Annotated in this window: 55 protein-coding genes and 7 pseudogenes; 34 read left to right on the top strand and 28 right to left on the bottom strand. The window is 68.6% G+C overall.

What is annotated here, in order from left to right:
* Positions 1-19 precede the first annotated feature (19 nt).
* Positions 20-721, top strand: coding sequence for an NADH-dependent oxidase (locus tag IG08_RS0145140; RefSeq protein WP_158812355.1), 702 nt, complete (start codon positions 20-22; stop codon positions 719-721).
* 138 nt (positions 722-859) lie between these two features.
* Here IG08_RS0145140 and IG08_RS0145135 read toward each other — a convergent pair whose 3' ends face one another.
* Positions 860-2,299, bottom strand: a complete 1,440-nt coding sequence (locus tag IG08_RS0145135; protein ID WP_030617826.1) for a DUF1996 domain-containing protein — start codon at positions 2,297-2,299, stop codon at positions 860-862.
* A gap of 156 nt (positions 2,300-2,455) precedes the next feature.
* Complete coding sequence (locus tag IG08_RS0145130; protein ID WP_030617824.1) at positions 2,456-3,085, bottom strand: BRCT domain-containing protein; 630 nt, start codon at positions 3,083-3,085, stop codon at positions 2,456-2,458.
* A 137-nt stretch (positions 3,086-3,222) separates the two neighbouring features.
* On the opposite strand from IG08_RS0145130, the gene IG08_RS0145125 reads away from it, so the two are divergent.
* The 4 genes and pseudogenes from IG08_RS0145125 to IG08_RS0145110 all read left to right on the top strand — a co-directional run bounded on the left by IG08_RS0145125 (position 3,223) and on the right by IG08_RS0145110 (position 5,873).
* The gene (locus tag IG08_RS0145125) at positions 3,223-3,891 is read left to right on the top strand and encodes a Type 1 glutamine amidotransferase-like domain-containing protein (protein WP_030617820.1); all 669 of its coding nucleotides are present in this window, start codon (positions 3,223-3,225) and stop codon (positions 3,889-3,891) included.
* 55 nt (positions 3,892-3,946) lie between these two features.
* On the top strand, positions 3,947-4,219 hold the full coding sequence (locus IG08_RS0145120; protein WP_234343136.1) for a hypothetical protein: 273 nt from the start codon (positions 3,947-3,949) through the stop codon (positions 4,217-4,219).
* Positions 4,220-4,305: 86 nt separating this feature from the next.
* A pseudogene (locus tag IG08_RS0145115) lies at positions 4,306-4,770 on the top strand (transposase family protein); the annotation flags it as partial.
* A gap of 80 nt (positions 4,771-4,850) precedes the next feature.
* Entirely contained in the window at positions 4,851-5,873 is a 1,023-nt protein-coding gene (locus IG08_RS0145110) for a S66 peptidase family protein (protein WP_030617812.1), read from the top strand.
* 23 nt (positions 5,874-5,896) lie between these two features.
* Here the strand turns inward: IG08_RS0145110 and IG08_RS58045 are convergent.
* Positions 5,897-6,205: pseudogene (locus IG08_RS58045) on the bottom strand (transposase family protein); the annotation flags it as partial.
* Positions 6,206-6,312: 107 nt separating this feature from the next.
* Here IG08_RS58045 and IG08_RS0145105 point away from each other — a divergent pair.
* Together IG08_RS0145105 and IG08_RS0145100 are read left to right on the top strand one after the other, a co-directional pair.
* A complete protein-coding gene (locus tag IG08_RS0145105) occupies positions 6,313-6,609 on the top strand; it encodes a hypothetical protein (RefSeq protein WP_030617808.1) in 297 nt (98 codons plus the stop codon).
* Between the two features lie 388 nt (positions 6,610-6,997).
* Complete coding sequence (locus tag IG08_RS0145100) at positions 6,998-7,390, top strand: nuclear transport factor 2 family protein (protein WP_030617804.1); 393 nt, start codon at positions 6,998-7,000, stop codon at positions 7,388-7,390.
* Between the two features lie 134 nt (positions 7,391-7,524).
* Here the strand turns inward: IG08_RS0145100 and IG08_RS0145095 are convergent, their stop codons facing one another.
* Positions 7,525-8,469, bottom strand: coding sequence for a sugar-binding transcriptional regulator (locus IG08_RS0145095; RefSeq protein WP_052425152.1), 945 nt, complete (start codon positions 8,467-8,469; stop codon positions 7,525-7,527).
* A gap of 253 nt (positions 8,470-8,722) precedes the next feature.
* Between IG08_RS0145095 and IG08_RS0145090 the strand changes: the two genes are divergently transcribed.
* From IG08_RS0145090 to hxlB, 9 genes are all read left to right on the top strand, one after another.
* Positions 8,723-9,511 (top strand): ATP-binding cassette domain-containing protein, encoded by a 789-nt coding sequence (locus IG08_RS0145090; RefSeq protein ID WP_030617798.1) that lies wholly within the window; start codon positions 8,723-8,725, stop codon positions 9,509-9,511.
* Positions 9,508-10,560, top strand: coding sequence for an ABC transporter permease (locus IG08_RS0145085; protein ID WP_052425151.1), 1,053 nt, complete (start codon positions 9,508-9,510; stop codon positions 10,558-10,560). Before IG08_RS0145090 ends, IG08_RS0145085 begins: the two co-directional genes overlap by 4 nt.
* A 99-nt stretch (positions 10,561-10,659) precedes the next feature.
* Positions 10,660-11,679 (top strand): ABC transporter substrate-binding protein, encoded by a 1,020-nt coding sequence (locus IG08_RS0145080; protein WP_052425150.1) that lies wholly within the window; start codon positions 10,660-10,662, stop codon positions 11,677-11,679.
* A gap of 102 nt (positions 11,680-11,781) precedes the next feature.
* Entirely contained in the window at positions 11,782-13,302 is a 1,521-nt protein-coding gene (gene xylB / locus IG08_RS0145075) for a xylulokinase (protein WP_052425149.1), read from the top strand.
* The gene (locus tag IG08_RS0145070; RefSeq protein WP_030617783.1) at positions 13,299-14,012 is read left to right on the top strand and encodes a beta/alpha barrel domain-containing protein; all 714 of its coding nucleotides are present in this window, start codon (positions 13,299-13,301) and stop codon (positions 14,010-14,012) included. Before xylB ends, IG08_RS0145070 begins: the two co-directional genes overlap by 4 nt.
* 2 nt (positions 14,013-14,014) lie before the next feature.
* Positions 14,015-15,043 carry an NAD(P)-dependent alcohol dehydrogenase gene (locus IG08_RS0145065; RefSeq protein WP_106981142.1) on the top strand — a complete coding sequence of 343 codons (1,029 nt, stop codon included), beginning with the start codon at positions 14,015-14,017 and terminating at the stop codon, positions 15,041-15,043.
* Positions 15,043-15,810: an SDR family NAD(P)-dependent oxidoreductase gene (locus IG08_RS0145060; RefSeq protein ID WP_030617775.1), complete on the top strand. Its 768-nt coding sequence runs from the start codon at positions 15,043-15,045 to the stop codon at positions 15,808-15,810. The genes IG08_RS0145065 and IG08_RS0145060 overlap by 1 nt, the downstream gene beginning before the upstream one ends.
* Before the next feature lie 52 nt (positions 15,811-15,862).
* Entirely contained in the window at positions 15,863-16,897 is a 1,035-nt protein-coding gene (locus IG08_RS0145055) for a zinc-dependent alcohol dehydrogenase (protein ID WP_030617772.1), read from the top strand.
* Positions 16,898-16,907: 10 nt separating this feature from the next.
* On the top strand, positions 16,908-17,447 hold the full coding sequence (gene hxlB, locus IG08_RS0145050) for a 6-phospho-3-hexuloisomerase (RefSeq protein WP_030617759.1): 540 nt from the start codon (positions 16,908-16,910) through the stop codon (positions 17,445-17,447).
* Positions 17,448-18,306: 859 nt separating this feature from the next.
* Here hxlB and IG08_RS0145045 read toward each other — a convergent pair.
* The 6 genes from IG08_RS0145045 to IG08_RS0145020 all read right to left on the bottom strand — a co-directional run bounded on the left by IG08_RS0145045 (position 18,307) and on the right by IG08_RS0145020 (position 25,691).
* Positions 18,307-18,879: a hypothetical protein gene (locus IG08_RS0145045; protein ID WP_030617757.1), complete on the bottom strand. Its 573-nt coding sequence runs from the start codon at positions 18,877-18,879 to the stop codon at positions 18,307-18,309.
* Positions 18,880-19,104: 225 nt separating this feature from the next.
* A complete protein-coding gene (locus tag IG08_RS60380) occupies positions 19,105-19,266 on the bottom strand; it encodes a glycine-rich domain-containing protein (RefSeq protein WP_158812354.1) in 162 nt (53 codons plus the stop codon).
* 131 nt (positions 19,267-19,397) lie between these two features.
* The gene (locus IG08_RS0145035) at positions 19,398-22,460 is read right to left on the bottom strand and encodes an alpha-mannosidase (protein ID WP_030617754.1); all 3,063 of its coding nucleotides are present in this window, start codon (positions 22,458-22,460) and stop codon (positions 19,398-19,400) included.
* Positions 22,461-22,489: 29 nt separating this feature from the next.
* A complete protein-coding gene (locus IG08_RS0145030; RefSeq protein ID WP_030617751.1) occupies positions 22,490-23,386 on the bottom strand; it encodes a carbohydrate ABC transporter permease in 897 nt (298 codons plus the stop codon).
* On the bottom strand, positions 23,386-24,315 hold the full coding sequence (locus IG08_RS0145025) for a carbohydrate ABC transporter permease (protein ID WP_030617749.1): 930 nt from the start codon (positions 24,313-24,315) through the stop codon (positions 23,386-23,388). The genes IG08_RS0145030 and IG08_RS0145025 overlap by 1 nt, the downstream gene beginning before the upstream one ends.
* Complete coding sequence (locus tag IG08_RS0145020) at positions 24,312-25,691, bottom strand: extracellular solute-binding protein (RefSeq protein WP_030617745.1); 1,380 nt, start codon at positions 25,689-25,691, stop codon at positions 24,312-24,314. The genes IG08_RS0145025 and IG08_RS0145020 overlap by 4 nt, the downstream gene beginning before the upstream one ends.
* 282 nt (positions 25,692-25,973) lie before the next feature.
* On the opposite strand from IG08_RS0145020, the gene IG08_RS0145015 reads away from it, so the two are divergent.
* Positions 25,974-27,212, top strand: coding sequence for an ROK family transcriptional regulator (locus tag IG08_RS0145015; RefSeq protein WP_030617743.1), 1,239 nt, complete (start codon positions 25,974-25,976; stop codon positions 27,210-27,212).
* Positions 27,213-27,564: 352 nt separating this feature from the next.
* On the opposite strand, the pseudogene IG08_RS55020 reads toward IG08_RS0145015, so the two are convergent.
* Positions 27,565-27,735 (bottom strand): annotated as a pseudogene (locus IG08_RS55020) (IS200/IS605 family transposase); the annotation flags it as partial.
* Between the two features lies 1 nt (position 27,736).
* Here IG08_RS55020 and IG08_RS58040 point away from each other — a divergent pair.
* The 3 genes and pseudogenes from IG08_RS58040 to IG08_RS55015 form a co-directional block, all read left to right on the top strand.
* Positions 27,737-27,916: pseudogene (locus tag IG08_RS58040) on the top strand (hypothetical protein); the annotation flags it as partial.
* A gap of 64 nt (positions 27,917-27,980) precedes the next feature.
* A complete protein-coding gene (locus tag IG08_RS0145005) occupies positions 27,981-28,979 on the top strand; it encodes an RNA polymerase subunit sigma-70 (protein ID WP_030617740.1) in 999 nt (332 codons plus the stop codon).
* 5 nt (positions 28,980-28,984) lie between these two features.
* Positions 28,985-29,263, top strand: a complete 279-nt coding sequence (locus IG08_RS55015) for a hypothetical protein (protein WP_030617737.1) — start codon at positions 28,985-28,987, stop codon at positions 29,261-29,263.
* Between the two features lie 1,095 nt (positions 29,264-30,358).
* On the opposite strand, the gene IG08_RS0144990 is transcribed toward IG08_RS55015, so the two are convergent.
* Entirely contained in the window at positions 30,359-31,279 is a 921-nt protein-coding gene (locus IG08_RS0144990; RefSeq protein ID WP_043456734.1) for a LysR family transcriptional regulator, read from the bottom strand.
* A 135-nt stretch (positions 31,280-31,414) separates the two neighbouring features.
* On the opposite strand from IG08_RS0144990, the gene IG08_RS0144985 reads away from it, so the two are divergent.
* The 5 genes from IG08_RS0144985 (at position 31,415) to IG08_RS0144960 (ending at position 34,776) form a co-directional block, all read left to right on the top strand.
* Positions 31,415-31,789 carry a RidA family protein gene (locus IG08_RS0144985; RefSeq protein WP_030617730.1) on the top strand — a complete coding sequence of 125 codons (375 nt, stop codon included), beginning with the start codon at positions 31,415-31,417 and terminating at the stop codon, positions 31,787-31,789.
* 212 nt (positions 31,790-32,001) lie between these two features.
* Positions 32,002-32,649, top strand: a complete 648-nt coding sequence (locus tag IG08_RS0144980; protein ID WP_030617728.1) for a class I SAM-dependent DNA methyltransferase — start codon at positions 32,002-32,004, stop codon at positions 32,647-32,649.
* Between the two features lie 223 nt (positions 32,650-32,872).
* Positions 32,873-33,253 carry a winged helix-turn-helix domain-containing protein gene (locus IG08_RS0144970; RefSeq protein WP_030617724.1) on the top strand — a complete coding sequence of 127 codons (381 nt, stop codon included), beginning with the start codon at positions 32,873-32,875 and terminating at the stop codon, positions 33,251-33,253.
* Positions 33,223-33,837, top strand: coding sequence for a transposase (locus IG08_RS56155; RefSeq protein ID WP_052425147.1), 615 nt, complete (start codon positions 33,223-33,225; stop codon positions 33,835-33,837). Before IG08_RS0144970 ends, IG08_RS56155 begins: the two co-directional genes overlap by 31 nt.
* Positions 33,838-33,933: 96 nt before the next feature.
* On the top strand, positions 33,934-34,776 hold the full coding sequence (locus tag IG08_RS0144960) for an IS5 family transposase (RefSeq protein ID WP_030617718.1): 843 nt from the start codon (positions 33,934-33,936) through the stop codon (positions 34,774-34,776).
* Positions 34,777-34,780: 4 nt separating this feature from the next.
* Here IG08_RS0144960 and IG08_RS0144955 read toward each other — a convergent pair whose 3' ends face one another.
* On the bottom strand, positions 34,781-35,497 hold the full coding sequence (locus IG08_RS0144955) for an SDR family oxidoreductase (protein ID WP_030617716.1): 717 nt from the start codon (positions 35,495-35,497) through the stop codon (positions 34,781-34,783).
* A gap of 71 nt (positions 35,498-35,568) precedes the next feature.
* On the opposite strand from IG08_RS0144955, the gene IG08_RS0144950 reads away from it, so the two are divergent.
* Positions 35,569-36,384, top strand: coding sequence for a helix-turn-helix transcriptional regulator (locus IG08_RS0144950; RefSeq protein WP_030617714.1), 816 nt, complete (start codon positions 35,569-35,571; stop codon positions 36,382-36,384).
* Between the two features lie 117 nt (positions 36,385-36,501).
* On the opposite strand, the gene IG08_RS0144945 is transcribed toward IG08_RS0144950, so the two are convergent.
* Positions 36,502-36,912 (bottom strand): VOC family protein, encoded by a 411-nt coding sequence (locus IG08_RS0144945; protein ID WP_030617710.1) that lies wholly within the window; start codon positions 36,910-36,912, stop codon positions 36,502-36,504.
* A gap of 100 nt (positions 36,913-37,012) precedes the next feature.
* Here IG08_RS0144945 and IG08_RS61860 point away from each other — a divergent pair.
* The 3 genes and pseudogenes from IG08_RS61860 to IG08_RS0144935 form a co-directional block, all read left to right on the top strand.
* Positions 37,013-37,261: pseudogene (locus IG08_RS61860) on the top strand (IS630 family transposase); the annotation flags it as partial.
* A 107-nt stretch (positions 37,262-37,368) separates the two neighbouring features.
* Complete coding sequence (locus IG08_RS0144940) at positions 37,369-38,319, top strand: nitrilase-related carbon-nitrogen hydrolase (protein ID WP_030617708.1); 951 nt, start codon at positions 37,369-37,371, stop codon at positions 38,317-38,319.
* A 389-nt stretch (positions 38,320-38,708) separates the two neighbouring features.
* Entirely contained in the window at positions 38,709-39,611 is a 903-nt protein-coding gene (locus IG08_RS0144935) for a carbon-nitrogen hydrolase family protein (RefSeq protein ID WP_234343135.1), read from the top strand.
* Positions 39,612-39,842: 231 nt separating this feature from the next.
* On the opposite strand, the gene IG08_RS0144930 is transcribed toward IG08_RS0144935, so the two are convergent.
* Entirely contained in the window at positions 39,843-41,090 is a 1,248-nt protein-coding gene (locus IG08_RS0144930) for an MFS transporter (protein WP_030617702.1), read from the bottom strand.
* A gap of 142 nt (positions 41,091-41,232) precedes the next feature.
* Between IG08_RS0144930 and IG08_RS58030 the strand changes: the two are divergent.
* Positions 41,233-41,430, top strand: a pseudogene (locus tag IG08_RS58030) (transposase); the annotation flags it as partial.
* Between the two features lie 198 nt (positions 41,431-41,628).
* Here IG08_RS58030 and IG08_RS0144925 read toward each other — a convergent pair.
* The 4 genes from IG08_RS0144925 to IG08_RS0144910 all read right to left on the bottom strand — a co-directional run bounded on the left by IG08_RS0144925 (position 41,629) and on the right by IG08_RS0144910 (position 44,805).
* Positions 41,629-42,210: a dihydrofolate reductase family protein gene (locus tag IG08_RS0144925; protein WP_030617700.1), complete on the bottom strand. Its 582-nt coding sequence runs from the start codon at positions 42,208-42,210 to the stop codon at positions 41,629-41,631.
* A 67-nt stretch (positions 42,211-42,277) separates the two neighbouring features.
* Positions 42,278-43,228 (bottom strand): helix-turn-helix domain-containing protein, encoded by a 951-nt coding sequence (locus IG08_RS0144920; RefSeq protein ID WP_234343134.1) that lies wholly within the window; start codon positions 43,226-43,228, stop codon positions 42,278-42,280.
* 149 nt (positions 43,229-43,377) lie between these two features.
* Positions 43,378-44,328: a Tn3 family transposase gene (locus tag IG08_RS61855; protein ID WP_234343137.1), complete on the bottom strand. Its 951-nt coding sequence runs from the start codon at positions 44,326-44,328 to the stop codon at positions 43,378-43,380.
* A gap of 252 nt (positions 44,329-44,580) precedes the next feature.
* On the bottom strand, positions 44,581-44,805 hold the full coding sequence (locus tag IG08_RS0144910) for a hypothetical protein (protein WP_158812352.1): 225 nt from the start codon (positions 44,803-44,805) through the stop codon (positions 44,581-44,583).
* 847 nt (positions 44,806-45,652) lie between these two features.
* Here IG08_RS0144910 and IG08_RS0144905 point away from each other — a divergent pair.
* Positions 45,653-46,408, top strand: a complete 756-nt coding sequence (locus IG08_RS0144905; protein ID WP_030617689.1) for a hypothetical protein — start codon at positions 45,653-45,655, stop codon at positions 46,406-46,408.
* On the opposite strand, the gene IG08_RS0144900 is transcribed toward IG08_RS0144905, so the two are convergent.
* Entirely contained in the window at positions 46,369-46,932 is a 564-nt protein-coding gene (locus IG08_RS0144900) for a DinB family protein (protein ID WP_030617686.1), read from the bottom strand. The genes IG08_RS0144905 and IG08_RS0144900 overlap by 40 nt on opposite strands.
* A 550-nt stretch (positions 46,933-47,482) precedes the next feature.
* The gene (locus tag IG08_RS0144895) at positions 47,483-47,800 is read right to left on the bottom strand and encodes a hypothetical protein (protein WP_030617685.1); all 318 of its coding nucleotides are present in this window, start codon (positions 47,798-47,800) and stop codon (positions 47,483-47,485) included.
* Between the two features lie 550 nt (positions 47,801-48,350).
* Here IG08_RS0144895 and IG08_RS0144890 point away from each other — a divergent pair.
* Together IG08_RS0144890 and IG08_RS59540 are read left to right on the top strand one after the other, a co-directional pair.
* Positions 48,351-49,154 (top strand): hypothetical protein, encoded by an 804-nt coding sequence (locus tag IG08_RS0144890; RefSeq protein ID WP_158812351.1) that lies wholly within the window; start codon positions 48,351-48,353, stop codon positions 49,152-49,154.
* A 100-nt stretch (positions 49,155-49,254) separates the two neighbouring features.
* Positions 49,255-50,073, top strand: a pseudogene (locus tag IG08_RS59540) (IS5 family transposase).
* Here IG08_RS59540 and IG08_RS0144875 read toward each other — a convergent pair.
* The 3 genes from IG08_RS0144875 to ligA all read right to left on the bottom strand — a co-directional run bounded on the left by IG08_RS0144875 (position 50,063) and on the right by ligA (position 52,542).
* Positions 50,063-50,467 carry an NUDIX hydrolase gene (locus IG08_RS0144875; protein ID WP_030617678.1) on the bottom strand — a complete coding sequence of 135 codons (405 nt, stop codon included), beginning with the start codon at positions 50,465-50,467 and terminating at the stop codon, positions 50,063-50,065. The pseudogene IG08_RS59540 and the gene IG08_RS0144875 sit on opposite strands and share 11 nt — an antisense overlap.
* Positions 50,468-50,545: 78 nt before the next feature.
* Complete coding sequence (locus IG08_RS63215) at positions 50,546-50,872, bottom strand: BRCT domain-containing protein (RefSeq protein WP_420823318.1); 327 nt, start codon at positions 50,870-50,872, stop codon at positions 50,546-50,548.
* Between the two features lie 2 nt (positions 50,873-50,874).
* Entirely contained in the window at positions 50,875-52,542 is a 1,668-nt protein-coding gene (gene ligA / locus IG08_RS55000) for an NAD-dependent DNA ligase LigA (protein WP_420823317.1), read from the bottom strand.
* 224 nt (positions 52,543-52,766) lie between these two features.
* Between ligA and IG08_RS56145 the strand changes: the two genes are divergently transcribed.
* A complete protein-coding gene (locus IG08_RS56145) occupies positions 52,767-53,288 on the top strand; it encodes a hypothetical protein (protein ID WP_234343133.1) in 522 nt (173 codons plus the stop codon).
* A gap of 123 nt (positions 53,289-53,411) precedes the next feature.
* On the opposite strand, the gene IG08_RS0144860 is transcribed toward IG08_RS56145, so the two are convergent.
* From IG08_RS0144860 to IG08_RS60375, 4 genes are all read right to left on the bottom strand, one after another.
* A complete protein-coding gene (locus IG08_RS0144860; RefSeq protein ID WP_030617674.1) occupies positions 53,412-53,795 on the bottom strand; it encodes a hypothetical protein in 384 nt (127 codons plus the stop codon).
* Positions 53,792-53,998: a hypothetical protein gene (locus IG08_RS54995; protein ID WP_043456727.1), complete on the bottom strand. Its 207-nt coding sequence runs from the start codon at positions 53,996-53,998 to the stop codon at positions 53,792-53,794. Before IG08_RS54995 ends, IG08_RS0144860 begins: the two co-directional genes overlap by 4 nt.
* A 152-nt stretch (positions 53,999-54,150) precedes the next feature.
* A complete protein-coding gene (locus IG08_RS0144850) occupies positions 54,151-54,339 on the bottom strand; it encodes a hypothetical protein (protein WP_158812350.1) in 189 nt (62 codons plus the stop codon).
* Between the two features lie 408 nt (positions 54,340-54,747).
* Complete coding sequence (locus IG08_RS60375; RefSeq protein WP_158812349.1) at positions 54,748-54,903, bottom strand: hypothetical protein; 156 nt, start codon at positions 54,901-54,903, stop codon at positions 54,748-54,750.
* Positions 54,904-55,598 lie beyond the last annotated feature (695 nt).

Genomic DNA, 55,598 nt, shown 5'->3' with positions numbered 1-55,598 from the left:
AAGACTTGTTTCGGGAACTGTGAAGAGCGCGACCGCACACACGGTGCGGCTCAACGGCTACGCCGACGCCGCCGATGTCCGGGCCCTGCGCCCGGACGTCGTGATCCTCGCCGCCGGTGGGCTGCCCGCCACGCCGACGCTCGACGCCGGAGAGGGCCGCGTCGTGTCGACCTGGGACATCCTCGGCGGCGACGCGGCACCAGGGCGGCGGGTCCTCGTCTTCGACGACCACGGCAACCACCAGGCCCTGTCCACCGCCGAGCGGCTCATCGCGGCCGGCTCGGAGGTGGAGATCGCCACCCCCGACCGAGAGGTTGGCCACGAGGTGAACGGCACCCTGTACCCGGCGTACCTCGAGTCCTTCTACCGCGCCGGCGTACGGCTCACCCCGGACCACCGGCTTCGCGAGGTCCGCCGCGGCGGCGACGGGCTCGTGGCCGTGCTCCGCAACGAATACATCGGTCAGTGCGTGGAGCGCGTCGTGGACCAGGTGGTGGTCGAGCACGGCACGTTGCCCAACGACGACGTCTTTCTGGAACTCAAGGACGCGTCCACGAACCTCGGTGAGGTCGACCTCGACGCACTCGTCACCGTCGCGCCGCAGCAGCTGGTGAGCAATCCCGATGGTGGCTATCGGCTGTACCGCATCGGTGACGCGGTGGCCGGCCGCGACATCCACGCAGCGATGTACGACGCGCGCCGACTGGCCCTTTCCATCTGACCGACCACCAACCGAAGCCGGCGACGCAACGACACCCGTATGAAAGGCGCTCTCCCGCATGAGCTTGAGGATCGTTGTGACTGTGAAGTCATGACGGTGGGCGTCGTCAGCACGACGCCCACCGTTCGGTACTCGGACTCAGCTGCACTTACGTCCGGTGTTGATGCACTGGACCGCCTTGTTCATCAGCTTCGCGTCGAAGACGTTGATGAAGTCACCGTGGTCGGTGACCGGCTTGTGCTCCTGTTCGGGGAATCCGTCCAGCGCGAAGAACGGACCGGTCTTGCCGTTGTCCTTCACGCTGGGCGCGTCCACGTCGTACACCAGACGCTGCACCAGCTGCGGAATGGCCTTGAAGCCGGTCGGGCAGTTGCCGCGTGCGTCAGCGAAGGCCACGTGTGTACGGTGGTTGGCGCTGTCGATGTTCGTGCCGTCCCAGCAGCTCTGGAACTTGAAGGTGCGCACCACGTCGCTGCCTGACGGGCAGAGGGGGTACTTGTCCTTCAACTGCACCTTGTTCTCGAAGCCGGTGCAGCTCCAGGAGGCGTTGGCGTTGGCCGTGCCGTTGACGAACGCCTTGGCGTCACCGGTGATGATGCGCAGGAACTTGGGCATCGCCACCACCTTGCCGCGGGGGCTGCCCACGAAGTCCAAGGTGGCCTTCTTGGCCGTCAGGATCCGGCCCGTGTTGCCCTCGGCGCCGCCGCCCTGCTTGTCGGCGTCGAACTCCTTGGTGCCGTCCTGCAGTCGCAGCACCGGCCAATAGTAGGACGACTTGTCGCCCTTGTTCTGGCAGCTGGTCCCGGCCTTGGCGAAGTCCTGGTCGCTCGAGAAGGCGTCGTTGTCCTGGTTGCCGATGTAATCGTGCACGTGGTGTGCGCCGTTGGTGACACCGGGCGCGACGATGACGTTGTCGCTGTTGTACAGCTTGTTGGCGTTCACCCCGCACTTGCTGACGAACACACCCTTTGAAGCCTTCGCCGACTTGGCCGGCGTGCGCACATTGGACTTCACCTTGGTGATGTCCAGGAAGTCGGCAGCGACGGGGCCGTTGCCGGTTGCTCCGGCATTGGTGTTGTTGCCGTTCTGACCGGCGGCGGGCTGGTTGCCGGTGGCACGCAGCGTGCAGGCCGCCAAAGCGTCAAGGCCCTGCGGTTTGGCCGCCACACGGCCGATGGCGGTGGCGATCCGGTCGATCGTCGCCTTCCGCTTGTCCTTCAGCGGACCCACGATCGCGTTCTGGGCGAAGTTGGGGTCCTGCGCAATCGCCTTCTGGGAGGTGGAAAGGCGCTGGTATGCCTCGGATATCTGCTTGTCGAGGAGTGCCAGTTCCTTGTCGACCTGGGCCTTCGCCTGGGCGGGCACTGATGTCAACTGCTGGCCGACGTCCGGGCAGTCAATGGTGGAGGTTCCAGCCGCGAGCGCCTGGTTCTGGGCAGAGCCCTTCGACGCGCTGGTTTCGTCGGCCGAGGCGTAGATGTTGACCGCCACCAGCCCACCGGCCCCTACGGCCAGTGCGGCCGCCGCGCCTACCGCCCGGCGGGCAGTCTTCGATCTTTTTCGCGTGTTGCGTCTCATCAGGCCTCTCAAGGACATCTCCGGAGCCGGCAGGACTTCCGGCGTGGGTGAAGCGCGTCCTCAGATACGAATGTGAGCGCCGAATACTCAGCGAATTCTCAGATTCGTAGGTTCCTCCATCCATAAACAGGGCATGAGCGCCCAATCCGGGCCGGGTCAGCTTCCAGTAATTGCGGTGACCAGTTCACCGAGCTCTTCCGCCTTGGCCCGCTTGGAGCCAGCGCCTTCTCCTGCAACGACCAGGGTGGTCCTCCTGGAGATGCTGGAGGGCCAGCGGCCGCCGGCCCGTTCGATGAGCTCGTTCATCTGGTTACGCCTGAGCTTCTCCAGCACGCCGGCCCTCGCACGGGTGACGACCACTGCCATCCCAGCCGGCGGCCCGCCTACCTGTTCCGCACTCCCCGTGCTGCTGTCGACGTCTCCGCCCGCGGGGGTGGGCGCGCGCGGGGGGTGGCGCCTGGTCCGGTCATGTTCACCCCGGCCGCGGCGCGCGCACAGCACCCGCGACAGCGGCTGCCCCTTGGCCGTCTCGATGGCGGTGAGGAGGTTGTCGGTGCTGGTGGCGCCCATCCGCTCCAGGCCCAGCAGCTGCTCGGGGGTGAGGGTGAACAGGTCGGCGAGGTCGGCGACCAGGCCGGCGTCGATGAGCTGGACGACGCGGGTGTGGCCGAGGCCTTCGATGTCGAGCTGGTCGCGGCCGGCGGCGTAGGAGAGGGCGGCGGCCAGGTGGCAGTTGCTGCCGTTCTCAGAGGGCGGTATGTGAGTTGGTAGGTGTTTTGTCGTCACCTGAACGTATGCGACTGCGGCATCCCAGCAGGTCGGCGGGCTCGGGTGTGCTGGGCTGAACACCGTGAGCGAGCGCAAGCCCTACAAGAGCGGCCGTCGCAGGTAGTCTGGCCCCGCCGATGACACCGGGAGGCAGCGTGAGGCTTCTTCTTACTTCCGCCGGCATCAAGAACACGAGCATCCACAACGCGCTGGTCGACCTACTGGGCAAACCGATCGCCGACTCCAACGCCCTCTGTATCCCCACTGCGGGGTACGGGCACCCCCAGGGCAGTCCTGCTGGGGCATGGCGTTTCATCACCGGTCAGTCCTCCACACCCATGTGTGAGCTGGGTTGGAAGTCCATGGGAGTGCTGGAGCTCACTGCGCTGCCCAGCATCGACGAAGAACGCTGGGTCCCCTGGGTCCGAGAGACAGACGTCCTGCTGGTGAATGGCGGCGACGCCCTGTACCTGTGCCACTGGATGCGGCAGTCCAGGCTGGCGGATCTCCTGCCGTCGCTGCGCGAGACCGTCTGGGTGGGGCTGAGCGCCGGGAGCATGGTGATGACCCCCCGTATCGGGGAGGACTTCGTCGAGTGGAAGCCGCCCACCGGTGGCGACAGCACGCTGGGCATCGTCGACTTCTCGATCTTCCCGCACCTGGATCACGAGCTCCTGCCGGAGAACACCATGGCAGACGCCGAGAGATGGGCGGCCGATATCCAGGGTCCGGCGTACGCGATCGACGACGAGACCGCCATCACAGTGACCGACGGCACCGTCGACGTCGTCTCCGAGGGGCACTGGAAGCTGTTCTCCTCCTAGGACTTGTCCGGCCGATCATGCTGCTGGTCAGGGTGCGATCCTGTCGAAGACGAGCGTGAGCAACGAGACCTGCAGCATGCCCTGCCTGTGGGTCGAGCCGTGGGGAACTGATCACTGGATGCGTCCGGGTGAGAAGTTCACCGTGGCGACCGAGGCTGAGCCGGAGGAGTCGCCGTTCAACGTGGTCGTGCATGATCAGGGCATCACGGTGTGGGTGAACTCGGGGAACGACGCCGAAGTCTTCGACAAGCACGGCATTTTGGTGCTGTGTGGACATCAGCGGCCGCCGAGGAGAGTACCTGAGGCCGTCAGCTCCGGATCCAGATGACCACGGCTGCCGCTGTCGCGGTTCCGAGGTAGACGTAGCCGCGTTTGTCGTAGCGCGTAGCGACATCCCGGCACTGCTTCAAGCGGTTGATCAACCTGCGCTACCTGACCGGGCAACTGGCCGCGCGACGGCGCGAGATCGGCTCTTGGTGGCGACGCCCGGCAGCAGGGCGCCAGGCCCTGCTCGTCCTGGCCCATCTGCGGTGCGGTGACACCTACGCCCAGCTCGCCGCCGCGTTCGGGATCGGCAACGCGACGGTCTACCGCTACATACGCGAGGCGGTCGACGTCCTGGCCTCCCTCGCCCCGGACTTGGACCAGGAGATGAAGACGGCCCGGAAGAAGGCATTCGTGATCCTGGACGGCACCCTCCTGCCGATCGACCGGATCGCCGCCGACACCCCGTACTACTCCGGGAGACATAAACGCCACGGCATGAACGTCCAGGTCCTGACCGATCCGTTGGGCCGTCTGCTGTGGGCTTCGCCCGCGCTGCCCGGCTCGACTCATGACCTGACGGCCGCCCGCGCCCACCGAATCATCGACGCGCTCGCGGCCGATAGGCAAGGCCTGCTGGGCGGTCGATCGGTAAATGTGTCGTGTGTTGCTGAGGGTGTCGGGATACTGCCTCGGTGACCCTTGCTGCACTGCCTCAACTGCTGCGACCTCGTGCCCTGAGGCCCGGAGATCTCGTCGTTATCGCATCGCTGTCCGGGCCGCTCCATGCCGTTTACGAGCCCGACCTCGAGCAGGCGGTAGTCGTGCTCGAGCGGATGGGATTCCGCGTACGTCGGGCACCGCTCCTCGAAGCAGGGCGGCACCATTGGTGGAGCGCGGCTACGCCGGCGGAGACCGCCAGGGAATTCAATGCTCTTCTGCGTGATCCTGAGGTGCGCGCGATCATCGCGCATGACGGCGGCCAGACGGTGCTCGGTTACCTCGACCTGATCGACGTCGAGGCGATCACTGCCGACCCCAAGCCGATCCTCGGCTACAGCGACATCTCGCTGCTGCATCTGGTGCTCTACGCGCGCACGGGTCTGGTCGGGTTCCATGCCGACGTGGCCACCCCCGGACTCGGCGGGCACTGGCAGGCCGCGCCCGCAGTACGCCGATCGGAACTTGAAAAGCTCTACTCGACGTTGCTGACCGGTACGGAGGCGATCGGTGCGCTGCCTGCCAGCCCGACGTGGGAGTGCTGGCGTGCCGGTCGCACCGAAGGCCGGCTGATCGGCGGGGTCATCAATCGCATAGTGCTGGCGCAGGCGACGCCTTACGCGCTGCCGCTCGAATGGTTCGACGGCGCGGTGCTGTTCTGGGAGGAGTTGGGCGGCCAGGCATCGTATGTGTGGAGCTATCTACAGGTACTGCGGCACGCCGGCATCCTCGATCGGATCGCCGGCATGGTCGTGGGCATCCCGACCGCGATCGACGGACTCGACTCACCCGACGCGTCCCCGACCCTGCAAGAGATAGTCCTCGACGTCCTCGGCGACCGTGACATCCCGGTCCTCGGCAACGTCGAGGTCGGACACGCCGGCCCGAATCTGCCGATGCCGGTCGGCATCCGCGTCGCCCTAGACGCGCAGCAGCGCAGTTTGTCGCTGCTCGAACCGGCGGTACGCCCGCTCACGGCGACTGGCCCGGGCGGCTGAGCAACGCGGATCAGTGAGCTCTTTCAGCGTTGACGCTCCAGGGTGAGGACGGCCAGGGCGATTGACGACATTCGATTCGGGCTGCACCGGGCTCTGCGGAAGATGCGCCAGAACTTCAGACGGACCACGCCCCGCTCCACCGGTGCCCGTGCCACCGAGAGTGCGCGGTTGACCGTGTGCAGGGTCGGTGGCAACCCGAAGCCGGGTGGGCATCTGACGGGCGTCGTCACCCACGGCCCTGCCCCCAGCCAGGCGCGGTCGGCGAGCACCGGGATGCCCTGGCATTCGCAGATCCGGATGATCCGGTGGGTACGGGCAGCTTGAGCGGCGTGGACAGCTTCGAACCGTCCGTCCGTACGGCGCAGCCGGAGGTGCGGCCAGCTGTCCGAGATGGTCGGCTGGGCCTGACTCTGCAAACGTGCGCGCAAGGGAGCCCAGCGTGGCAATCATCGCGATCTTCGACCAACCCGGCATGACCCAGGCCCAGTACGAACAGGTCTCCAACAAGGTGAACGGCGACCGCGGCCTGGTCAAGCAGCCCGCGGACTGGCCCGTACCCGGCCTCATCTCGCACACCTCCGCCCCCACTCCCGATGGCTGGTACGTCGCCGACGTCTGGGAGTCCGAGGAGGCGTTCCGCCGGTTCAGTGAAGTCGTCCTGCCGCTTTTGCGGGAGGCCGGTGCTCCGGAGGTGGAGCCGAAGATCTACCCGGTCTTCAACCTGGTGACCCCGTAGCCGTAGGTCTTCTGGTACAGGACGAGCTGAGGCATGCCCCACAGCCCCGGCTGAGGGGGTGCCACGGCGCCCCCTCAGCCCTCGTCCTCAGGGAATGCTGCGACTTGATAAGGGGGATCGCCACTGGAGCGATCCACAGAACCACAGGTCAACGCAATTTCGTCGGTTGCCCTCACCCGACCAGTGACCACGCTGGAAGAGCTCACGGACAGCTGGTTGTAGACCATCTGTGATCAGCGGGCGGGCACACCCGGTCGATGGGGAGAAGGCGATAGACATCGTCATGGCTTCCCCTGGGGCCCAATCAGGTAGGTGTGAGCCGACCAATCCGGTGTGGCTGCGGCTGCCTGGCTTCCGGTTACGTTCGCGGGGGCTATAGGGAGGTGTGATGACTGATCACCCGAACATCACTGTGTTTCAACGGGCCATGGCCGCCTTCACGGCTGGCGACCTGGAGACGCTGGCGGAGGTATTCCACCCCGATGTGGTGTGGCATAACCCCGGCCAGGGCCCACTGGCGGGTGACTTCCGTGGTCGTGAGGCCGCGTTCGCTCTGTTTCAACAGGAATTCCAGATGTCCGGGGGCACGTACCGTCCGCAACTCCACGATGTGCTCGCCAACGACAAGCACACGGTCGCCCTGCTCCACGCCACAGCCTCGCGTGAAGGCAAGGAGCTCGACATGGACTACGCGATCGTCTTCCACATCCGAGACGGCAGGATCACTGAGGGCTGGGACCTGTGGTCCGATCAAGAGGCCTATGACGAGTTCTGGTCGTAGCGAGGTAAGTCGTCACTCAACCTCTGGGCAGTGCCGATGCTGCGGCCCCGTCAGATCTCCACGGGGCCGGCGTCGAGAACCCGCGCCGGATCAACGTCGGCGTGAACGGATCACTGGGGACTTGAAGACGATAACTACCCATGAATTCGCTCATGCAACTCAAGGAGGAGCCGCGCCGCACCCTCGTCTGTGATCACCGAGTTGGCCAGTCCGCCGCGCAGCACACTGTGGATGGCCCGTGCCTTGGACTCGCCGCCGGCCACCGCGATGACCTCCGGGATCCGACGCAGCTGCTCGGCGTCAATACCGATCGTCAGCCGCCTGACGCCCCCTGCCGTGGGCGTGCCGTCCTCCGCGAGCAGGATCGAGCAGACCTCCGCCGCGATGTCCGTGGTGGACAGGGAGGCGAGCATCGGGGGTGGCATCGCTCCGTAGAACTGCGACCCGTCCGGATCCCAACTGCCGATCGCCACGGCCGCCTTGGTGATGGACGGGAAACGTGAGGTGGCGGCGGCGATGCCTGGCTGCTGGTACAGCGCCTTGGCCATAGCGGCGTCGGACACCACGAGCGGTGCATAGATGGGATAGGCGGGTCCGTGCGAGACGGCGGCCAACTGGCGTACGAGATCGACGGTGTTGGCGCCGACGGCCCCGGTGACACCGGTCATCTGTACGATGCTGCACGGCGCCAGGCTGCTCAGCGCCCCTGCCATGGTGTCGAGCGTGCGTCCCCAGCTCACACCGAGGATGTCGTCCTCGGTCACGATCTCGGTGAGCAGTTCGGCAGCGGCGGTGCCCAGCTCCCGGCGCAGTGTCACCACGTCCGGAGCCGTCACCTTGACCACCAGCGCGTGCTGGAGCCCGAACGCGACGCGCAACTGCTCGGACAGTTCGCTGTCCACTGCGGTGGGCACGCCGATCTCGATGCGGACGATGCCCTCCTCCCGGCACTGGTCGAGGATGCGCGCGACCTTGTAGCGCGAGATGCCGAGTTCGTCGGCGATCTCCTTCTTGGCCTTGTCCTCCAGGTAGTACCGGCGCGCGACCGTCGTGGCGCGCTGTAGTTCGGCTGGACCCATGGGATTCCCCTCTGCGAACACTTTGGCGGAGTCCGCCCGGCCTGACCGCCGCCCATATGGGCAGCCTACTTGACGTCTGGGCGGCCCGGGAGTCTGATACTCCCACCCCACGCCATACAGCCGTAACGCGGTATTTACGGCGTGATCATGTACGTGCCGTCATCAGCAGCGGGAGAGGGCCGATGGAGTTCCCCGACCGAGCGTTCGCGCCGCGTAGCCCGATCGCTCATCGCCACCCTTGGGGTGGATTGTCATGAATGAGACTGTCAAGACGGCCACCCTGGCCCCTGTGGTGGAGGCGAGGGGTATCCGCAAGTCCTTCGGCCATGTCCAGGCCCTGAGGGGCGTCGAGTTCGAGGCGCGAGCCGGTGAGGTCACCGCGCTGATCGGCGACAACGGCGCCGGAAAGAGCTCCTTGGTCAAAGTGCTGTCCGGCGTCTACACCGCGGACGAAGGGGAGCTGCTGATCGACGGGAAGCCTGTTCATCCGGGATCACCGCAGGATGTCCGGGCGTACGGGATCGAGACCGTCTACCAGGACCTGGCGCTGGCCGGAGACCTGACCCCGTATGAGAACGTCTTCATGGGCCGCGAACTCCGCCGCTCCGGGGCCCTGGGCAAGCTCGGCGTCGTGGACCGCGGCCGGATGCGCGAGCGGACGGCGGAGGTCTTCGACGATCTGAACGTGCGGATCAAGGACCACAAAGGGCGCGTCGCGGCCCTGTCCGGCGGCCAGCAGCAAAGTGTCGCCATCGCCCGCGCGGCCATGTGGGCATCCCACCTGGTGATGATGGACGAGCCGACCGCCGCGCTGGGCGTCGCCCAGACCAAGAGCGTGCTCGAACTGATCCGCAAGGTCGCCGACAGCGGTATCGGAGTCATCCTCATCAGTCACAACATGACGGACGTACTGGAAGTCGCCGACTCCATCCAGGTCCTGCGCCTCGGCGCCCGCGTCGCGACGTTCCGCCGTGGCGAGGCCACGATCGCCGACCTGGTCAAGGAAATGACGAGCGGCCAGTCCACCGAGGTGACCTCATGACCCTGATCCGCAACGACCGATCGGTGGGCGACACCATAGCCAAGGGCACTGGGGCAGCGGGCGTCGGTGCCCCGCGCGTCCTGCGTGCCGTGCTGGGACGGCCCAGCACGGGCATGCTCGTGATCCTGCTGCTCATCCTCGTCCTCTTCTCCGCACTGCGGCCCGACACCTTCCTCGGTACGTACAACTTCCGCTCCATCGCATTGGCGGCCGCCGTGATCGGTGTCGCCGCCATCGGCCAGACGTTCGTTCTGACGACGGGCGGAATCGACCTCTCCGTCGGGTCGGTCCTGGTCTTCGGCACGGTGGTGTCCGCGAAGGTGATGGGCGCCATGGGTGGCGCGAGCGCGGGATGGGGCGCCGTCGGCGCCGGTGTGGCGGTGTGCATCGTGGCCAGTGCCTTCTGGGGACTGGTCAACGGGCTCATCATCACCTACCTGCGGGTGCCCGCACTGATCGCGACGCTGGGCACACTCGGTATGGCCATCGGAGCGGCCCAGATCATCAGCGACGGCCTCGACATCCGTTCGGTGCCCTCGGTGATGACCAACAAGATCGGCTACCAGAACATCGCGGGCGTCCCGGTGCTCGTGCTCATCGCCCTGGTGGTCGCGGCCGTTGCGGGGCTGGTGCTCTGGCAGACCGTCTACGGGATCCGCACCAAGGCCATCGGTTCCAACCCGGAGGGCGCGCTCAGGTCGGGCGTTCCGGTACGCCGCCACCTGATCTCCATCTATGTCGTGAGCGGTGCGCTGGCCGGAGTCGCGGGGGCGATGAGCCTGGCGCAGTTCTCCACGACCACCATCGCGGGCCACACCGGTGACAATCTCACCACGATCGCGGGCGCCGTCCTCGGCGGTACCAGCCTTTTCGGAGGAGTGGCCACGATCTTCGGCACCATGATCGGGATCCTCGTCCCGGTGACCCTGCAGAGCGGGTTCGTCATCCTCGGCGTCGAACCGTTCTGGCAGACCTTCGCCGTCGGCGCCGTACTGGTCGCCGCCGTCTTCATGGACCAGGTCCGCAGGGGGACCCAGAACCGCAGGTGACCGGGCCGCCCTCCCGTGCAACCGCCTGCCGGCCTCCGGTACTCCCGCCCCACTCCCCAGTCCCTTACTCCCCACTCCGCTTCCGCACAGGAGAGTCGCATGTCCAAGCCATTCGCGCTGCTCAGGGGCGCCACTCGTACGCAGAGGACAGTCATTGCGGTCGGCGCCCTCGGCCTGATCGTGACAGCCACCGGATGCAGCAGTTCGAGCCCTGCCGCCGCCTCGGGATCATCGAAGGCCGAGGTCAAGAGTGTCGCTTTCGTCGGCGGGGTGAAGGACAGCCCGTTCTACTCGGCGATCGACTGCGGCGCCAAGACCGAGGCGAAGAAGCTCGGCGTGAAGTACACCTATGCCGCGCCCAACACCTTCGACCCCGCCGCCCAGCAGCCGGTGCTCAGCTCCGTCATCGCCCAGCAGCCGCAGGCCATCCTCATCGCGCCGACGGACAAGACCGCGATGTTCCAGCCGATGCACCAGGCCAAGGCCGCCGGCAGCAACCTCATCACCGTCGACACCAAGCTCAGCGACGCCTCCGATCTGTCCAGCCAGATCAACAGCGACAACGTCGCGGGCGGTGCGCTCGGTGCGGACACCCTGGCCAAGCTCATCGGCGGCAAGGGCAAGGTCGTGGCGCTGAGCGAGCCTCCGGGCACCAGCACCGACGACGAGCGGGTGAAGGGCTTCGTCGATCGGATGAAGTCCAAGTACCCCGACATCAAGGTGCTGGCCACGCAGTACGCCGACCACTCGGCACAGACCGCCGCCGCCAAGGTCAGCTCCGTCCTCGCGGCCAACCCGGACCTGAAGGGCGTCTTCGCGGTGGACAACTTCACCGGTGACGGCGCGCCCATCGGTGTCCGTAACGCCAACGCGCGCTCGAAGGTGAAGATCGTCGCCTTCGACGCCCAGCCCAGCCAGGTGCAGGCCCTGCGCGGCGGGGACATCGACGCGATCATCTCGCAGGACCCGTACGACATGGGGGTCCTGGGTGTGCAGTACGCCGTCGCCCTCGGCAAGGGTGAGACGGTGGCCAAGTCCAAGATCACTGGCCTGGCCGCCATCACCAAGGAGAACATCGACGACGCCAAGGTCGCGCCGTACATCTACAAGTCCTGCTGACCTGCGGGGCCCGGCGAGTCCCGCCGGGCCCCGGACACACTGACGTCACCGCGTGCCGCCACACGCGCGGCCCGCGATCGCCCTTCGCCTAGGAGACCCCCCATGCCCGTCGTCGCTGGAGTTGACTCCTCGACCCAGTCCTGCAAGGTCGAGATCCGCGACCTTCACGACGGCTCGCTGCTCGGCTCCGGGAGCGCACCACATCCACCCGCTTTCCCGCCGAGGAGCGAACAGGACCCCGCCGCCTGGTGGGCAGCGCTCAAAGCCGCGCTGGCGGCCGCCAGGAAGGACGCCGGTGTGTCCAGGGGAGACATCGCCGCGCTCGCGGTCGACGGCCAGTGCCACGGACTGGTCGCCCTGGACGCCGCCGACCAGGTCATACGGCCGGCGAAGCTGTGGAACGACACCACCTCCGCACCCCAGCTCGAACGGCTCAAGCGGCTGATCGGGGCACCGGAGTGGATCCGCGCCGTCGGATCCCTGCCGACCGCCGCCTTCACCCTCAGCAAGATCGCCTGGCTCGCCGAGAACGAACCTGACCACTACCGGCGGCTGAGCCACGTCCTGCTGCCGCACGACTGGCTGACCTGGAAGCTGTCGGGCCGCCATGTCACCGACCGCTCCGAGGCATCGGGGACCGGCTACTACAGCGCTGCGGAATCCCGCTATCTGCCCGAGTTCCTGGCCCATGTCGACGCGCAACGCGACTGGGCGGACGCCCTGCCGGAGGTCGTCGACGCCTCGACGCCCGCCGGTACGGTCAGCGCCGCGGCGAGTGCCGAACTGGACCTGTCGCCCGGCACCCTGGTGGGGCCGGGCGGCGGGGACCAGCACGCGGCGGCCGTCGGTCTCGGGATCGTCCCCGGCGACGTGGTGTACACGTTCGGCACCTCGGGCGTCGTCTTCACCACCAAGGACACCCCGGTCTTCGACCTCAGCGGCATGGTGGACTGCGTCGCCGACATGACCGACGGCTACCTCCCCCTCGTCTCGACGCTGAACGCCGCACGCGTCACCGACACCTTCGCCCGCATCCTCGGCGTCGACCATGACACGCTCGCCGAACTGGCCCTCAGGGCCGGCGACTCAGGACCGGTTCTCGCGGCCTTTCTCGACGGCGAGCGCAAACCGAACCGCCCCGGCGCCCGGGGCGTCCTCGCCGGACTGACCTCCGCGACCGGTCCCGAGGACATCGCGAGGGCCGCCTTCGAAGGGGTGATTCTCGGACTGGTCTCCGGCGAACAGCACCTCAACGCCGCCGGGGTCGCCACCGGCGGGCGCCTCATCGCCACCGGGGGAGGCGCGCGTTCCGCCGCGTACACCCAGCTCCTGGCCGACCTGACCGGCCGTGAGGTGCTGGTCGCGGACGCCCCGGAGGCATCGGCTCGCGGCGCCTGCGTCCAGGCCGCCGCCATCGCCTCGGACCGCCCGGTACGGGAGGTCCTGCGGGCCTGGGCTCCGGCTACCCGGTCGGCTGCCACCCCGCGTCCCGGCTCGGGAACCGCACGCCGAGCGGCCGCCGACCGTTACGCGGTCCTGGCGGGCTGGGACGCTCTCGACACCTCCGCCACGGACGACATGGACGCCACGGACGCCACGGGTTCCTCCGGGACGACGGCGTGACGGAACCGCAGCTGAACCCCGCCATCCTCGCGGAGATCGCCCGGCACCCCGGGGTCACCCTCGCGGGCAGTATCTACGCTGTCGCCGAGGCGGACCGGCCGGTCACCGCCGAGCACCTCGGCCGCGCGGGACTGTGGATCCACGCCGACGTGATCATGAACGATCTCGCCCACCGGGGCGTCGACCTCTCCCTTGTACGGAGTCTGTCCGAGCGCGGCATCGGACCGCTCGACGTCCATGTCATCGCACCCGAACTCGACGTACTGATCGACGAGATCTGTGCCCAGAAGGTGGACCGCGTCACCTTCCCGTTCGAGTCCTGCCCGAGCCTCGACGCCGTGGCGGACACCGCCGAGCGGATCCGTTCCTCGGGAGCCGCGGCCTGGCTCGCGGTGGCGCCCGGCACCGAACTCGCCGAGATCCGGCCGTGCTTCGAGACGATCGACGGCCTGCTGGTCATGCTGATCGAACCCGGCAGCACCGGCGCCGCCGACCCCACGCTGGCCGCCAGGGCCGGGCAGACCGGACCTGACCTGCCGGCCGGGGTCGACGGCGGGGTGGACGCAGCCAACCTCGGCGCCTGCCTCGACGCGGGCGCGAGCTATGTCGTCTCCGGCCGCGCCCTGTTCTCGTCCTCGTCGCCCCCCCCCGACGCCGACACACCCGGCCGCGCTTGCTCCGCCCCACCGGTCGCACCGAAAGGAACATGACGATGTCCCATACCTCAGGGGTTCCCGAGACGATGCGGGCGAGCGTGCTCACCGGCATCGGTGAGATCGCCGTCGAGGAGCGGCCCGTCCCCGCGGTCCGGCCGGACGAAGTACTGGTCCGCGTCGCCGCCGTCGGAGTCTGCGGTTCCGATGTCCACTACTACCGCGAGGGCCGGATCGGCGACTTCGTGATCGACGGGCCGCTCGTCCTCGGCCACGAGGTCTCGGGCCGGATCGTCGCCGTCGGCGCCGACGTAGACACCGGGCGGATCGGCGAACGCGTCGCCATCGAGCCCCAGCGGCCCTGCCGGATGTGCGGCCAGTGCAAGGCGGGCCGCTACAACCTCTGTCCGCACATGGAGTTCTACGCCACGCCGCCCGTCGACGGCGCCTTCTGCGAATACGTCACCATCCAGGCCGACTTCGCCCACCCGGTGCCCGACGCCCTCTCGGACGAGGCCGCAGCTCTCCTCGAACCGCTCTCCGTCGGCATCTGGGCGGCGCGCAAGGCCCGTATCGTGCCGGGCTCCCGGGTGCTGATCGCCGGAGCCGGACCGATCGGTGTCATCGCGGCCCAGGCGGCGAAGGCGTTCGGCGCCACCGAGATCATCGTGTCCGACCCGGTGGCCGACCGCCGGGCCCTCGTGGAACGCTTCGGCGCCACCCGCACGATCGACCCCGTAGTGGAGAGCGTGCGCGATCTGGGCGTGGACGCCTTCATCGACGCGTCCGGCGCGACTCCCGCCGTGGTGAGCGGTATCGGGGCCGTACGCGGCAACGGTGTCGTCGTACTCGTGGGCATGGGGGCGGACGAGATCCCGCTGCCCATCCCGGTGATCCAGAGCAGGGAACTCGTCATCACCGGAGTGTTCCGCTACACCGACACCTGGCCCGTCGCGGCCCAGCTCGTGGCCTCCGGGCAGGTGGACCTCGACAGCCTCGTCACCGCACGCTTCTCCCTGGAAGACGCCGAGAAGGCGCTCAACGCGGACAAGACTCCCGGCAGCCTCAAGACGATCGTGGTGCTCTGATGACCGTTCTCGACACATTCAAGCTCAACGGCCGCAAGGCCCTGGTGACCGGCGGAAACCGGGGCCTCGGCCTCGCCTTCGCCACCGCCCTCGCCCAGGCCGGCGCCCAGGTGGCCATCGCGGGCCGGGACGCGAAACGCAACGCGCTCGTCGTCGAGCAGGCGGCCGAGCAGGGACTCACCTTCGTCCCGATCACCGCCGACATCACCGACGACGACGATGTCACCCGGATGACCGCCGAGGCGATCACCGCACTCGGTGGACTCGACATCCTCGTCAACAACGCGGGCACCTGCTTCCACAACGACTCCTGGCACGCCACCGACGACGAGTGGTCACAGGTCTTCGACCTCAACGTCCGCGCGCTGTGGAAGTGCAGCCTCGCCGCGGGCCGCCACATGACGGACGCGGGCGGCGGCTCCATCGTCAACATCGGCTCCATGTCCGGGCTCATCATCAACCGGCCCCAGTGGCAGCACGCATACAACGCGTCAAAGGCCGCCGTACACCATCTGACGAAGTCCCTCGCGGCGGAGTGGGCACCTGCCGGTATCCGGGTCAACGCGGTCGCCCCCGGTTACGTGAAGACGGAGATGGCCCCCGTGGACCGGCCCGACCTGCGGCGCTTCTGGATCGAGGACGCGCCTCAGCAGCGCTACGCGTCCCCCGAGGAGATCGCGCCGACCGTCGTCTTCCTCGCCAGTGACGCGGCGTCGTTCATCACCGGCTCGGTCGTGGTCGCCGACGGCGGATACACCGTCTATTAGGCCTGGCCGGACTCGCGGGACAACCGACGGCACCAGGAGAGAGAAGAGAGAAATGACGCGACTCATCAGCCGCGTGGTCGTGGCAGGCGTGGACGATGTGACGCTGGAACAGGTCCCGGCCCCTGTCGCCGGCCCCGGCGAAGTGCTCATACGGAGCACGGTCGTCGGAGTGTGCGGCTCGGACATGCACGCGGCCCTCGGCAAGCACCCGTTCATCGACCTGCCCTACCGCCCCGGCCACGAAGTCGTGGGAGTCGTCACCGCCACCGGCGACGGTGTCGCATCGGTGACCGTGGGGGACCGGATCGTCGTGGAGCCCAATCTGTACTGCGGCGAGTGCGCCCAGTGCCGGGCGGGCCGCTACAACATCTGCCAGAAGCTGGAGGTGTTCGGCTGCCAGACGCCCGGCGGCCTCGCGGAGCTGTTCACCATCCCCGCGAGCCGTGTCCATGTCCTGCCCGACACGATGACGGACACCGAGGCGGCGCTGATCGAACCGCTCGCCACCCCGCTCGGCGCCCTGGCCAAGGCCGGTGACCTGCGCGGGCGTACGGTGGCCGTCCTCGGCGCCGGCCCCATCGGGCTCCTCCTGCTGGTGGCCGCCAAGCACCGGGGCGCGTCAAGGGTCGTCGTGACCGATCTGCTGGAGAGCAAGCGCGCCCGCGCCCTGCGGCTCGGGGCGGACGCGGTGGTCCCGGCTGATTCCACCGACCTCGTGGAGCGGTCCGGCCAGACACTCGGCGGCCCCGCCGACGTGGTCTTCGACTGCGTGTCCCGAGGGCCCTCGCTGGCGCAGGCCGTCGATCTGGTGGCCAAGGGCGGCACGGTCGTGGTCGTCGGCGTGGGCGCCGCCGGCTCCACACCGGTACGTGTAGACCTGATCCAGGACCGGGAGATCCGGCTGGTGGGCAGCCTCATGTACGTCGCCGACGACTTTGGCGAGGCGATCTCCCTGATCGGCGCCGGCGTGGTGGACATTGCGGAGTTCGTGACGGCCACCTTCCCACTCCACGACGCGGACAAGGCGTTCGCCGCCTCGTGCGACCCCGAACAGGTCAAGGTGCTCGTCACCGTGTCCGGGGGCTGAGGGAGAACCGATGGACATGGACACGGACAAGACCTGGCTGGCGGTCGGCCGAGAAGTGGGTGACCTGCTCGGGGACGTCGACGAGACCTCGTTCGACGCCGTCGTGACGGAACTCCTCACTCCGGGACGGCGCTGGTTCGCGACGGGACAGGGCAGATCGGGCCTTGTGGCGTCGATGACGGCGATGCGGCTCATGCACCTCGGCCAGAACGTACATGTCCTGGGTGAGGCAACGGCGCCCTCCGTGGAATCGGGAGACGGACTGATCGTCATATCGGGCTCGGGCGAGACACCCGTGTCCGTGCACTACGCCCGCCGGGCGAGGGCCCACGGAGCTCGCATACTCGCGGTGACCGCCCGACCGTCGAGCACCCTCGTGGAACTCGCCGACGTCGTGCTGCGTGTACCGAGCCGGGACACCGCACAATTCAGCGGCAGCCTCTTCGAGCAGGGAGCACTGCTCGTACTCGACGCCGTGGTCATGGCACTCACCGCGGGCCGCGAAGGTGAGCACGCACGCATGCAGGCCCGGCACACCAATATGCAGTGAGCCGCCCTGAAGATCGCGAACAGCCACGAACAACGGAGTCAATGAGCGGGTGGCATGAGCGGTCCTCGACAAGTCGCGCCTGCACGCGGACATCGTCAAGGAGTTCGGAGTCACCGAAAGCTCGGTGAGCCGATGGGCCCCGCAACACCGGAAGTGGTCGACCCCGCACTCCACGCGATCATGATCGAGGAATCCGCCCATCCTTCCTGTCGCTGCGGGCTGTTGCTGGACCGGTTGAACCGGCGTAGGTGCAGCCCCTGGTGGCGATAGCTGACGCCCACGGCATGTTGTCACCGACCGAGTAGCAGCCGTGGAGGGACCGAACCGCCCACCGGCCGCATGCCGACACCGAGTTGTCGGCGCCGGCTGAGCGCCTTCAGCGGCCTGAACCTACGTGCAACGATGACTTCGGGAGCCGTTTGTTCGTGAGTAGCCCTGGACTCTCGGTGGCCGGAGCAGCGCAAGCCGCAGTGGCGCCATCATCCAGACCGGAACGGAGTCCTACCGCCTCGCCCACACCAAGGCTGCCCAGGCCGAACACGCGGGCGGCGGCAGACGGCACGAATGACTGCGCCTCCTTGTCGGTGGTGAACTCGGCTCAGGAGTTGAGGCGCCGAGGTGCATGCCGGCATGAGCAGGCCACGGAGGCCTGGGGTCGGGGCACTGCTGGTCGCACTGCAGCCGACCGTGCCGCTTCTTGAGGGGGCCATCGGTGTGGTCCGGAAGGCGGTGGGCTCGGTTTCGAAGTGCGCTCGGCATTGGGTCTCGCTGGAGGCCCTCGTGCCGGTCGTCGGGGAAATGGTGCGTCAGACAGGACCCGCCCCACGGGTACGCCCCGCTCGTCCTTCCTGGCTGGTGGTCAGAGGGCGAATGCTTCGGTCAGGCGCACGCTGTAGCCGTCTTCTTCCATCAGGATGACGGTGACGCCGAAGGGGGAGGGATGGTCGAGTTCGAGCGGGATAAAGGAGTAGTCGACCGCGGCCTGGACCGGCGGGACCAGTTCGCCGCCCGGCTGGGGCTGGGGTGCGGGGAGCCACTGCGGTTCGACCGTGGCCAGGCCCTCGGGGGAGCGGGCGAGCGACTGCTGGGTGTAGGGGAACTGGTGCAGTGTGTGGCCGTCCTTCGTGGCGTGCACCAGGTTCAGGCACGGCGCCGGGCCGATGACCGGCAATTCGCAGGCGGTGGCGATGTCATGGGTCTCCCAGGCGAGGACGATTTCGTCGGCGCCGGCCGCCGCGGCGATGTTCGAGAGCTGGGCGATTCCCGTGAGCGCGTCCTTGCCGGTCTCGACGGGACGTAGCCAGATCAGGCCGACCAGTTCACCGCGGACCAGTGGCATGATGACCGGCCGGGGCACCGCCCCCTCGCCCAGGCCTGCGGTGTACGCGTTTTTCATCGATGCGGCCAGTGCGTCCCAGGTCTGTGTGTCCACGAACTTCCTCTCACCCACAGCATGTTCACGATCGAGCCGACCCTGCTACGGCAGCCGCGCCGCCGCTGGCGATTGAGACCAGCCCGGTGGGCCAGCGTATGCGGCGATGTCAGTGCTCCGGCACACGGCTGGAGGGGAGAGGCATCAGCGGCAGAAGCGGGTGGTCCGGAACTTCTATGCCAGCGCGTCCTCGTCGCTTGGCCCCCTCTACCCAGCGTCACAGCTTCACACAACGAGGGACAGATCCCACGACGAGTGACACAGCCAGGCGATCTTTTCCGAGTCGCGGGCACCTCCGCCCGGCTTCGGGTTGTGGTGCAGGAAGCGGCCCGCGTACGGCTCGCACAGCTCCGCGTACTCCTTCGTGTGCAGGACGAGCGCGTGCATGCCGAGGTCAAGGAGGGCTGTCTGCGGGCGGCGCGGGCCCCGTCCTTCAAGACGGGGAGAGTCACCGCTCGTCTGTCATGCCCGGAGCGGGTAGGCGGCCCGGACTCGGGCCTTCTACCTTGCTCGCGGCATCAGTCGCCTGGGGTAGGCCGCAACCGCAGCGTCAGGATCTGGAACGGACGCAGCGTCACTTCCACGCCGTCGTCGGCGCGTCGGTGGCTCGTCGGATCGTCGAGGGGGCGTTCGAGCAGGTCCGTCGCGGTCACCGAGGCCAGCGGGAACACGGTGGTGAGGGTGGCGCGGGCGCGTGTGCCACGGGACTCGTAGAGGCGTACGACGATGTCGCCCGAGCGGTCGTCGGCGAGCTTGACAGCCTCGACGACCACGCCCTCGTGGCTGACCGTGACCAAGGGGGCGACCGTCGAACCGCCCGGCACCGCGCGTTCCGGGAGGTTGAAGTGGTAGCCCTCACGAGTCGCGTCGGAGACCTCCGCGCCGATCAGGAACGCGTAGCCGAGCCGGTGCGTTCCCTGGTCCTGGTCCGGGTCGGGGAAGCGGGCCGCCCTGAGGAGGGAGAGCCGGACCGTGGTGGTTGTACCCCCGTCGGGGCGGATGTCACGGGTGACGTCGTGTCCGTAGGAGGAGTCGTTGAGCAGGGCGGCGCCCCAGTCGGGTTCGCCGACGTGGAGGAATCGGTGCGCGCAGACCTCGAACTTGGCGGCGTCCCAGCTGGTGTTGGTGTGGGTGGGCCGCTCGACGTGGCCGAAGGGGATCTCGGCGGTCGAGTGCGCGGCTCGCACGTCCAGGGGGAACGCGGCTTTGAGCAGCTTCTCCCGCTCGTGCCAGTCCACCACCGTGTCGATCACCAGACGCCGGGAGCCGGCCGGCAGTGAGAGGCTCTGTTCGATCCGTGAGTCCCCGAAGACCCGGACCACCCGGACGCCGTCGCTGGTCGGCGTCACCGACTGTGCCTCCGTGAGGTCGCGGACGGTGTTGCGGTAGAACACGTCGATGTCCCAGGCGTCCCACTGATTGGGGAAGTCCTGGTGCAGTTGGAGCAGATTGCCGACCGCACCGGGCGCCAGGGCTTCCCGGCCGGCTGCGTGGTCGTACGCCGAAGTGATGAGCCCGCGGCTGTCCACCACGACCCGTATCACGCCGTTGTCGAGGACGAATCCGTCCCCGTCCGGCACCGGCGCCACCGGAGCCTCCGGCGACTCGGAACGCGGAGCGGCGCCGAACGCCGCGACACCGCCGCGTGTGTGGGGTGCCGCGTTGAAGACCACGGACCCGTTTCCCGGCCCGGCCAGCGCCCGTTGCGCTACTTCGATCAGTCCTTCCAGCTCACGGGCGACAGCCGCGTAGGTCTCCTCCGCCTCGCGGTGCACCCAGGCGATCGACGTCCCGGGCAGGATGTCGTGGAACTGGTGCAGCAGTACGGTCTTCCACAGCCGGTCCAGTGCCTCGTACGGGTAGGGCTGCCCGTGGCGTACGGTCGCCGTCGCGGCCCACAACTCGGCCTCGCGCAGGAGGTGTTCGCTGCGCCGGTTGCCCTGCTTGGTGGCGAGCTGGCTGGTGAGGGTGCCGCGGTGGAACTCCAGGTACAGCTCGCCGGACCAGACTGGGGCGCCGCCGTTTTCTTCGTACTCGGCGTGGGCGCGCTCGAAGAAGTCGGTGGGCCGCTCGATCTCGATCCGGGCCGAGCCCTCCAGATCTCTCAGACGTGCGGCGCGGGAGAGCATCTCGCGGGTGGGTCCGCCGCCTCCGTCGCCGTAGCCGAACGGGATCAGGGAGTGGTTGGCGGGGCCCTTGTCCTGGAAGTTGCGCACGGTGTGGGCGACTTCGGCGCCGGACAGCTCGCCGTTGTAGCTGTCGACGGGCGGGAAGTGGCTGAAGATGCGGGTCCCGTCGATGCCCTCCCACCAGAACGTGTGGTGCGGGAACTTGTTGGTGGTGTTCCAGGAGATCTTCTGGGTCAGGAACCAGCGCACCCCGGCCAGCTTCATCAGCTGCGGCAGGGCCGCGTTGTAGCCGAAGGTGTCCGGCAGCCACATCTCCTCGGTCTCGACCCCGAACTCCTCCAGATAGAAACGCTTGCCGTGGACGAACTGACGTACCAGCGCCTCGCCGCCACTGATGTTGGTGTCGGGTTCCACCCACAGGCTGCCGGTCGGCAGGAACTGTCCGGTCTTCGCCTTCTCCTGGGCCCGCGCGTACACCTCCGGCCGGTGTTCCTTCAGCCAGGCCAGCTGCTGTGCCTGGGACATCACGAACTTGAACTCCGGGTGGTCGTCCATGAGTTGTGTGACGTTGGAGACCGTCCGGGCGACCTTGCGGACCGTCTCGCGCAGTGGCCACAGCCAGGCGGTGTCGATGTGCGCGTGCCCGACTGCCGAGATGCGGTGCGCGCTGGCATGCGCGGGTGCTGCCAGGGCGGGGGAGAGGAGGGCTCGTGCCGCTTCCGCGCTGCCGCCGACGTCCTGGAGGTCGATCGCGTCCAGAGCCCGGCCGACTGCTTGGAGTATCTGCCAGCGGCGCGGGGAGTCGCCGGACAGTTCGTGCATCAACTGCTCCAGGACGTCGAGGTCCTGGACGAGTTCATGGACGTTGCGGTCCAGGACGGCGAGGTCCAGACGCCGCAGCCGGTACAGGGGTTCGCCCGGAGCGTCGCCGCCATCGCCCAGCCAGGGTGCGCGTCCGCCCACCGGGGTGGGGCCGAAGGTCAGCTCGTCGGGTGCGGTGTGCATGACGACCGGATTCGCCGCGGCTTCGATGAAGGCAGTGAACTCCTCGCCGCCGTCCGCCCGTTCGGTGACGGGAACCCAGGTGTTGCGCGGGTTGAGCGCCTTCACCGCGGTGCCGTCGGCGCGGTAGACCAGCCCCTCCGCGGAGAAACCGGGGGAGTGGGTGGAGAAACCGAGGTCCAGTACGGCCTCGACCGTCTCGCCGGCCCATTCCGCGGGGATCGTCCCGCTGACCTTGAACCAGCTCGTCGACCAGGCCGGTCCCCAGCGGTCGCCCACCCGGGCCGGACGGTAGGGGGCGGCCAGGCCCTCGCGCACCGCCACCGGTTCGCCGGACACGTTCCAGATCTGCACGTCGAGGCAGACGGACCGGGCATGGACGGCGGGCCGGATCCGCTCGTTCAGAACGCGGGTCAGCCGCTGTTCGATGACGTCACGGTCGTTGTGCATGGGTGTCTTTCTCCGTACGGGTGGGGGAGTCAGCCCTTGAGTGCGCCGCCGAGGGCGAAGCCGCCGCCGAGCTTGCGGGACAGCAGCAGATAGAGCAGGACCACGGGCAGTGAGTACAGGAGGGAGAAGGCCGACAACTGCCCGTACTGCGTCTGGTCGTGGGCGCTGAGGAAGGTGAACACGCTGACGGAGGCCGGGAGTTTCTCCGGCGACAGCAGCAGGATGAAGGGGACGAAGAAGTTTCCCCACATGCCGATGAACGTGAAGATGGTGACCACGACGACGCCGGGGCGCATCAGCGGCAGCACCACCCGCCACAGCACCTGCATGGTGTTCGCGCCGTCGATCCGGGCGGCCTCTTCCAGGACGACGGGTACGCCGTCCATGAAGTTCTTCATCAGCCAGATACCGAACGGCAGTGCCGAGGCGGCCAGGAACAGGGCCGTGGCGGGCATCGAGTCGATCAGGTTGACCTGCACGAACATGCTGTACACCGGGATCATCACGGCGGTGATGGGCAGGCCGGTGGAGAACAGGATCGTGTAGAGGAAGGGCCGCCGCACCCGGGAGCGGTAGCGCGAGAGCGGGTAGGCGGCGAGCACGGACACCACGACGGTCACCGCGGTCCCGAAGCCGCACAGCAGCAGGCTGTTGAGCATCGGCCGGTAGGTGGTGTCGATGTTGAGGACCGCGTCGAAGTTGTCGAGCGTCAGCGACGAGGGCATGGTCAGCCGGAAGGAGTTGGTGTTGCTCACCGAGGCGAGCAGCATCCACACCAGCGGCAGCACGTACAGCGCCGAAACCGCCAGCAGCACGGCGTTGATCACGACGCGGCTCGGCCTGAAGCGACGGCTGCGGCGAGGGGTGACGGTCTTCGGGGCAGCGTGTCCGGCGGACGTGGCGGGGGGCGTGGCGACGGCGGCCATCAGTCGTCCTCCAGTTTCAGCAGCCGGATGTACACGACGGAGAAGAGGGCGCCCACCACGAGCAGCACCAGGGCGATGGCGGTGCCGTAGCCGATCAGGCTGTTCTGGAAGGCCTGCTGGTACATGAAGATCGGCAGCGTCTCGCTCTTGTTGCCCGGCCCGCCGCGGGTCATGGTGTAGATCAGGCCGAAGACGGAGAGCGTCTGGAGCGTGATCAGCATCAGGTTGGTCAGGATCGAGGGCCTGATGACCGGCAGGACGACCCGCCACAGCCGCTGCCAGGGGTTCGCACCGTCCATCTCGGCGGCCTCCGTCAACTCCTGGGGCACGTCGTTGATGGCGGCGGTGAAGACCATCATCGAGAAGGCGGTGCCGCGCCAGACGTTGGCCAGGCACACCGCCAGGATCGGCATCGTGTACAGCCAGTTCTGCGCCGGCAGATGCAGCGCGTCCAGGAGCGAGTTGAGCGAGCCCTGGTCGTAGAAGAAGGCGTACATGAGGTAGCCGGCGACCACCTCGGGCAACACCCAGGCGGCGATGACCACGCCGTTGACGAGTGCCCGCACCGGCTTGGTGGCCTTCTGCATCAGGATGGCCAGCGCCAGCCCGAACGTGTTCTGGCCGATGACCGCGGAGCCGACCACGAACACCAGGGTGAGCTTGACCGCGTTGAGGAAGTCGCTGTCCCGGAAGGCCCGGGTGAAGTTGTCCAGGCCGATGAAGCGGGCTCCGGAGGCGCCGGTGAGCTGCATGTCGGTGAACGCGTAGTACACGCAGTACGCGATCGGCCCGGCCAGGAAGACGGCCAGCAGAACCACGGCCGGCAGCGTCGGCAGCCCGCGCAGCAGCGTGCGGACGGCGCGGGCGGGCGCCTCACGGGACGGGCGGCGAGTGCCGGTCCCGCGAGGCGCCGAGGCGAGGGCGGTCACGAGCTGCCCTCGGCGGTCTTGTCGTCGCCCACGGCCGCCTTGACATCGTTATCGAAGGTTGAGGCGGCCTTGTCGACGGAGGCCTGACCGGTGGTCACGGACTCCATCGCCTTCTGGATCGCGGTGGAGACCTGGTTGTACGCGGGCAGCCCGGGCCGGTAGTGGGTGTCGGTGACCAGTTCGGTGAAGAACTTGTTGGTGGGCACCGAGGTCAGATACGAGGCGTCGGCGGCGACGTCCTTGCGTACCGCGATCGTGGCGTTGACGGTGTTCCACTTCGCGGAGTTGGTCTTGGTCTGGAGCGTGCCCGAAAGGAACTTCCAGGCCAGGTCGGCGTTCTTGGCCTTGGCCGGGATGGACCAGGCCCAGCCGCCGGACATGCTGGTGCTGCCGGGTGCCTGTCCGTTCTGGGTGGGCATGGCGGCGGTGCCCATCACCTTCTGCCAGTCGCTCCACGGCTTCGCGGCGGAGTCGCTCCAGTTGTTGGGCATCCAGGAGCCGTCGATGTCCATCGCGAGCTTGCCCGCCGGGATGAGTTCGGTGCCCACAGTGGTGCCGAAGTTGGCGCCCAGCGCCTGCTCCTTGGCCGGGCCGAGCCCCTCGCTGTATACGCTGTGTACGAAGTTCAGGGCGTCCTTGAAGCCCTGGCTGCCCACGACCCACTTCTTCTGGGATGCGTCGTAGAGCGACTTGTCGCCGGCCGGGGTCCCGTACAGGAGCATCTCGAAGCCCTGCATGGAGGACGCCTCGCCGCCGGCCTGGCCGGTGTAGAGGTTCAGCGGGGTGACACCGGGCAGCTTCGCCTTGATCTTCTTGGCGGCGCTGAGTACGTCGTCCCAGGTCTTCGGCTGCCAGGGGACGGAGATCCCGGCCTTCGCGAAGAGCTCCTTGTTGTACCAGATCCCGCGGGTGTCCGTGTTGTCCGGTACGGCGTAGACCTTGCCGTCGGAGGACCCGGTCACCGCGCTCTTGGCGGCGTCGGCGTACTGCGACCAGTCGCTCCACTTCGCCGTGTAGGCGTCGAGGGGCTTGAGATAGCCGCCCGCGATGTCGGAGTTGATCAGCGCGGTGTCCTCGTAGACCAGGTCGGGCGCCGTCGCGGGGGAGCGCATCATCAGCTGGATCTTCGTGTAGTAGTCGTTCTCGGAGGCGGTCACGGGCACGAGGGTGACCTTGGTGCCCGGGTTGGCCTTGGTGAACTCCTTCACCATCGAGGCGAGGAAGGTGGCCTGGAGCTTGTTCGTGCTGTCCAGGTTCTGCCAGTAGACGACTTTGATCGACTTGGCCGAGCTGCCTGACGAGCCCGAACCACAGCCGGTGACGGCCAGGGCGGTGGCGGCGGTGAGGGCCGCAGCGGTGACGATTCTCGAGCGCACAGTGGTTCCTCCGGAATGCGAAACCTGAGGGAAAACCGAGAGTTTGACCGGACGGGAGGGCAGGCCGACGGTGCCCCACGCTCGGCGCCGCCCTGCGCTGCCTGGCCTCGATGGCCGGATTTGGTGGGCGTCAGCTAAATCCATTTGATGGATGAAGTCAATGCTTCGAGTGTGTAAACTTCCGCCACTGGCGGACCCGCGGTATGCCACCCGAACGGCCCCGCGGCCGGGCCGAGGGGGAGTGGGGCTGACGTGAGGGGCTCAGGTGACTGACAGGTGACGATGCTCAGCGGGACGAACCTGCCGCGGGTCGGCGGCTACAACCAGGCCGTCGTGCTGGACGCCATCCGGACCACGGCACAGGTGAGCCGGGTCGAGCTGGCCGAGCTCACCGGCCTGACCAACCAGACCGTCTCCAACGTCGTCCGCAAACTGCTCGACGCCGGCCTGGTGGCCGAATCCGGCCAGGCCCCCTCCAGCGGCGGCAAGCGCCGCACCCTCCTGTCCATCCGGGCCGACGGAGCCTGCGCTGTCGGCGTCCACCTCGACCCCGAGGCCGCGGTGATCGTCGTGGTCGACCTGGCCGGCGGCGTGATCGGCGGACGCCGGCTCCGGCTCACCCACGCCGGGGACCCCGCCGACGTCGTGGACCGGGTCGCGCGCGCCGCCGGGCGGCTCGTCGACCGCACCGGCGTCGACCGCGCCCGCCTGCTCGGGCTCGGCATCGCCGCCCCCGGACCGCTCGACGGCACCACCGGCGCAGTCGTCTCCCCGCCGAACTTCCCGGGCTGGGGCCGGGTCCCCCTCGCGGACATGTTCGGCGAGGCCACCGGCCTGCCTGTCGCCCTCGACAACGACGCCACCGCCGCGGCGATAGGCGAACGCTGGATCGGCGGTGCCGAGCGGGCGGGCAGCTTCCTGTTCATCTACTTCGGCACCGGCATCGGCGCCGGCATCGTCCTCAACAACACCGTGCTGCACGGCGATTCGGGCAACGCCGGCGAGTTCGGCCACATGGCGGTGGAACCCGGAGACCGCGTCTGCCACTGCGGCGCCCTCGACTGCCTGGGCCCGTACGTCAGCCCGCCCGCGATCATCGACGACCTGCTGTCGCTGCACGGCCGGGACGCCGCCGACCGCATCGGTCTGACCGGCACGCCCGACTCCGTCCACCACGACTGGAAGGCCCTGCGTCGCGCCGCCCGCGGGGGCGACCCGGACGCCTGTGACGTCGTACGCCGTGCCGCGCGCCGGATCGGTGAAGCCGCACGCGGCGCCGCCAGCCTCCTCGACGTCAGCCGGGTCGTCCTGGGCGGCGAGGCGCTGCGCGGCATCGAGCCGATCATGCGGGAGGAGATCGAGACCGCCGTCAACCGCACCTCCGTCGCCCGTACGATCCGCTCGGTCGCCGTCGAGCAGAGCGTCATCGGGGACACAGTGGGTGCGGTGGGGGCGGCGTCGCTGGTGCTGCACGGCAACTACGCACCGGGATGGCGGATGCTGACGGACACCTCAGGGTGACATATGGGCGCCGGCCGTCCTTCGGCGGTCGCACGCAGCATGGGTAATCCGTGGACCTGAGGGGCGAGCGGCGACGACCGGGAGGATGGCGGGCATGGACTTGGCCCGGCGGAGCTTCTGCTTGTCCTCCAGCACGGCTGGCACCTGGCCCTCCGCGTCCGTCAGGCGGGGCCCGGCTCGCTACCGGAATTCATGCGCAATGCATCGGCCTTCAGGCCGGTGGTGAAACGAATCTGATGGTGGCGACGCGGAACCTCGCGGATTCCTGTCCGGCGGAGCCGCATATTGCATGGTCACCGCCCATGGCGCGGAGCGCCGTGACGGCCTGGTCCCGGCGAAGCCGGGACGGTGCTCACACCGGCCGGTTCTGCTGTTCGATGTACTGCTTGACCACGGAGAGCGGGGCTCCGCCCACACTCCCGGCGAAGTAGGACCCCGACTACAGCTTGTTGGCCCGCCAGTAGTGCCGCACCAGATCGGGGAACTCCTGACGCAGGCGGCGGGAGGAGACGCCCTTGAGGGAGATCCGCTGCCGCGGCGAACGCGCCGTCGCCACCCTCAAGACCTGGAAAGTCCTGACCACGCCGCGCTGCAGTCCCTCCCGGACGAACGCACTGGTGCAGGCCATCCTCGTTCTCCACCACGTCGAAAACCCGACCTACCAAGGATGCGAAACGCTCCGCCATGCCGACCGACCCGAGTGATGAGTTTTCGCGCCCGCACCCGTCACACCTACGACGGGACACGACGAGGCGGAAGGATGACGTGATGAGTGCGGACACGCGGCTGGACGAGCTGGGCGTGAGCGGGCTGGGCGAGGTCGACGAGCCGGCGTTCTCGGGGCTGGCGGAGCGGCACCGGCGGGAGCTGCACGTGCACTGCTACCGGATGCTCGGGTCGTTCGAGGACGCCGAGGACACCGTGCAGGAAACGTTCCTCCGTGCCTGGCGGCGGCGGGAGACCTTCGAGGGGCGGTCGACGTTCCGGGCCTGGCTGTACCGGATCGCCACCAACGCCTGCCTGGACCTGCTCGCCAAGTGCCGCCCGGAGCCTGCGACCGGCGGCGAGGTGCTGTGGCTGCAGCCCTACCCGGACCGGCTGCTCGACGAGCTGCCCGCGGGCGACGCGGACGAGCCGGAGACCGTCGCCGTCGCGCGGGAGACGATCGAGCTGGCCTACCTGGTCGCAGTCCAGCACCTCGCGCCGCGCCCGCGGGCCGTGCTGATCCTGCGGGACGTGCTCGGCTGGCCGGCGAAGGACGTCGCGGAGCTCCTCGGGGACTCCGTCAACTCCGTGAACAGCGCGCTGCAGCGGGCTCGCGCCGGCATGCGGGAGCACCTGCCCGCCGAGCGGCAGGACTGGACCGGCGGCGAACAGGACGCCGGGACGCGCGAGCTGGTGCGCCGCTTCACCGAAGCCAGCGTCGCGACCGACGTCGACGGGATCGCGGCCATGCTGCGGGACGACGTCCGGTGCTCGATGCCGCCCACGCCGGGCCTGTACATCGGCCGCGACGCGGTGGTGAACGACTGGGTCGAGAGCGGCTTCGAGGGCATGAAGGGCCTGCGCGCCGTCCCCACCTCCGTGAACCGGCAGCCCGCCGTCGCCTTCTACCTCTGGCAGAAGCCGGAGGGCGCGTACCTGCCGCTGACGATCGACGTCCTGCGGATCACCGGCGGGGCGATCGCCGAGATCGTCACGTTCCACGACGACCAGTTCCCGCGGCTCGGGCTGCCGGAGCGCCTGCCGGCGGACGGCACGGAGTAGTCCCGGTGCGGATGCTCGCGCTGCGCGGTGGCGCGCGTGTCGCGGTGGTCGCGGCGGAGTGGCGCGACGCGTTCGGCGTCGTCACCCGCGGGCGGGTGCAGCTGGAGCTGCGCGACGGCGAGCCCGGGCCGGTCCTCGGACGCGACGCCGGGTTCTGGCTCCGCGGCACCGGCGTCCGCGCCCTGCGGAACCCCGGCCGTCGCACGGCGAGGGTGCGCATCGTCACCCCCAGGGCCAGGACCGTCACATGCCAGTCGACACCCCGTACGCCAGTTGCCGAATGATGGAGGAACGACATGAACAGAGCGTCTGGAACGCGGCCGGTACGGAGTGAGTGTGAGGCTTTCCGTCCCGGGCGCGGTTCAAGATCCGAGGGGTTCTTGGGCGCCTGAAATTCAATCCTCTGCTGCATCGTTGAGCGTTACGTTCACGGACCATGACCCTGGCACGGCCGCCCTTCTGCGTTCGGATGGACCACAACGAGCCTGCCCGCTACGACGGTGTCCCCCCGCCATCTTGGCGGGGCCTTGCAGAGGTTGGGTGGCACAGCACTTCTCGCGTGACGACGATAGTGCGGTGGAGGTCTGCCTCCGGCTGCGAATGGTGCTGCTTCCCGGGAGACGGCCTATGACGCACTGGTCGGCGCAGATGGCATGCATCAGCTCGACGTTGTCGATGCTCTCCTCGGATGGCCGGAGCCCGAGGATGGCGAGTACACGCGTATCGGAGGCGATCCTGAGGGGGACCTCGCCCGAATCCTGGACGCCGCGGGATCGGCCCACCGAGTCAACGACGCCGAGAACGGGTTGGAAGAACGCATCGTCCCCACCGTCCGTGAGGCGGTGGGCCAAACGATCGACGATGCGTCGACCGCCACGGCCCCAGGGTCCGCAGCCGATCACCTGACGCTCTCCTGGCAGGCCGCGTATGGGCTGCACCCGGACCCTGTACGGGCGTACGGCGAGGCGATCAAGGCAGTCGAGTCTGCCGCACCCGCCGTCGTGGAACCAAACAACAGTAAGGCGACGCTCGGCACCATGATTCGCGTGATCCGCGACTGGTCCTGGCGCGGACTCACCGCGTACGCGATCGGCTTCGCCGCGGAGATCCCGTTCATGGTCCTCGCCGACCCGGGCGGCTGGCAGTACACCGGCCCGGGAGCCCGCCAACTGGCCGGCATCGACATCGCCTGGGTCGTCGGCCTGGTCGTCACGTCGCTGACGTACCTCATCGTCACGCGTTCGCTGAGACCGAGCTCGGCGACGGGCAGAGCGGAACTGACCGAGGAGGACCAGCAGGAGGCGACGGGCATCGTCGTGCAGACCAAGCAGGAGGGTGTCGGAGGGACCTCCCACCCTGCCCTCGGCCCGCACGCAGAGTTACCGGGCACCCGTTGTCGCCTCGTCGACCAGGCGGCGGAGCCAGAGGTGAGCGGGGTCGTCGGTCGCCGTGGCGTGCCAGATCGAGCTGACGGTGTACTGGGGCATCGGCAGGGGCGGCGCGGCGGCCGTCAGGCCCAGGGCGTCGGCGTACACGGTGGCCGCGTGGGTGGGGAGGGTCACCAGGGCGGGCACGGTTCCGAGATGGAGCGCGGCTCCGGCGAAATGCGTCGTGGAGGCGACTACCCGGCGGTCGAGTCCGCGTGCTTCCAGGAGGTCGTCGACGATGCCGCGCCGGCCGTCGTAGGAGATCAACAGGTGCGGGTGAGCCAGGTAGTCGTCCAGGCCGATCGGGGTCCGAAGCGACAGCAGGCGCGGGTTGAACAGGCAGGTGTAGCCGGAGGTGAACAGGTCCCGGGTGCGGTGGTCGGTGCCGTGTGCGGGGGCGGCGGCCACGCCGAGGTCGACCTCGCCGCGGTCGAGCAGGTCGGCGACGGTGTTCCGGTTGGCCTGCCGTACGGCGAGCCGGATGCCCGGCAGGCCGACCGTGGCGGCCAGCAGACGGGGCAGGAGCGCCGCCTCCAGGTCGTCGGACATTCCCAGGGTGAAGGTGCGCCGAGCGGTGGCCGCATCGAATTGGTCCCGGTCGGTCACGGCGCCGTGGATCAGCCCGAGCGCCGGGCCGATGCGGCGGGCCAGTTCGACGGCGCGCGGTGTGGGCTCAACACCACTACGGGTCCGGGTGAACAACTCGTCGTCAAAGAGCCTGCGCAGCCGGCCGAGGGCGGCGCTGGCCGCGCCCTGGCTCAGGTGCAGGGCGGCGGCGGCCCGGGTGACGCTGCGCTCGCGCATCAGGGCGGCGAAGACCACCAGGAGATTCAGGTCCGCCTTCCTGAATTCGGTTTCATAAATGTCGATCATCGTAATGATTAGTTTGCCATATAGCTGGGCGGGTGTGCATCGCTGAGGGGAGCGGCTGACTCGTTCCGTGTCGGTTCGCGTTCCGCAGCTGAAAGGAAGAAGGCGTAATGACTGTTTCCACAGACAGGTTCGACCATGGTCTGGCGTGGGAGGAGCTACAACGACACCCAGGCGTTCCGCGTCGGGAACGAGATCTACGTCTCCGGCCAGCTCGCCCACGACGCGCAGGGCCAACTGATCGGTGAGGGTGACTTCGCGGCACAGGCGAAGGCGACGTTCGCGAACCAGGGCAAGGCGCTGGAGGGACTCGGCGCGACGCGTGACCAGGTGGTGGAGACGACGGTCCTGGTCGTCGGGCTCCGCGAGAAGTTCAACGCGGTCTCCGAAGCGCACCGCGGATACTTCGGCTCGCACCGCCCCGCCAGCACGTTGTCCGGCGTTGTCGAGCTGGCGCTTCCCGGCCAACTGTTCGAGGTCACCGTGAAGGTCCGGCTCGACCTGCCGGCATGACCCGAAGGCGGGGACGACCCAGGCCGCCCCGCTTCGACGTGCCGCGGGTGCCCGCCACCTGCAGGTTGAGGGCCTCTCTAGTGCCGTGACCGGATAGGTCGACCGTGTTGTGATCCCCCTGACATGGCACCAGAGCAGACTTGCCTGACCACGATGCGAGTCGCGTCGCTCCGGGCGCTGCCCGTGTCAGTGGCACCCACTACATTCCCGGAATGGTCGAACTGGACTCCCTCCCCGCCACCCGCGACGCCTACGACGCCGTCGCAACGCGCTACGCACAGCACTTCGCCGACACTCTGCGCGACCGGCCGCTGGAGCGTGCGCTGTTCGCCGCGTTCGCCGAGTCGGTGCGCGCTGGTGGTGAAGGCGAGGTCGCGGATCTGGGCTGCGGACCCGGGCATATCACCGCTCATCTACGGCGGTTGGGACTGCGTGCCTTCGGTGTCGACGCGTCGCCCGCGATGATCGGGCTGGCCCAGGAGGCCAATCCGGAGCTGCGGTTCGAGGTGGGCTCGATGGCGGCGCTCGACATCGCGGACGGCGCGCTGGGCGGGGTGCTTTCGCGATCCTCGATCATCCACATCCCACCGCAGGACCTCCCGACCGTGGTCGCGGAGTTCGCCCGGGTCCTGGCCCCTGGCGGTCACCTGCTGATCAGCTGCTTCGCCACCGACGACTCCGCGATCCCCACGCAGTCCTTCGACCACTCGGTGATGACGGCCTATCGCTGGTCGCCCGACCGCCTGGCGGGGCTGCTGCGTGATGTCGGCGTGAGCGAGATCGCCCGGGTGCTGTGCGAGCCGAAGCCCACCGACAAGCGGCAATTCCAGGAGCTGCAATTGCTGGCGGCCAAGAACTAAGCGGCTCGGGCGAAGTTGGCTGCTGGTTGGGTAGGGCTCCTGTGGGAGGGACGCCGTGTCGAACATCCTCCGCATCGAGTTGACTGCCGATCAGCGTCGCGAGTTGCGCGAACTGCTGGTTCGGCGGGATCTGACCCGCTACACCCGGCAGCGGGCGTAGTGCATCCGCCTGCTCGACCGCGGCAAGACCGCCCCCGAGGTCGCCGACCTGCTGGAGTGCAACGTGGTCACGGCCCGCGCGGCGGCCCACCGCCTCCACGCCGGCGGGGTCAAGGCACTGCCGGACGCCCCACGCCCGGGGCATCCGGCCAGGGTGCTCGGCGACGACGACCGCGCCGCGCCGGCACGGCTGCTGGACGTCTCCGCCGCGGAAGGGATCACCTGGACCGTCCCGGCACTGTGCGACTGGCTGCGCGAACAGCGCGGAGTAGAGATCTCCGCTGACTGGCTGTGGGAGCTGCTGCGCCGTGACGGCTTCCGCTGGAAACGCACCCGCGTCACGGTGCGGCACCATGCCGACCCCGTCCTCCAGCAAGCGGCCCGGGCCCGGTTGGAGGACTTGCGGACTTATGGATGGAGGCGCACGCGGGCGAGCGCGACCTGATCTTCCTGGACGAGTCCGGCTTCGCCCCGACCATGCCCACCGGCTACACCTACTCGCGCATCGGGCAGCGGGCGGCGGTGCCCCGCGAGGACACCAAGAACCGCCGGGTCAACGTGCTCGGCGCCCAGATCGTGGGCACCACGCCGGACCCTCTCTGGCAGCCCACCTGCGGGAAGATCGACGCCGGGATGCTGCTGGAGTTCGTCTGCGCGGACCTGGCCGGCCTGCCCGGTGGGGCCGCAGCCCTGGAGCTGGCCGCCGACGGCCTCGATGGACAGCTGCCCGTCTGGGCACGCTCGCGGCCGTGCACCGTGGTGCTGGACAACGCCTCAGCGCACACGGCCGAGGCATTCAAGGGCCGCCGCAAGCAGCTGACCAGGATCGGGGTGGAGCTGTTCTACCTGCCACCGCGCAGCCCGGAGTTGAACGACATCGAGTTGGTCTGGCGCCAGGCGAAGTACCAGGATTACCCGCAACGCGCCCAGACCAGCACCGACGCCATCGGCAAGGCCGTCGACCAGGCCATGAACCATCAACGCGACCGGATCCGGCAGTCAGCAACGAACCGCATCCAAGCCGCTTAGAGCCCGCACAGATAGGCGAGGGGTACCCGGGCAGCGAGGCGAGAACAGCTCTCCGTGATCATGGAGTTGCGACACTCTGTGATCACTGGGGGACCCGTGCCTGTGCTTCCATCATGGCTGACCGACCCGCTCTGGGACCAATTCACGGTGCTGCTGCCCGAACGCCCGACGATCGATCCGTCTCACCCGCTGGGTTGCCACCGGCCCCGCATTAGTGACCGGATCGTGTTCGACAAACTGCTGCAGTTACTGCGCTTCGGCTGCTCCTACCAGGCGATCGGCGACACGACCTGCTCGGCGACCACCATCCGCAACCGCCGCGACGAGTGGATCCGGCTCGGCCTCTTCGCCCGCCTCAAGCAGATCGCGCTGGAATCGTACGACCGGATCATCGGGCTCATGCTCGACCAGATCGCCATCGACGGCTCCATCATCAAAGCGCCCGGCGGCGGCGAGGCCGCCGGGCGCTCACCGGTCGATCGCGGCAAACGAGGGATGAAACGCTCGGGTATGACGGATGGTTACGGAATCCCGCTCGGCCGGGTCCTGGCCGGAGCGCACCGCCACGACTCCCCACTGCTCGCGCCGACCCTGAACCTGCTCGACGACCTCGGACCGCTGCCCGACGACATCACGGTGCACCTCGACGCCGGTTACGACTCGGACAAGACCCGCGCCGAACTCACTGCCCGCAACCTGCACGGTCGCATTGCGCTCAAGGGCGAGAAGGCGCCGATCCAGGCCAGTCAGCGGTGGCACGTCGAACGCGCCCACGCCTGGCAGAACGCCTTCCACCGCCTTGCCTGCTGCTACGAGTGCCGCGCGACCGTCATCAACGCCTTCTTCGACCTTGCAGACACGATCATCACCGTCCGAAGCCTGCTGCGCCGAGCCTGGACCACCCACCGCTGGGGCGCCCGTCCCCGACGCCGCCCATGACTGATCACCAGGGCACGGGCGCTCCGTCCCAGGAGAAGAAGCCACCGGTGGGGCCGTCATCCGGCAGCAGGGCCAGGCGGAGAGCACCCTGCGCGGCCTCGGCCGGGTCACCGCCGGCAGCGGCGGCCCGGGGATTGAGATCAGTGGACCGCAGGCCGGGGGCGAGCGCGTTGACCTTGAAGCCCTCCCCGGCCAGCGTCTGAGCGTAGAAGACGGTGAGCGCGTTGAGGGCGGCCTTGGACGACCGGTACGCGGCAGCGCCACCGCTTCCAGGGGTGAACTGGGGGTTGGGGTTGGTGCTCCAGGTCAGCGACGCGGTGCCGCTGGAGACGTTGACGATGCGCGGGCGCGGGGACCGGCGCAGGGTGGGCAGGAAGGCATTGGTCACCGCCAACACCCCGAACACGTTGGTCTCGTATGTGCGCCGGAACTCCTCGACGTCGGTGTCGGCCGGCGGAGCGAGTGATGGTGAAATGCCGGCGTTGTTGACCAGCACGTCCAGGCGGTCCACCTGAGCTGCGGCCTGTGCGATGCCGCCAGGATCCGTCACGTCGAGGACCAGCAGGCGGGCCCCGGCGCCGATCTCCTCGACGGCCCGCTGCCCGCGCCCGCGGTCGCGGGAGCCCACGTACACGGTGAGACCCTCGGCGGCGAGCAGCCGGGCGATATCCTTGCCGATGCCCTTGTTGGCACCGGTGACCAAAGCTGTGCGTTCGTTCATGGCGACCACACTTCCCTGGTCGTGGCTGCCCTGCCAGGGACAGCCTGTACCAGGCAGTGGGAGGAGGCGACATGGCGCGGCAGGAGCTGGCCCGCTTCCTGCGGGAGCGCCGGGCGGGCCTGAGTCCGCACGAGGTCGGCCTGGCGGTGACGGGCACCGCCCGCCGCACACCAGGTCTGCGCCGCGAAGAGGTGGCGGAGCTCGCCCACATGTCGGTCGACTACTACACGCGGCTGGAGCAGGCCCGGGGGCCGCGGCCGTCGGTTCGGATCCTGGACGCGCTGGCCCGGGCGCTGCGGCTCATGCCCGCCGAGCGCAGCCATCTGTTCCGCCTGGCGGGTTCGAGCGCGCCGCCTGGCATCGGCGCCGTGCGGCGGGTGCGCCCGCACGTGGCCCGGATGCTAGAGCGGCTGCCGGAGACCGGTGCCATCGTCACTGATGCGGCGTACGGCGTCGTCGCCTGGAACCCCCTGGCCCAGGCACTGCTCGGGCGCGATCTCGGAGGCGGGACGACGAACCTGGCCCGGCGCCGCTTCCTGGGCCAGGGGCGGATGTACGAGAGTTCCAGCGCCGAGGAGTTCGGGCACATCGTGGTGGCGCGGCTGCGCCGGGCCGCGGACCGCTACCCGCATGACCCGCAGCTGGCCGCCCTGCTGGCCGAACTGCACGCCGGCAGTGAGGAGTTCCGGCAGATCTGGCAGGCACGTCCGGTCCACGCTCCCGGGCACCGCACCAAGACCCTGGACCATCCAGAGGCCGGTGCGCTGCGGTTGAACTGTGACGTCCTGCTCGTGCCCGAGGATGACCAGGAGGTCGTCCTGATGACGGCCGACCCCGGATCACCTGCCGCGCGGACCCTGCACAGGCTGGCCAGGCAGGCGATCTGAAACTAAGGATGCACACAGGTCTCTCCAGCGGTCACAGAGCGTCGCAACTACACATTCACTGGAGCCAGTGCCCACCTCGATGCTGAGGCTTTCCACGCCGCCTATCCGCGCGGGCTCTTAGTCGCGCTTGGGCCAGATCGGGCCCTGGTCGGTCCAGATGACGCCCTTGTTGCGGCACAGGCAGAAGGGGTGGCCGATCGGGTCGGTGTAGATCTGCCAGCCGTATCCGTTTGGGCCGATGAAGTCCTGCCTCAGCGTCGCGCCGAGGTCGAGGACGCGGCGCTGCTCGGACTCGATCTCGTCCACTTCGAAGTCGAGGTGGAACTGCTTGGGGTGCTCGCTGTCGGGCCACTGCGGAGCGCGGTAGTCGTCCACCCGGATGAATGCCAGCTCGATCTCGCCGAACTGGATGCCAGCCCAGTCCTCGGAGCTGCCTTCCTTGATCGGACGGCCCGTCACCTCGGAGTAGAAAGCCGCCAGCTTCATCGTGTCCGGGCAGTCGATAATGAAATCGGTGAGTCGCAGCATCCCGCGATCTTGTCACGAGCTCACACCCGACTTCGAGACAGGCCCTGAGCAGCTCCGCTGAGGGGCGGGAACAATAAATTCCTGGGGGCTTCACCCCCAGACCCCGACCTACGCGTCCTGGGCCAACCCGATCGAGGCCCACTTCGGGCCGCTGCGGCAATTCACCGTTGCCAACTCCAACCACCGCAACCACACTGCTCAGACTCGGGCCCCGCACGCCTACCTTCGCCGGCGAAACGCCAACGCCCGCCACCACGCCGTCCTGGCCGCCGAGCGCAGGGAACGTGCCCGCATCCGCAGCGAAAAGGGCATCCGCTGGGGCGGACGCCCCCTCGCCGCCGCAGCCTGAGTGACCCGGCGAACCTACACGGTCAGGGCACTAGATTGGCTTCATGAATGTTGATCACTCAAAAGATTAGTTTGCCGGATGAGCGTCGTGGTTCCTACCGTCGAAGCATGACTTCTGCCTCTCCTGACTCCCGCCGCACTGTGACCGTCGCCGTCGCCCAAGCGGCGGCCCCGTTGTTCGACACCCCGACCGCAGTGACCCGGGCCGAAGAACTCATCCGCGAGGCCGCAGTGACCCACGGTGCCGAGGTCGTCGTGCTCCCCGAGGCGTTCCTCGGCGGCTATCCCAAAGGGCTGGACTTCGGCATGACGGTCGGCAGCCGCACCCCGGCCGGCCGCGACCTGTTCCGCCGCTACCACGCCTCCGCCATCGAGATCCCCGGCCCGGAGGTCGCGGCCCTGGCCACCGTCACCCGGGAGCTCGGATGCCACGCCGTGGTCGGCGCGGTCGAACGCCAGGGCGGCACCCTGTACTGCGTCGTGCTCTTCTTCGGCCCCGACGGCTACCTGGGCCTGCACCGCAAGCTGATGCCCACCGCCGCCGAGCGCTACCTGTGGGGCCAGGGCGACGGCTCCACCCTCCCCGTCATCGACACCGGCAGCGCCCGCATCGGCGCGGCCATCTGCTGGGAGAACTACATGCCGCTCTTCCGTACGGCGATGTACGCCAAGGGCGTCGACCTGTGGTGCGCGCCGACGGTGGACGACCGCGACGCCTGGCAGGCCACCATGCGGCACATCGCGCTGGAGGGCCGCTGCTTCGTCCTCAGCGCCAACCAGTACCTGCGTCGCGACGCCCTCCCGGCCGACCTCCACCCCGTCCAGGGCGACGAGCCCGACACGGTCCTGATCGGCGGCGGCTCCGTCATCGTCTCCCCGCTCGGCGAGGTCCTGGCCGGGCCGCTGCGCGACGGCGAGGGCATCCTGACCGCCGACCTCGACCTCGACGACCTCACCCGCGCCCGCTTCGACCTCGACACCACCGGCCACTACGCCCGCCCCGACGTCTTCACCCTCCACGTCGACGAGTCACCCAAGACCACCGTCACCAGCAGCTGACCCGCCACTTCTCTGTCAAGTTCTGCGTGTTGAGCTGAGGTGCCTCTCTTCAGCAGCCGGCCATTCGACAGTGCGCTGGACGTGTTGAAGGATGTTGACGGAGCCTGCGAGCGACGGCATGATGACCGACTGCGTGGCCTACGCCGAACCTCCCGCGACCGTCCCCAGCACGGTCTCCCATCGGAGGCAAAGGGACCAGCGTCTCAGGTCGTTGTTGCAGCCCGATCGCCTCGGGCGAGGTTGCCGGGGAGCCGTCGCTCAAGGCGTGGAAGGCCGCGATGACAGCCCGTAGGAACTTCAAGCACCAGGTGCGTGCCCGCGCCGCCAAGACCGGTGAGTCCTACACGTCCGCCCTCCGGCACTTCCGTCCGACTCCATCAGGAGACGTCATGTCGGAAGCAAGGAATCCCAACAGCGTGCGGCTCGCCGTAGCGCAGACCCCCGTACGCGATGACCCCCGAGACGTTGAAGCGCTGCGCGAAAGCGGGCGTGAGGTCCGTGCTCTGATGCGCGAGGCCAGCGCTCAGGGAGCGAGGATCGTGCACTTTCCGGAAGGCGCGATCTGCTTTCCCAGCAAGCTTGTCATGTCCGTCGACGGCCCGGACACGGTCGGCCCGGCGGACTGGGATCGGTGCCAGTGGCCGGTGCTCCAATCGGAGTTGGCTGCGATCGCCGAGCTGGCCCGCGAGTTGCGGTTGTGGACGGTGATCGCATCGGTGCACCGCTTGACGGGCCCGAACCGTCCACACAACAGCCTCTACGTCATCACCGATCGCGGCGGGGTCGTCACGCGTTATGACGAGCGCCTGCTGTCGAAGACGAAGGTCTCGTACATGTACTCGCCGGGCGTCTCACCGGTGACCTTCGAGGTCGACGGTGTGCGCTTCGGCTGCCTGCTCGGCATGGAGATCCACTACCCGGAGTTGTTCGCAGAATACGAGAAGCTGGATGTCGACTGCGTCCTGTTCTCCACCAGCGGCACCCCGGGTAACACCGCCGCCCAAGCCCAAGGCCACGCCGCGGTCAACAGCTACTGGGTCAGCTTGTCAGGGCCGGCACAGGACAGCGCCACCGCACCGTCCGGAATCGCCGCTCCCAACGGCGACTGGCTTGCGCGGTGCCCCGCGGACGACTCGCCATCGGTAGCCGTCGTGAACCTCGACAACAGTTCCGAGGCCGCCGCCGGAGCAGTGACCTACGGGCGTCCCTGGCGTCGTGAGGCGCGCGCGGGCATCTACACCGAGCACCAAGTGACCGACCCGCGCAGCGAAGACCGGACAGCGGCCTTCTAGCTCAGAAGCAGAATCCGAGGGTTTCGCGCGTACGGGATGGCTCCGGGCACCGCGAACACCTCGGATTCAGTCCGTTCCGCACCTGGTGAAACGGCTGACGTACCGGCTGACGGGTCACCCTCGACCCCATGGCGAGCACCGGATGAACCACCGGGATGAAACCCAGCGGGCACGGACCCGCTGGGCGCACCATCGTGCCCACCTGTGGATATTTGTGCGTCAGAGTCGAGCTCAGCGAGGCACCGGATCTTCGGAGGCGCGCAGCGGTTCTGCGGTCCTCGGGACCAGCGCGCGGATGGAGGGGGTGGCGACCATGGCGAGGGTGGCGAGGAGGATGAGCGCGGCGGCCGCGTAGAGGGTGGCATGGAGGCCGAGGAGGAGTACGGCGGGTCCGGCGGCGAACTGGGCGAGCGGGAGCGCGAGGTAGGAGCCGAGGTCGTCGTAGGCGTAGACGCGGGCAAGGCGGTCCTCGGGGATCTGCTCATTGAGGGTCGAGTACCAGGCGACGCCGGCCTGCTCGATACCCACGCCTGCCACGAAGTTGGCCACGACCAGCACCCAGGTGTACGGGGCGAGCGCGAGCAGCAGCGGGATCATCGCCGTCAGGCCCATCAGCGCGCAGCCGACCAGGATCGCGCGCCGGGGCCGCCATCTCAGCGACAGTACGCCGCCGGCGACCGCGCCGAGCGAGCCCGCGGCGACGGCCAGGCCCCAGCCGGTGCGGCCGATCCCGGTGGTGTCGGCGACGGCCGGGCCGAGGACGGTGAACGAGGCGGTGACGCCGGCGTTGAGGAAGCAGAAGGCCATCACGATCACCCACACCCAGCTGCGGGAGGTGAACTCCTGCCATCCGACGCGCAGTTCATGCACCAGGCCGGGGCTGGGCGCGGGCGGGGCGACCTGGACGCGGACCAGCGCGAAGGACGCGGCGGCAAGCGCGAAGCTGAGCGCGTCGACGGCCAGGCCCCAGCCGGGGCCGACCGCGGCGACCAGGACACCGCCCAGCGAGGCACCCACGATCGTCGCGCTGCTGCCCGCGATCCGGGAGAGCGCGAGGGCGGCACGGCGGGACTCGGCCGGCACGGTCTGGGGCAGCAGGGCCTGGGCGGCGGGCTGGTAGCAGGAACCTGACGCCCCGTTGACCGCGGCGAGCACCATGAGCAGGGGGATGGCGGCGCTGTGGGTGAGAACCAGGGCAGCGATCACCGCCTGGCTCGCGGCGCTGACCACGCTGCTGCCGACCAACAGCGGGCCGCGCGGCAGCCGGTCCGCCAACACCCCGCCGTACAGCAGGAAGAGGATGCCGGTGAGGGAGTGGGCGCCGACCACCAACCCGAGCGAGCCGACCGAGCCAGTGGCGTCGAGCACGGCAAAGGCCAGGGCGATCGGCGCCACCCCGTTGCCGAGCAGGTTTGCCGTCGTACCGATGAAGAGGTGACGGAACGGGCGGTGACGCAGAGGCGCCAGGGCGGCAGACATGCGCCTGATCGTTGCGGCTGGGCGGTGGGCCCATCAACGGGTTTTCACACCTGGCCGCTACTGAGGGAAAGGCGTCTGCGCCGGGAGTGTGCGGACTACCGAAGCACGATCCGCCGGTTGATGGCGCAGGCGACCGTTCTCCACCCTGAGTAAGCGAGCCGCTGACGTACTGGCCTACTTCGACCGGCCCGGCACCAGCAACGGTCCAACCGAAGCGATCAACGGCCGCCTGGAGCACCTGCGCGGCTCCGCCCTCGGCTTCCGCGACCTCACCAACTACATCGCCCGATCCCTACTCGAGACAGGCGGATTCAGACCCCGACTACACCCTGCATTGTGAGAGCCGCTCTTCCTGGGGGTCGGCCAAGATACGACGGAAACCGGCAACCAGTGATCTTGAGTTGAACTTGCCGCAGGTGAGGTGCTGGGGCGTCGGCGTCGGCTGCCCGACCAGGGACAGCGATGCGCAAACGCAGCCGGAGGTCCGATCTTGTGTCACCGTTCGCAGTGGACTTCTTCGCGTACCCGCTCAGATCGGTCAACGGCGCACCCGATAGCGCAGGTGAAGCACCCGGTTGCTCTGAATCACCACGTCAGGATCCTCCAGCAGGTGCTGCGCGTGGACCGACCCGAAGTAGCGCTTGCCGGACCCGAACACGACGGGTACGACGTCCATGCGCACCTCGTCGACCAGGCCCGCGGCAAGCACCTGGCCGCCGACGTCGCCAGCGGCGACCTCGACCATGCGCTCACCCGCAAGCTCCTGCGCCTTGGCCACGGCTGCCTCGACGCCGTCGACGAAGTGAAACGGCGCCTCGGGGTCCCAGCCCTCGGGCTGCGGCCGGTGCGTCACGACGACCACGTGGTCGATCCCGCTCGGAGGCTTCCCGTCCCAGCCGTCCGTCAGGTCGAAGACGTGGCGGCCGCAGATTGTCACCCCGATCTGGTCCCAGTACGGCCGGATGTAGTCGTAGGACGTCTGCGACACCTTTACCTCGCCGCTCTCGTCCAACGGGACGTCACCGCTGGACAACCAGTCAAACAGCGGTCCGGGCTGGTCACTCTCGTCCGCGACAAAGCCGTCCACCGACACCGAGGCGTACATGACCACCTTGCCCACGGGGCGCTCCTTTGCTTTGGGGTGCCTCCAAATTAGCGTGTCGTTGAGCTGTCGCTCTTGTAAGAAATCAATCGGCCGGCAGCGGCCAGTTGTCCAGCACGTGGCCGGGATGTTCGCGCAGGAACTGCCGCCGGACTTCGACGTACCGGGTCGGCGTGAGCCCGGTGAACTCCCGGAACTCGTGACCGAAGTGGGCCTGGTCGAAGTAGCCTGCACTACTGGCGAGGTCGGCCCAGTCGATCGGTTCGGCGGGGTTGATCGAGAGCACGGTGGTGGCGAAGCGGTAGGTGCGGGCCAGCCGCTTCGGCGTGACGCCGATGAGCTCCTTGAACCGCTGTGCCAGATGAGTGCTGCTGACACCGGCTGCCACGCTCAGGTCGCCGATCGCCACCGCCCCGCTGGTCGCCGCGATGACACTGCTCGTATGGCGGACCAGCCCCAGGCCGGCGGTCTCGCACAGCCGTCGCATCAGCTCCTCCTCGAGCAGCGTCAGCATCTCGTGCGGTCCGTCCGCCGTGGCCAGCCGGTCTCGAAGCTCAGCAATGGCGGGCCGGCCCCAAACCTGCTCTATCGTCACCGGCCGGTCACACAGCTCGGCCGCGGGCATTGGCAGGAACGGTGCCGGCCCCCACGGCTTGAAGTGCACGCCGACGGGCCGGGTTCGGAGTGGGTAGCCGAACTCCAACGCGCGGGTGGGCATGGTGACCACGCAGCCGTCGGCGTACTCGGCCGTCTCGATGTCGGTTCCGGCGCGGATGAGGAACGGCGAACCGAGCCTGACGATGAGCAGCGCCGCCGGGCTCGGCGGCAGCGTCAGCCGGGCGTACGGCGGCGCACCCTCCAGGTAGTAGAGGTCGTCGATCAGCCCGTCCAGCGGCGGTCGCGGCACTCTGGACACGTACTCCACGCCCACAGCATCGCCGATGCCCCGCCGGCATCGCGCGCCGGGATGGTCCAGCCGCGCTGCCGCCAGCATCGAGCCGGCGCCGATCCCGGACGAGCGCCCGGCCGCGGACATTTGCGTGGGTTGCGCGTGCTGCGTGAGCGATGGAGGATTCTCGGCCCTCCAGTGTCGCCCTGCATGGGGGAGGCGCTAAACCACCCTCTGCTGCGTTACCGTGCCCTGCTACGCGGCCGCGGGCTGTTCGCCGCCAAAGTCGACCTCGTTCAGCGCGGGGTCGAACACGTCCGGCGGGATGTGGAGTTCGTCGGTTGCGTAGGCGCGCCGAACCGGAGGATGTGGGAGGTCAGGTAGGGCGAGAGCTGGGCCAGATCCTCAGCGGTCACCCGCCACCCCTCGGCAACCAGCTGCCGGATGACCTCCATCATGTCGATCGCGGTGTGAACACGATCAGATTGCACAGCAGCGAGTTCCATTTGACCGACTTTTCCTGCTCGGCCGGGCCGTTCTCGGCGATCACGCCCTGGTTGCCGAACCGGGGTCCAGGCGGAGAACCCGTTGTAGGCATCGGCCTTGTTGGTGGCCGCGGTCACCCGTGCCCGCAGCCCCGAGTCGGCGAGGAACCGCAGCAGTGCCACGGTCCGCATCACGCGCCCGACCTCCCGGAACGCCTTGTAGATCTGGTTTTTGCGCGAGTTCGACGACAATCGGCGCATCAGCGTCACCGAAGACACTTTGCATTGTGAAGAGCCCCTTTGCCGTGACCTCCGGGTACCGCTCGAACAGGTCGCAGAGCCCTCGGTCTTCACAGCCGTCTGGTCGTGTATGCGACCGGGCCGGAACGCCCCGGCCCACAAGGTGCGGCCCTTCTCGTCGGTGACGACGGTGGTCTTCTTGGTGTTCTGCCGCATCTTCCCCGAGACCGAACGCGCGTCGGCCGGGCTTGCTCGCCCGCGGACGGCGCACCCGGACTCCGTACCATCCAGCCGCAGCTCGACGCCCTCAGCCGCGGCATGGGCGAAGACATTCGCCAGCGTGCGAAGCCGCACGTCGGGACGGCCTGGCACGGCGAAGCCACGGGCAGCCAGGAGCGGGCGGATCTCGTGGACGGCCCGGGTGATCGTGCAGCGGTCCACGCCGTAGAGCACGGCCAGCGCCGCGTGTGGCAGTTGGAAGCGCAGGATGACCAAAGCAGCGATGACACGGTCGGTGAACACCAACTGGTGACGGGGGCCTGCTCCAGCCGCCGCATGCGGTCGTGGCCCCGGCGGCCGTGCAGTCGCCCCTCTTCCGAGGTCGTCCACGCGTCGGCCAACTCGCCGAGCAGCGCGCCGAGTCGACGGCGCCGGAGACCAGTGAAAATACGATGGGACAAGGCCGCGCGGACCAGGTATTGCGTCACAAACAACACCAACTCGCGCGGACTTCTCCACATCCCCGACCGTTGGAACCGGCATTGCCGATGCTCGTCAGCCTTGCCGCCGACGCCGCCGCAGAACACCAACGGTGCCGCTAAGGGCCACAAACAGAGAGCCGCCCACCAGCCACGGCAGGTTCCAGGTGACAGACGCCGCAGGGTGGTGCTCGAAGACCATCCGTGACATTGCTTCCCCGAACAGCCCGCCGGCCAGCGTGAGCCCCCAGAACATCAGAAGGATCGTCCAACCGTTCCGGGCACGCATCCAGTTATTCACGCGGTCATCATGCGCGCAGCGTCCCATCGGTCACAAGCCAGCCCGCTGAAAGGCAATGACCGACGGTACCAAGATCACGACGCCCCACCCACAATCGAGCACCACCTCGTAAGGGCCCGTAAAGAATCAACTCGCTGGTTTGGTCTCTGTCGTGAGGGTCGCGCCGTGTGCGGTGGCGTGGACGAGGAGTCCTGCCAGGGTGTTGAGGTGTGCTGCTGGGACCGGGGTGTGTGTGCGTGTTGGTCCATCAGCCGTCGGATCTCTCCTCGCACCGCCTCCGCCCGCCGGGTGGTCCCGCCGCGGGGCACTGGCCCGACCCGCCAGGATGGGCAGCGAGATCCTGAACTGCGGGGGCATTGCGCTCACTGTCTGGCCTGGGCGAACGACCGCCGCGTGCCGTGCACCAACTGGTGCTTTGAGATGCGCAAGCGCGGTGGTAGGGAAGCCGAGTGCGGCCGCTGTAACCGAACGCTGATGCTCAGCGGCGGGATGTGCCGCATGTGCCGGATCATCGTCGCCGAAACTGAAGCCGACACCGCCCAGGTCGCGATGAAGAACGGCGACCAACTGTGGTTCGCCCGTCCCCATCCAGCCGGGCTGGCAACCGGGCGCCAGCTGCCCGGCACGGCGCCGCTCCAAGGCCGCTTCGCCCTCAAACGCCGCCGCGCCCGCGCCCGGTCAGAGTCCGCACGCCAACTGTCCGAGCATCTCCTCGACCAGGCTCAGTTGGAGCTCTTCGCGGCCCCGCCTCGGGATTGGACCCGTCTGGACAACACCAGGCCGCCGCCCTCACCGCACAGGCTTCCAGGCTGCTCGCCGACTTCACCGCCTACATGCGCAGTCGCGGATGGAACCCGACTCGTTCAGTGGCAGCATCCGCACCCTGCGCATCGTGACGGGGCACCTCGGCACTGGCGTCCCCATCCGCGAGACGGACATCCGGGCCTTGGCCTCAATGCGCGCCAGCCTCCAGGGCGCCCGTGTCATCAACTACCTCCGCCTGCGCGGCCTTCTCGAAGCCCAACCGCCCAGCGACCCGTGCATCGCCCGCGCTCGACACCACGCCTCCATCATCAGCCACCCGGCCTTCTCCGGCGCGGTGCACACGTTCATCGACGTGCTCCTGGGCCAGGGCAGCGCCCCCAGCCGGTTCCGCAGCCCCAAGACCGTCGAAAACTACGTGGTCGCCGTCCTGCCCACCCTCCAAGCGTGGTGCGTCGCTGGGCTAACCGATCCCCGCGAGATCACCAAGAAGCACATCGAGGACGCCCTGGGCTCGCTCCGCGGCGATCAGGCCCGCCGTCTACACACCTCACTACGCTCCCTGATCAGGGCCCTCAAACCCGAACGCCTAGTCTTTCGCGATCCCGCCCGCAGCGTCTCTCTCGCCAGCAGCCGATCTCTGCCCGCCTCGCTGCCCTCCGACGGCATTGCCGGTCTTCTCGACCGCCTCCACGACCCCCGCGACGGCATCATGGTCGCCGTCGTCACCATCCACGCTCTCCTGCGCGGACAGCTCGTCAACCTCCTGCAGACCGACCTCGACCGCCGGTTACCGGAAAGTCATATTCGGCGCGGTACGGCTCCGTCCTGCCAGCGGTAGAGGTCGCGCAGCAGGGAAATCTCGGCGCCGTGATGGATCAGCTCCCTGTTGACGTGCAGGACCCTGTTCTCCATGGGAAACCGCTCGGGACCCACCGTGGGCGGATTCTCCAGGTCAGCGTCCGAGAGTTCGCGGACCCCCGCGTTCCATCTCCCATACATCTCATCGAGCTGCTTTAGCGCCTCGTCAGCGGTCCCCGCGTAGGCGAATGTCTCGGAGTCGACGTCCTGGCCGCCGAAGTACCATCCGACCCGATAGCCCAGGCAGGAGACGATGATGTGCGCCAGCCGCCAGGCAATCGTGGTCACCGGCGCCGGCACCGGGTCAGGGGACGCGGAGTCCATCGTCCATTCCCCCGAACCTGCCGACATCGGTGCGGCCGACGTGCCACGTGGGCGGATGCTCCAGCAGCCACGCACCGGCTCCCAGAAGTACTCCTCATCGGCAAGACCGTGCAGCCGCGGCCGCAGGTTCTTGTGCCAGTACCAGTCCAGTTGGTCCGCGAGCCGCTCGCTTCTCGTCATTTCCGCACACTACATACAACGTAGACCTGGCTGCGGCCCTCGCGGACGGCGTCGCCGGCCGTGGGCCGCGAGAGCGAGCGAGCGCCACGCCAGAGCCTCCGACCTGCATGTTCGAAGATGGCGAAGACTCCCTCATCAAGTTCAAGGGCGCTAGCTCCACCAAGGCACTGAAGACCTGGGGGAGGAGTCGAACTTCGACGTCCCGGAATGCCAGCACGGCACGCTCGCCCGATAGCGGCGTTCGACCCGTGACGGGCAGGCAACGCGAAGCCCCGGCTGGACGGGGGAGACCAGCCGGGGCCATGAGGCGGTGGCGCGCGGAGGGCGGTCGCCTCTCGGCGGAAGGCTCCATGGGGCTTCAGCCGGACGATCGTCCCCATGGGCTGTAGGTGAGGCCCGGGGACACTGTCCCCTCCGCGGCCACATACAGATGAACGGTCAACTGCCGCTGGATGTTCCGCTGTTGGCAACACCTGCCGTGTGAGCTGGGGCACCCCGAGGTGCCACGAACGCGGTCGGCGTGCTTGAGCCCGGCCGCGGGCCGGTGATGTCATTGGGCGTGGTGCAGCCAGCGCTGGAGGGTGTTGTTGACGTCTGCCGGAAGGGTGCTGAGCTGGTCGATGACGGCACGGTCTTCGGGCATCGGGGGGATGCCGGCGACGGTGAGTGCCGCATGCAGGGCGAGGCGTTGCTGGTCGTGGGGGGTGAGAGTGAAGCTGAGGCGGTCAGCGGGGTTGGGCGGCGGCAGGAAGTAGTCGAGGTCATCGTAGGACTGGGCGGGAGTCGGCCAGGCATTGTCACTGGGATGTGCGGCGTAGGGGTCGACGAAGGCGCACGAACTGAGGCTCTCGTTGCTCCAGGGGGTCATTTCTGTCTCCTCGCCGGCGAATTGCGGGTCACAGGTCCAGAGCCCCGCAAGGGCCGCTGCGGTTGCGGCCGCGACGGTACGTCACGCCGACGGCGTCATCGGCTGTTGATCACCTGGTGTGACCAGTAGATGGCAGTGGCACCGCGCCCTGGCGGTGTCCGGCGTGGACCCGGTGACGGAGCGTCACCTGAGACCGTGGTGCGACCGCGTGCTGGCCGGCGTGGCACTGCTCTTTCGCTCCGGGGTACGTTCCCCGATGTTGGCGACACCGTGGCTTCATCAGTGAGTGGTGGCCCCGCCCAATGAGTTCTGGCCCTACTTGCTGCCGTCGTCCGCCGGCGGGTGAGAACTCTCCGCGCAGGTTTGGAGGATGCCGGAGCCAGGAACCGCTATGTCACCGGCGGGCGGGCTTGTACCGAAACCCCCTGATCAGCCGTGATGCTTCTGCCGGGTGTCCCGCCCTCGCGGCCTCGGGCCAACCTTCGGGAGAGCAGCTGTGGTTGATCTCGGTTTCGTGGGCCCTAGCCGGCCCGCCAACGAGTACCGGTTCTTGAGCGTCACCGACGGCGACACTCCTAACATCGCCATGGCCATCCGCATGGTGTCCATCGACACCCCGGAAAGCCATTTTGGTGGCGCCCCGGCCGCCGCCCAGGCTGCTCTGGAGCGCGCCAAGACCCGGCTGGTGGATGGCACGTACGACGCGCTGCCGCAGGATCTGCGCGACTATCTCGTCTCCCGGATCACCCCCGACGCCGCGCAGCGCCATCAGGACGCGGGCCAGGCGGCGGCCGAGGCGCATACGGCCATGGTGGCTACCCGTCTGGCCCGTCCCGACGGCTCCCAGCGCAAGATGGCCGTGATCGCCACCGGTGAGCTCGTCGAGGGCAACGGACGCCTGCTGGCCTACACCGCGCCCTGGTTCACCGGCAGCGCCTCCGATCCGCTGCCGCCACGCGACGACCCCCGTCGGCGCACGTTCAACCTGGACATGGTGGCGCTCGGCTGGGCGGCCACCTTCCTCATCTACCCCTCCATCCCGCCCGCCAAGGACTTGAACCTGCTGTTGGACGAGGCGGAGGCGGCCTGGACACAGCAACTCGGCGCCTGGGCCCAGGTCGGGCAGGACCTGCTGCTGGGATATGAGTACCGGGCTTGCATCAAGCTCGGCGTCAGGGAACTGACCGATCCGGCCCACGCGATCGGCCAGGCCTACCAGCGGGTGTGCGTGGACCTGCGGACGCTGACCGAGGTCGGCCTCTACGGCTACCACCAGGTGCCGCCCCAGCACCGGTTGTGGATTTGGGCGACCGACCTGGAGCAGGCACGGAGGGACCTACCGATCAGCTCCTGAACCGGTCACGCCCACAGGGCTTGTGAGGTGGGGCACCCCCTCAAGAGGGTGGAGTTAGACGATGTCTTGATTGGTGCCGGCTCGTTGTTCTGGCATGGGCATAGTTGAACGGCTGGTGCCGGACGGGCTGTGGGAGATCTTTGAGGAGGTGGCGCCGGAGCCACCGGTTCGCGAACAAGGAGGAGGTCGGCGGCGCTGTGATGACCGTGCGGTGCTGGCGGCGATCATCTTCGTGGCCACATCCGGCTGCACGTGGCGGCAGTTGCCGCCGATCTTTAGCGCCTCCTGGCAGACCGTGCGCCGACGCTTCACGGACTGGCCCAAGGCTCGGGTGTGGGCCAAACTGCACCGGGTGGTACTGGACCGGCTCGGCGCGAACGGTGAGCTGGACTGGTCGCGGTGCGCAATCGACTCGGTCAGCGTGAGGGCGGTCAAAGGGGGTCCCTGACGGGACCGAATCCGACCGATCGCGGCAAGTTAGGGTCGAAGATTCACGTGATCTGCGACCGGAACGGGGTTACCGATCTCGGTGGGCATCTCCGGCGCCAACCTGCTCGACAGCCAGGCGCTGGTGCCGCTGATGCGTGGCATACCGCCGATCCGCTCCCGCTACGGGCCTCGCCGTCGGCGCCCAGCCAAGCTGCACGCCGACAAGGGCTACGACTTTGACCACCTACGCAGCTGGCTGCGCCGCCGGCAGATCGCGCCGCGCATCGCCCGCCGCGGCATCGAGCCGACTGAGCGCCTGGGCCGGCATCGTTGGGTGATCGAGCGGACGATGTCCTGGCTGAATGGCTGTCGTCGGCTGCACCGCCGCTACGAGCGCAAGGCCGAGCACTTCCTCGCCTTCGTCGGCATCGCCAGCACTCTGATCTGCTATCGCCGCAGCACGGACAGCCGAACCACCGTCACAGCGTAGGGAGAACCTCGGCGAAGAAGGAGCGATCCCCCGCGAACGTCGGCTGCAACTGGCCGAACTCCTCGGCGGTGACCCAGCGAGCCTCGCTGACCTCTCCTGGATCGAGCGTGAGCTCTCCGCCCGTGACCTCGGCGGTCCACCAATGCAGTACGAAGGTGCCGTCCCCGGTCGTGCTCTCCCAGACCTTGCCGAGGGGAGTCACGCGTAGCCCGATCTCCTCGTGCACTTCGCGAACCAGCGTGTCCTGCTGCTGCTCGCCCGGCTCGATCGTGCCACTGAGCGGGGCCCAGTAGCCGGGTTGCCGTGCTTGCGGACCCCGCAAGATCACCAGGACCTGACCGTCCTTCTGCAGGACAGCCACCACAGCTTCTCGCTTGACCGCGATCTCCTCCATGGCATGGACACTATCGATCCCGACGCGGGCGGTGCCCTAGTTGCGGAAGTGACTTGAGCCGCCAATCGAGACAACGTCTTAGTCGATGAAGTCGGCGATGAGGGTGGCGAATTCGTCCGGGGCGGCCAGGCGGATGCCGAGGTCTTCGGCCTTGGCCCGCTTGGATCCGGCGCCTTCTCCGGCGACGACCAGGCTGGTCTTTCTGGAGACGCTGGAGGAGGAGCGTCCACCGGCGCGTTCGATGAGCTCGTTCATCTGATTACGGCTGAGCTTCTCCAGGGCGCCGGTCATCGCACCGGTGACGACCACCGTCATTCCGGCCAGCGGCCCGCCCACCTGCTCCGTGCTCCCCGCGCTGCTGTCGGCGATGCCGGGGGCGGGTGGGGTAGCGCCTGGTTCGGTCATGTTCACCCCGGCCGCGGCGAGTTTGTCGATGAGCGGGGCCAATTCGGCGAGCTCGGCGACGATGGATGGGGCCTTCTCGGTGCCGATGCCCTCGACCTGCTGCATCGCTTCGGCGCGCACAGCACCCGCGACAGCGGCTGCCCCTTGGCCGTCTCGATGGCGGTGAGGAGGTTGTCGGTGCTGGTGGCGCCCATCCGCTCCAGGCCCAGCAGTTGCTCGCGGGTGAGGGTGAACAGGTCGGCGAGGTCGGCGACCAGGCCGGCGTCGACGAGCTGGACAACGCGGGTGTGGCCGAGGCCTTCGATGTCGAGCTGGTCGCGGCCGGCGGCGTAGGAGAGGGCGGCGACCAGGTGACAGTTGCGGCCCATCTCGCAGCGCCAGCGCTGCTCGCTGGTGTCGATGCCGGCCCCGCAGCGCGGGCACACCTCGGGGAAGACGATCGGTTGTTCGTCGCCGGTGCGCAGGTGCGCGACGGGAGCTTCGATCCGGGGGATGACGTCGCCGGCCCGGTGGACCATGACGCGGTCGCCCAGACGCAGGTCGCGGCGGGTGATGTCGGCCGGGTTGTGCAGGGTGGCGTAGGTGATGGTGGAGCCCTCGATGGTGACCGGCTCCAACACGGCGCGCGGGGCGATGATGCCGGTGCGGCCCACGTTCCACTCCACATCGAGCAGCCGGGTGATCTTCTCGACGGCGGGCAGCTTGTAGGCGATCGCCCAGCGGGGGGCGCGGGTCCCGGATCCGGCCGTGTGCTGGTCGGCGGCCAGATCGGCCTTGATGACGACCCCGTCGATCCCGAACGGCAGCGTCGCCCGCAGCGCGGCGATCTCCTGCACCCGGGCCAGGACCTGCTCCACCGTGGTGGCGGTGATGCCGGGCACGGCGGTCGCGGCGGTGGTGTTCACCCCGTACACGGCGGCCTGCGCCATCAGCGCGCTGTGGGCGAGCTCGCCCAGCCGCGCGGCGAGCGCCGCCTCGGTGTCGGGCAGCGGCAGCAGCCCGTAGCCGAAGAACGTCATCGGCACCGTGTAGGCGCGCTCCTTGGCGCGCAGCGTGCCCGCCGAGGCGCCGCGCGGGTTGGCGAAGGGCTGCCCGCCGTGCGCGACGCGCACCTCGTTGGCGTGCTCGAACTGGGCGGTGGTCATCAGGACTTCGCCGCGCACCTCCACGGTCACCGGCTCGGCCAGCTCGAGGGGCAGGCCTTCGAGGGTGCCGATCGCGTGGCTGACGTCCTCCCCGGCCGTGCCGTCGCCGCGGGTGATCAGCCGAGTGAGGCGGCCGTCGGTGTAGCGGGCGGCGATCGCGAGCCCGTCCAGCTTCGGCTCGGCGCTGAACACGGTGACGTCGTGGCCGATGCGCCGGGCCAGCGAGGCGGTCCAGGCGGTGAACTCCTCCGGGGAGAACACGTTGTCCAGGCTCAGCATCGCCACCGTGTGTGGGACATCGCCCTCTGCGGCGCCGCCGGCGACCTTCCCTGTCGGCGAGTCGGGCAGCACCTGCTCGGGATGGCCGGTCTCCCACGCCGCGATGCCGCGCACCAACTGGTCGTAGGCGTCGTCGTCCAGCGGCGAGGTGCCGCCCGCGTAGTAGGCGGCCGCGGCCTTCACCGTGTCCTCGACCGCCTGTGCGTAGGCGGCGGCATCCACGATCACAGCAGCAGGTGTTGTCATGCCCGTCATCCTGCCTGCCAGCACTGACAACGCCACGGCACGGCTGCATGGGTGCCCGCCGGCCGGCACCTCGACTGCCTCGCGATCAAGCCCGAATTGTGCGTGGCCGGTTCGCTCCTCTTGCGGCGCGTCATGTGCATACCAGCGGGACGCCATCGGGCAGGAAACCCCTCCGGAGCAAATGCCGCGAAGGGAGCCGGATGTCTTGGGACTGGGCTACGACCGTGACCACCGTCGGAGGGGTGGCGGCTGCGCTGGTCGGCGTCCTGGCTGGCTCACTGCTCACCAGCCGGGCCGAGCGTATGCACTGGTCCCGGGACAAGCAGATCGAAGCGTGCGCCGCGATCGTGGCCGAGTCCACCCGCATCCAGCTCGCCCTGCGGCGGGCGTGGTGTGAGGGCGAATCGGTGGACTGGGTGCCGTGGAATGTGGCGCTAGGAACGATCTGGCTGGTCGGCAGTCCGGCTGTCGTTGCGGCTGCGGCAACCATGGACGAGGTGTTCTGGGATCACAGCGACCAGTTCGTCCAGCAGACCGCAACGGGTGAGGAGGTGTGGCGAGTTGCCCGGGACCGCATGGAAGGCGCCCGGCTGAACTTCATCAATGCCGCCCGGCTGCATGTCGATCCTCGGCATACCCGACTGGCGCAGGTGCCGGTCAGCCGTCCTCCGCTGCCTCACGGGACGGGGTCTGGCACAGGCCGGCGGCCTGATGGGCACCCGGCACCCGGCACATCCAGCGCCTGACGCCGACCTGCCCGCGCGGAAGGGCCGCCAGCTGCCGGGCGTTCGAACGCTGGATCAGGGCCGCGATGACCGGCCGGCAGCCGGCTGCCTGGGCTTCCCGAAGGCCGCGCCCCGGCGGCACGCTCAGGCAGCTGTCCAGGTCTCGAGGTGCTGAGCGACGTCCCGCAGGTCTGCTTCCTGGGCGCGCACTGCTCCGGCGAGCGCGAAGAGGTCGTCGTCCTTGGCCTGGACCGGCTGGCCGGAGACGCTCATGTACTGGTGGGTGCAGCCCCAGCCGATGACGAGGTTGTAGTCGGCGAAGGGGCGCAGCAGCAGGGCGGTGTGCAGGAAGGTGGCCGCGCGGGCCGACGCCTGCTCGTAGTAGAGCTCGCCGCGTTCGCGTTCGAACTTGTGGCGGTCGGCCATGAAGGCGAGGGCGCCCCAGTCGGCGATGGGGATGTTGAGGGGAGTGAGTGCCGACTGGATCTGCAGGACCCAGCCGACGTCGACACGGATGATGGGACTCACCGCAGGCCGGCGGGGAAGCGGTCGGTGACGCCGGGCAGGATGCGTTCGGCCTCGGCGACGGCGCCCTCGACGAAGGCGATTCGGTCGGCTTCCTGGACAGTGACATCGTGCACGTGCTGCTTGAGGCTCTTGCCGGCGAGGGTGGCCCGCTCGCGCAGCCGTGCCATCTCGTCCGGGCTGAATTCCACGTTGAGTGCGGGCATAACCCCACGGTACCCGTACAGGTACCGGCTTGGGTACCTGATGGTGCGGGCGTCCTCGGGCTCCTGGCGGGCCGGCCGGTGCCCGCGCAGAGCCGGGCCCCGGGTCTGGCTGCGAATGAGTGCCGCGGAGGACGGTCGTGCGGTCTGCCCGGTCAGATGCCCTTGGCCCAGATGTGGCCTGTGTTGTCCACCCACACCTGGATGCGGCGTGGGGTCAGAGGGGAGCCGGCCATGGCGGCTCCGGCGAGGGCGCCGAGTGGGCCGAGCAGCAGAAAACCGCCGGCCACGCTGGAGCCGAGGTGTCGTTTCACGTCGTAGCCGAGGACGGCGGCGTCCTGCATGCTGTGTTCGACCCGCCAGCCGTACAGCACCTGTCGGCTGAGAAAGCCCTCAAAGCGTTCCTCGAGCTGTTGCGGCCGTGAGGGCTGGTCGAGGCCGGGGGCGACCAGGACGGGCGGCGCATCGGGTCCCCAGACGGGCTGTGTGCGTCGCTGATTCTCGGCATGCCGTCGGTCGGCTCCGGCTGCTTTCTAGGCGGCTGTCCTCTTCTTCCAGGCCATGGCCGCCTCCGTGGTGCGGGGTGGTGCGGTGATTTGAGGATGCTGCCGGCAGGAGTGCCGGGCACACCGGGTGCGTTGCGGTATGTCGCGCAGGCGCTCGGCGTCACCCTGCCGCGGACCGCCGGCTCGCCGTGTGCCGGACCACGAGGTGGGCTTCGGCGCCGCGGGCGACGGTCGAACGGCGAAGTGTCACAGCCGCAGGAAGACGTACAGCGCGGCCCACGCGGCCAGGCCAAGGGACAGGGCGGGAATGAGCGCGGGCGCTTGGACGGCGACGAGGACCACCGGGTCGGAGCCGAAGAAGGCGACGGCCAGGGCGGTGCGGTTGGCGGGGGCGGGGGACACGGACGGCCTCTTCCCTGCCGCTCTGCATGGTCGCGAGATCGACAAGGCACTCCTCGACGGAATCATCATCGGCCGTGAGAATCCCGCCCACGGGATCGGCCAAGCCCCGGACGACACCGGTGAATCGGAAACCCCCAAGCCGACGACCAGCCGGACGAGGCCCCTCAAGGCCGGTAGGAACACCGTCTTCGACGACCACGGCCCGCAGCACTCCGACGAAGCCGCGAGTTGAATCCACCATGATGTCCCCGATCGAACCGCTGCCCAGGAGCCTGATCCCACGTCCCGGTGAGAGCCTGCACGGGCTGATCCTGCGGCTGTCTCATCGTCTGAACCAAGCACCAGGCCACATCCTCTGGCGCCACGGGGCGTGCTCAGCGCACGTCGCGAGCGGCTCCACAGCCCTCCTGGGCAGGGGGTTCGAACGCCGAGGAGCCGTTGGGTCTGCCAATGCCCGTGGCGGTCACCGCGGTGTTGGCCCAGTCCTCGGGGGGAGGCGTTCAGGAGGGCCGCGACGGTCGGAGGCGGGGGTGGGGTGCCGAAGTCGTCCGGGGTGCTGAGAGCCGCTGCGGCGGCGAGGTGACCGAGGCGGAGGCGGGGGGGGGTGCCTCTATGTCTTTCGTCAAGCGAGGCGTGGGGTTCGGGGTTCGTAGAAGGTGCCGTCGCGGAGCATCGCGAACAGCACGTTGATCCGC

It is taken from the genome of Streptomyces fulvoviolaceus (assembly GCF_000718165.1).
GTDB classification, from domain to species: Bacteria; Actinomycetota; Actinomycetes; order Streptomycetales; family Streptomycetaceae; genus Streptomyces; species Streptomyces fulvoviolaceus.
Note: the sequence above shows the minus strand (reverse complement) of the source record. Positions and strands in the feature narration are given on the sequence as shown.

Bases quoted from the DNA above. Each gene is read 5' to 3' on its own strand.
- IG08_RS0145135 (WP_030617826.1), bottom strand. From the start codon at position 2,299: ATGAGACGCAACACGCGAAAAAGATCGAAGACTGCCCGCCGGGCGGTA.
- IG08_RS0145100 (WP_030617804.1), top strand. From the start codon at position 6,998: ATGACTGATCACCCGAACATCACTGTGTTTCAACGGGCCATGGCCGCC.
- IG08_RS0145095 (WP_052425152.1), bottom strand. From the start codon at position 8,469: ATGGGTCCAGCCGAACTACAGCGCGCCACGACGGTCGCGCGCCGGTAC.
- IG08_RS0145090 (WP_030617798.1), top strand. From the start codon at position 8,723: ATGAATGAGACTGTCAAGACGGCCACCCTGGCCCCTGTGGTGGAGGCG.
- IG08_RS0145085 (WP_052425151.1), top strand. From the start codon at position 9,508: ATGACCCTGATCCGCAACGACCGATCGGTGGGCGACACCATAGCCAAG.
- IG08_RS0145080 (WP_052425150.1), top strand. From the start codon at position 10,660: ATGTCCAAGCCATTCGCGCTGCTCAGGGGCGCCACTCGTACGCAGAGG.
- xylB (WP_052425149.1), top strand. From the start codon at position 11,782: ATGCCCGTCGTCGCTGGAGTTGACTCCTCGACCCAGTCCTGCAAGGTC.
- IG08_RS0145065 (WP_106981142.1), top strand. From the start codon at position 14,015: ATGTCCCATACCTCAGGGGTTCCCGAGACGATGCGGGCGAGCGTGCTC.
- IG08_RS0145060 (WP_030617775.1), top strand. From the start codon at position 15,043: ATGACCGTTCTCGACACATTCAAGCTCAACGGCCGCAAGGCCCTGGTG.
- IG08_RS0145055 (WP_030617772.1), top strand. From the start codon at position 15,863: ATGACGCGACTCATCAGCCGCGTGGTCGTGGCAGGCGTGGACGATGTG.
- hxlB (WP_030617759.1), top strand. From the start codon at position 16,908: ATGGACATGGACACGGACAAGACCTGGCTGGCGGTCGGCCGAGAAGTG.
- IG08_RS60380 (WP_158812354.1), bottom strand. From the start codon at position 19,266: ATGCACGCGCTCGTCCTGCACACGAAGGAGTACGCGGAGCTGTGCGAG.
- IG08_RS0145035 (WP_030617754.1), bottom strand. From the start codon at position 22,460: ATGCACAACGACCGTGACGTCATCGAACAGCGGCTGACCCGCGTTCTG.
- IG08_RS0145030 (WP_030617751.1), bottom strand. From the start codon at position 23,386: ATGGCCGCCGTCGCCACGCCCCCCGCCACGTCCGCCGGACACGCTGCC.
- IG08_RS0145015 (WP_030617743.1), top strand. From the start codon at position 25,974: ATGCTCAGCGGGACGAACCTGCCGCGGGTCGGCGGCTACAACCAGGCC.
- IG08_RS0145005 (WP_030617740.1), top strand. From the start codon at position 27,981: ATGAGTGCGGACACGCGGCTGGACGAGCTGGGCGTGAGCGGGCTGGGC.
- IG08_RS0144990 (WP_043456734.1), bottom strand. From the start codon at position 31,279: ATGATCGACATTTATGAAACCGAATTCAGGAAGGCGGACCTGAATCTC.
- IG08_RS0144985 (WP_030617730.1), top strand. From the start codon at position 31,415: ATGGTCTGGCGTGGGAGGAGCTACAACGACACCCAGGCGTTCCGCGTC.
- IG08_RS0144980 (WP_030617728.1), top strand. From the start codon at position 32,002: ATGGTCGAACTGGACTCCCTCCCCGCCACCCGCGACGCCTACGACGCC.
- IG08_RS56155 (WP_052425147.1), top strand. From the start codon at position 33,223: ATGGAGGCGCACGCGGGCGAGCGCGACCTGATCTTCCTGGACGAGTCC.
- IG08_RS0144955 (WP_030617716.1), bottom strand. From the start codon at position 35,497: ATGAACGAACGCACAGCTTTGGTCACCGGTGCCAACAAGGGCATCGGC.
- IG08_RS0144950 (WP_030617714.1), top strand. From the start codon at position 35,569: ATGGCGCGGCAGGAGCTGGCCCGCTTCCTGCGGGAGCGCCGGGCGGGC.
- IG08_RS0144945 (WP_030617710.1), bottom strand. From the start codon at position 36,912: ATGCTGCGACTCACCGATTTCATTATCGACTGCCCGGACACGATGAAG.
- IG08_RS0144940 (WP_030617708.1), top strand. From the start codon at position 37,369: ATGACTTCTGCCTCTCCTGACTCCCGCCGCACTGTGACCGTCGCCGTC.
- IG08_RS0144935 (WP_234343135.1), top strand. From the start codon at position 38,709: ATGTCGGAAGCAAGGAATCCCAACAGCGTGCGGCTCGCCGTAGCGCAG.
- IG08_RS0144930 (WP_030617702.1), bottom strand. From the start codon at position 41,090: ATGTCTGCCGCCCTGGCGCCTCTGCGTCACCGCCCGTTCCGTCACCTC.
- IG08_RS0144920 (WP_234343134.1), bottom strand. From the start codon at position 43,228: ATGTCCGCGGCCGGGCGCTCGTCCGGGATCGGCGCCGGCTCGATGCTG.
- IG08_RS0144905 (WP_030617689.1), top strand. From the start codon at position 45,653: ATGGAACCCGACTCGTTCAGTGGCAGCATCCGCACCCTGCGCATCGTG.
- IG08_RS0144900 (WP_030617686.1), bottom strand. From the start codon at position 46,932: ATGACGAGAAGCGAGCGGCTCGCGGACCAACTGGACTGGTACTGGCAC.
- IG08_RS0144895 (WP_030617685.1), bottom strand. From the start codon at position 47,800: ATGACCCCCTGGAGCAACGAGAGCCTCAGTTCGTGCGCCTTCGTCGAC.
- IG08_RS0144875 (WP_030617678.1), bottom strand. From the start codon at position 50,467: ATGGAGGAGATCGCGGTCAAGCGAGAAGCTGTGGTGGCTGTCCTGCAG.
- IG08_RS63215 (WP_420823318.1), bottom strand. From the start codon at position 50,872: ATGACCGAACCAGGCGCTACCCCACCCGCCCCCGGCATCGCCGACAGC.
- ligA (WP_420823317.1), bottom strand. From the start codon at position 52,542: ATGACAACACCTGCTGCTGTGATCGTGGATGCCGCCGCCTACGCACAG.
- IG08_RS54995 (WP_043456727.1), bottom strand. From the start codon at position 53,998: ATGCCCGCACTCAACGTGGAATTCAGCCCGGACGAGATGGCACGGCTG.
- IG08_RS0144850 (WP_158812350.1), bottom strand. From the start codon at position 54,339: ATGCAGGACGCCGCCGTCCTCGGCTACGACGTGAAACGACACCTCGGC.